Below are 57,671 nucleotides of genomic sequence, written 5' to 3'. Positions count from 1 at the left end.
TCTACGCCCTCCTGCCGACTTCCGGTCTGGGCTATGCCTCGGCTGATTTCACAGCTGGTGGCTGGATGTTCGGTGACGGCGATGAATATCATTACGGTTGGACGACTCTCCAGAGTGGTCCCGGCGATACGCTGGCGATCATTTCGGATCAAGCTGAAGGACCGTATGCGGGTGAAGAGCGCGCCAGTGAATACATTGGCGGTGTCTGGGGGACGATGTTAAATGATTGGGGTCTCGATGTTTCGTTCTTTATCCTGAGCGAACGATGCTGCAATGAAATCCCTTATTCCGTTTGCACTTGGCATAGTTACTATGCTGGAGCCGCCTATATCTGGGCAGCCCCACACGATGTTTATGGCGACGAAGCCTATTCGATGCGCTTCGGCGTTTCAACCCCTGAGACTCTGGTTCAGGTAGACCTCATGGTCTACGATGCAGGCAATGGAACATTTGGTAATGACGATGTTATTGTCACCATTTGGGGTGATGATGCCGGATTGCCTGATGCGGCTAACCCGCCGATCTACCAGGTAACCGTACCTGCCGGCACTTACCCTGCCTTCCCGACCTGGACTTCTGTTCCTTTCGGTGGTATGATCAACGGGGACTTCCACGTTGCATTCTCAACGTCAGCTACGGTTGACTTAGAGTATTGTCTATCCGACGATGGCACCGCTGGTGTCGGCCGTTCGGCCTCCTATTGGGCTGGCGGACCTTGGGTAGACATGCTTAATGGTTGGGGTCTCGACTGTAACTTCATGTTTGAACCTTACACGTGTCGTGACGAGTTCGAAACGTGCTCGGACCACTGGTGCTACACTAGCGTTGACTATTTCTGGCGTCTGCCAGACGCTTATGGCGACTTTGGTCATGCACAGAGGTTCAGTTCCGTTGGTTCACAATGTCGTGTGCAGGAAGTTGCCATAGCTCTCTACGACAATGGCACACCGACCGCATACACAACCAGCTCTGAGGTCTATGTCTGGCACGATGCTGGTGGTTTGCCGGGTGCTGTAGCCGATCAGGTTACACTGAACCCTGGTGACTATGTATTATTCCCGGCGATGCAAATCGTCGCAACGGACGCCTATATCTCTGGTGACTACTGGGTTGGCATTGTATCGAATGGTACTGACTCAATCGATGGTATCCGTACTATGTCCGACGCTGGTGGCGGTATCGGTGCTTGCGTTGACAGTTGGGCTGAGTACTGGGGCGCCTGGTCCACCATGTGTACATACTGGGGCGTTGGCTGTGACTGGAATATGGTCATAGAAGCCACTCATTGCTGCGTTCCATACACTGGTTTGGATTGTTCGGTAATTCCCGCCGGCGCTCCCGTCGCGAATTATCCGACCTGGAATGGCGACCAGGCACGCACTGGCCACTCCTATGTGGAGACCGGTGATTCCTGGTGCGACATGAGCCTGCTTTGGAACTTCAAGCATGCTAATGGCGTTAGTATGACCGCTCCGGTGATCTATGACAACCGTGTAGTATGCTCGTTCACTGATGAATATATAGTGTTTGACATTACTACCGGTTTACCGGTATACACGTTCTATCCAATGGAATACGGTACGCCGGGGAACGTGCGTTGCGCACCGACAATCGCCGTAGTACCTGGATTCAACAGTGACCTTCCTGTCATGTTCCTTACTGGTGGTAGCAATGGTGAAATCTTCTGCCTTGACTTCGCCACTGGCACCAAGCTTTGGGCCCGTGCCAACACTACCGTTACTCCCGCTGAAATGTTTGGCTCGATGCGATGGGGCAACTTCATCGTTCTGGGCCAGAACCTCTACTGGGGATCAGAAGGTACCGGCGCCGATGCAGCAGTAGTTGGAATTGATATTCCTACTGGTGGACTCCCTGGAGCCATAATTCCTGGTTTCCCAGTTTATGTTACTCAGAGTACCTGGATTTCCGGCGCCACTGACGGCACCCAGTTGTTCTACAGTACTCGTGCCACTGCAGCCGAGGGCGACATTTACGCCATCGACGCTGCCACGGGTGTTATCAACTGGCAGCTTTCCGTACCCCCTGCTGGTGGATTGCAGGCTGTCAACATATATACCCATACTAATGGGTATGTCGGAGACGAAGGATTCACTGGTGGTATTGCGTATGACGCCGGCCTTAATATGATCTACGCAAACTCGCGTGCCGAAGCCGATCACCCGACTGACGGTCTGTTCTATCGCATTCATGCGTCGGACGGAACTATTGAAGGTGATCCTACGGTTGCGAACCGTGTGTTCTACTCGACGCCCATTGTTGATCAGAACCGTGTGATAATGCCGTCCCTGACTCGTTGGATGGGACCGCCTGCTGGTGGCAATTTGTATGCCGTCAACAAGTTCACCGGTAGTGTGGATTGGACCGAGCCTGGCAGTGCAAGTGGTGGTCGCTACTATTCCGGCGCTGTTATGTCCTGCGAGCCGGAGCCTACACCTGATCTGGTCTATGCGTTCACCGAAGACGGCTTCTTCCATTGCGTTAATGGCAACACCGGTGAAGAACTCTGGCAACGTCGTGGCCATTCCGTCACACCTGGTCAGGGTGTGGGCGTCGCACTTGGTCTTGATGAACTCGGTAAACCTATTCTCGTCACAGCTGACTTGATAGGTAATCTATTCGTCTTGAAGGATAAGGACATTGCACGTCCTCGCCTCGAAATCCAGACTTACGTCCCGCAAATTGCGGTTGAGTTTGGTGGACAGGCAAGTGTACTACTCTCTGCTCCTAGTATCTTCACGAATACCGGATGTGCTGACCTTATTTTCAACAGCGTAATTGCTGATACCGATCCGTTTGGAACGGTTATCTTCAATTTTGCTGCTTCGAATACTAAGGTTGATTTCATGGATCGTGCGGCCAATATCGCCAATGATATTTCCCGCAGTGCTTTCTTGTCTAAGTACCTCACTATAGATGAAGGCTCGATCGAGACTATCCGTGACTTCTCTAATGAGCGGATGACCAACACTTCTGCGGCTGGCATGCCGGACTTCATCAACGGCATAAACTACCCGACAAACGGGACTGTTTTGGCTGCCGGTGACAGTGCTGATCTCGTAGTGGACGTTATACAGGCCAACATTAACCGTGGCCCGCAGTCGTTCTATGTGCAGCTCTGCACCAATGATCCGGACTATTTTCTGGATGATACTTTAGCTTGTCCGGAAATGTATGTGACACTCGTCGGTGGCTGTCTGATTGACACCACGACACTGCATTTCGGTATTGGTGAAGCCAATGCGCAGCACGTTACCAACACTGGCCGCCTGGGAACAGGTGACTGGGGTGACGGTGCCTCCGGCTTCAACTGCTTCCTGATTGACGGCGACGGCGCCACGTACTACCAGGGCTCTTACGGCTGGTGGGCGGACGACGGCGACACCCTCGGCCATCGCATGGCTACCAATAGTCAAGATTGGACCCAAGGTGGTGGTGAAGTCGATGCCTTTGTCTCGATGCAGCCAGATCCGAACTGGTGTGACGGTGAGTGCAAGCCAGCACTACAAACTGGCGTCACTCTGGGTCACATGACCAACGACGATGGTGGGACCTATGATCCTATCCTGGGTAACATGGTCTGTAAGAGCTGGGTCGACTCGGTCCAGAACTTCGACCTTGGCTATGGCTGGGACTGGGGCAACTTCGGTGCTCCGTTCGATGCCGCTCTCTCTATGGGACTGTACTGTAACAGTCGCGTAGTCGGCGCCATTGACGTTCCCGAGCTGGCTAACCTTACCCTTGAGATCATGGAAATCACCGAACGTAACGGTCTTGACCTACCTAACTGGTACATGGGCGAATACTTCGACTGTGATGCCGGTAACGATACCATCTTTATCGACCGTGACATATCTACATCCTGGTTCTTCAATGAATCAACAATGGATATGGCTTTTGGTCAGGTGAAGATTCCGTTTGGTTGCGGCTATGAACCCTCGATTAACGTCTGGGGTACTTCTGGCGTGAACCCGGGTCAAGGTTTCTGGGACTGGGCTCAGTTCTGGGATGCCGCCTGGGGTTACGTAACCGCAGGTCCTGGTATCTTTAGTGATGGTGACATGGGTGCTGGTGACGAAGAAGCCTTCGTGACCCTGGCTCAGCATGACTTCGTAGGAGATGAAACATACGAAATCGGTGTGGTTCACTTCCAACTGTTTGGTCTGGCTGACGCTTCCAGTTCTGCGGAATTGGTACCTATGGCTAATTTGGTCAACCAGTGGGCCGGTTTCGGCCGTGGTGACGTCAACAATGACGGCATGGTTAACCTGGCTGACATCATTTACCTGGCTATTACCGTTGCTGATGGTACTCCTGGAGCGATTCCGTTCCAGCACCTCTCAGATGTAGATGGCGATCCGGGTGGCCTCATCAATATTGATGATGTCTACTTCTTGATTGACTTCTACTTCAACGGTGGTGACTGCCCGGTTGGTGCTTTTGCTTTCTAATTTGATTTTAGAACGGCATTACGCCTGATATATGAAGCGAGACCTTCGGGGTCTCGCTTCTTTTTTTGTGGAACCGGCATACATCGTGTGCCTTAATTGCATATTATGTCCACCGATAACGACAGCACCGACCAGATCACCCTGCTATTGCGTGACCTGTTTGAGATTAACGCCGCGTATTATCGTGGGAATGAGCTGGTCTTTGGCCTGACCCATCGATCTCTGAATAGATCAAAAGCGCACAAAGCCATCTCTTCGCGACTCAAGACAGCGGGCTATCGGTTTACCCTTGAGACCACCGAGGCCGGTACGCTGCTACGCATTGACCCGAAACCGCGACTACGTATCCCTCCGCTCAACATCATACTGTTTGTTGCCACTCTTTTTTCCATATACGTAGTTCCGGTTTTCCTGCGCAATCTCAACGCCGCCGCATACTACATTGCCATGCAACTCCAAAATGGCGGGACAGTTGCAATTGATGAAGGAAGTCTTCTTCTCAAGGCTTTTCCCCTGGCCGTCGATGGCACCGGCCAGGACTTGAGCAAAGGCGTTGGGGTTGAGTTTGCCCTGGCGCTGATGTCAATCCTGCTGGTGCACGAGATGGGTCATTTTATTGCCGGTCGCAGGCGGCATATCATAACTTCGTGGCCATATTTCATTCCGGCTCCAAACATCATTGGGACCTTTGGAGCCATCATCAAATCAAGGTCGCCATTTCACAATCGCCGTGATCTTATCGAAGTCGGCGCGGCCGGTCCGTTGGCGGGATGGGTAGTGGCGGTGTTCTGGCTAATCTATGGACTGGCGGAATCATCTTTCCAGCCACTTGGTACTTTCGGAATCAAGGACCTGCCTTTCGCCCTCGAAGGAGAATCAATCCTTATGCGCGTAGTCACCCAGGCCCTTATCGGAAACGCCCCGGAAGGACAGATGTACTTGCTTTCCGAGGCCGCATTCGCCGGCTGGGTGGGTCTACTGGTTACGGCGATCAACCTCTTGCCAATAGGACAGCTTGACGGTGGACACATCTTGTACGGTCTTACCCGTCGACATCAGCACTGGCTTGGCATGCTTGCTATGGGAAGTCTTTTCGTGTTGGGCTTTCAGTCGCCTATGTGGTGGGTGTTTGCCGTGTTTGGTCTGGTCTTTCGGGTGAAACATCCACCGACGCTCGATGATCAGCAACCGCTGTCACGGGCGGCATTGCTGGCCGGCATTGCATCAATTGTGATTCTGGTGATTTCTTTTACACCGATACCGTTTCGCTAACAGTAATCTCATCCGTACAATCAGCGTCCTCATCGGTGCCATACAGCTCCTTGAAGTCGATCTTCCCTTTGCTTACCACAGTCAGGAACAGATCTACAATCTCAGGATCAAACTGCACTCCACTATATTTGATCAACTCCTCAACGGCTGATTTCGAGTCGGTTCCCAATCGATATGGTCGATCTGACAAAATGGCATCAAAGGTATCAACCACAGCCAACAAGCGTCCTTCCAAAGGGATGTCTTCTCCCTTGAGATGTTTTGGATAACCGTGACCATCCCAACGTTCATGGTGAGCACCGATATAAGGTACTGCTGGTTTGAATCTGCTTATGCCGCGAATTATTCTCAACCCGAGTTCGGGATGTTTACGCATTTTCTTTGTTTCATCCTGGGTAAGGGCACTCGCTTTGTTGAGGATGCTGTCCGGAACACCAATCTTCCCAATATCGTGCAGGGTGCAGCCCATGATCAAGTCATGAATTTGATTCTCGCTCCAGCCCATTTCGCGCGCTACTTCCTCAGCCAGAACACAGACGCGATCAGTATGACCAGCCGTATAATTATCACGTGCCTCAATGGCGTTGGCCAAACCACGGATAGCTTCCAAATAGGATTGTTGAAGGTCTCCATACAATTTGTGATTGGCTATGGCTGATGCCGCCGTATTGGTCAGGATCGAGAGGATGTCCAACTGCCCGGGCGTAACCTGACCAAAATGGGATTCTATCACAAGGCTAATGACGCCGTGCAAAGTTCTACGAATGAAAATGGGTTGATAAATTGTCAGTCTTACCAACGACTGGCCACGCTGCTTAATCCGCTTACCCTCAATGACCGGCCTCGGACGCCAGGTCCCGGCGAACTTCTTCAAAGCTTGAACACTAAGAACTTGATCTTCAAAGGCGGGATCATCTACGGCGAAAACCTGCCGAATTGGAGTTTCTGATTTCGGTTCAATCTCGAACAGGCCTGTTGCAACGGCACCCAGTTCCTCTTTAGCCGAATCAACCACCATCTGTAACAGCCGGTCAATCTCAATTCCGGAGGCGTGTGCATTGGCTACCTTCAGGAATTCGACCTGGCCACGTAACCTGAGGTTATCTCGTAAGACATGCTGGTGTGACAGGGCACGTCGTATCGTCGAGCGGAGCATCTCCAGCTTGAACGGCTTGACGAGGAAATCATAGGCACCCTTCTTCAGAACCGTGACCGCCGTCTGCACTGTCGGATGAGCCGTCATCAGAATCACGACCGCATCATCCTGGGTAGCCTGGGCAGTTTCCAGAATATCAACTCCGGAATGCTCACCCAACAGCAGATCACTCAGGACAAGATCAACCGGATGGGATTGAAGATACTTCAGCGCCTCGGCCGGGTCCTGGAAAATCGCAAGCGAGTACTTGTCTGGCCCAAGTGCCTCTTCAATCACACTACAAATGTATTCCTCGTCATCAACAACGAGGATTGTCGGGGTTGAATCAAAATCCATCTGTTCCTCGGTCTTTTCTTCTTCGCTCCTACAATCGACGACTCACTTCAGTTATCGGATAACCTGACGACATGCCCATAGCCCAAGGACGTAATGTACAAAGATTGGACTGGAACGATACTCAGATATCAAGGAAGGAGTTCATCAGCCCGGTAGGAAGATCGAACCAAAGGGCCGGAGGCTACTTGCGATATACCTGCTTCGAGGGCCAGCCGTTTCAAATCGGAAAACTCATCAGGGAGAACATACCTCTCCACCGGGAGATGATTAGAGGAGGGACTCAAGTACTGCCCCATAGTAAGAATAGAAACACCTACTTCGGCCAGATCGGCAAATACGGTAACCAGTTCCTCACGTCTCTCGCCCAGACCTAACATGAGCCCCGACTTGGTTCTGATATCTGACTCGTTGTGAACTTGTCGCAACAGGGTTAGAGAGCAATCATACTTTGCCGCCGGTCTGACCTTAGAATACAGTCTTGGAACAGTTTCGACATTATGATTGAAAACATCCGGGCAGCTTCGAATGATAACTCTGGCTGCTTCTGATGATCCCTTGAAATCGGGAGTCAGGAGTTCTATGCCTGCTTCTGGGAGGACTTTTCGAATCTCAGCTACGGTGGCTGCAAAATGATTGGCTCCTCCATCTGCAAGATCATCGCGGGTAACAGAAGTAACCACCACGTATTTCAAATCCAGTAGTCGGGCCGCCTCAGCCGTTCGGGCTGGCTCACCGGCATCAGGAGGCGCAGGACGACCTATCTCGATATCGCAGAAACGACAGTTCCTCGTGCACTTTGATCCAAGAATAAGAAAGGTCGCTGTTCCGCGATTGAAGCACTCCCCTCGATTGGGACAATTCGCCTCGCGACAAACTGTGTTCAATCCCAGCCCCTTCACCAGATGATCAACATGTTCGAACTTGGTGCCACCAATAACCGGTACTCGCAACCATTCCGGCTTCCTGACAATCTTCCGATGTCCGCTATTGTCGTTCATAATGAAATTCAACTGCCAATCCCAAGCAATAGTTCTCAAGCAATATGGTCGATTTTCGATCAAGTATACCGGCCAAACGCTCGATAATCAAAGAAAAGCCCGAATATTGTGCTTTACAAGGAGAAATCGGATGTCGCTTCGACTGGTCGTCATTAGTCTACTGGTTTTCATATTCGTCGCCGGCCCGCTATGTGCGGAAACTAAGAAACAGGCCCGTTTGGTTCGAATTGATGATTTGGACAAAACCGAACTTCGTGTCGCGCCCTCACTGATCACCGCTGACACCTGTATCGTACGCCACGACCAGGGGATCTTTTACAAAATTGATGGCTGGGTCACCGGCAACGAACTCTACAAGAGCTACCTCGATCCGGAGGCCTCCTGCCCTTCGCCATATCCGTTCACGATAATCGCGATCAATATGCCCATGTTTTTTGGCAGGGCTACCACTCTGAGTGTGTCTGTTGATGTGGAAGCAGTCGACCTCAGTGTCCCCGGATGTCCGTATCCAGGTGAACTGTTGAGCGTATCCAGTGAGTGGGTGCTGGATGTACCTGGCCGGGATCTGTATGATATTTGGATACCTCTTGATACGCCGGTCACAGTTAATGGGCCGTTCTTCGCCGGCTTTTTCCTTGGTTCTGTTTTTGAGGTAGCTGACAGCGCAGCAGTCGTTATTGACACCTTCCCGACTACCTGTGTTTCGTACAATATCTGGGACGACACATTAGGGTGGGTCGACCTGGTTGATAATTCGTTCTACAATTTCTCGGGACGACTGGTACTCTATGCGGCGGGCATCCCGTCGGACGGAGGACCGACTCCCCAACTGAGTTTTATGTTTCCGCAAGAAGGCGATACTCTCCTCGGTTCGGCCTCTCTTTGGGCACACGAGACAACGAGATCAACGATAGTCAGCCATACCGAGTTCGAGTACCGATCGGGAACAACCTGGATCATGATCGGACAGGATGTTGACGGTACGTCATCGTTCCGCGACGGTACAAATCAGGCGGGTATCGGTGATGATTTCAGCATCCAATGGAATTTCGAGGGATTATCGGAAGGTAATACTCTACTCCGAGCCACTGTCTACGATACTCTGGGGCAAGGTTTCTCCGAGACAGTTTCGGTTTACCTAAAGCCAAAACCACCCCTTCCCACCATTGTTTCTCCAAGCAATGGCGAATCCTTCTGCACCGCCCTGAATCTCCTGGCTTCGTGCCCTGATCCGGACGCGCTCTACATGTATGGCCTTCGCCATCCGGCGGACAATACATATTCAGCCAGTCTTGCTATCGTTGGACCGTCCCCTCACGGATCACACTACAATGGACCGTTAGCCGCTGCGACAATTATTCAATTGTGGTTTGACCGAGGTTACGAAGATTTGATGAATGAAGGAGGCCACATACTCACCCTGGACTCATTAGCAAACCAACTGGCCAACAACTACACCCAGACAGCGGCTGATATGGGCACCTGGGATGGACATCTCGTTAGCGGAATGCGCGACTTCTTCGAGGATAAGGGAGTTCCAGTAAATTCTGATTTCCAGCGTAGTCCTGACTACTACACGATACGTCAATGGGCGGAGGGCGAACAACGCGGTGTCCTTCTCGGTCTGGGGGGAACTCCCGGACAATGGGTCACAGTTGACGGATTCTCCGGTTGGGAACAGCCAGACGGCACCCACTTGGTACGCATCTCAAACCCTGTCACCGGGACGATGGATGAAGTTCCCATACGGCAAATTGGTGCCTGGAGTAGTCTTTACCTTGATGGCTCCTGGCATCAGATTGACATTATGATATCAGTTATCCCCACGGACTGGACTGTGAATCTCACTTCCTTTGCAGGGGACTTAGACGGATCCGACGGATGGTCTATTACGTGGACTCCGACCGGCATAATCGAGGGAGATTGGTACCATGTCACAGCTATAGCCGGTAACTCCACTGGCCACCGGGCCAGTTCTTCAGTGCTCCTCCACTATGATTGCGGTTCGAGCTATGCCTATGGCGACTACGACGGGGATGGCGTAGCCAATATTCTGGACCTGGATTACCTCATGGATTTTGTTGCCAGCAATGGAGAACCACCGATCGGAGGTGGAGCTCGTGCCGATGCCAACGGTGACGGTACAATCAATATAACCGATGTCGTCTACTATATGAACTTCCTGTTTGGTACGGCCAGTCCACCCAACTATTGATGTTCCACAGGGACCGTTCTTAGCAACGACTACCGCCAAATATCGAGGGCGGCACCACAAGGTGCCGCCCGTTCGTTTTGACTCTAAATTGGAAAACAAATACTCTAGTCTACCATGTTAACTTCCAATAGGTTGAGTCGGGAACGGTCACTCGCTGTCGCAGTACTGTTCCATCGGAGCGCATGATAGTAATCTCGTACCGGGTGTCGGACGGATCGAGTATTTCCGAAGGTAATAGGTCGAGTATGAACAGCCCGAAAGTATCCGTTGTGGTGCTCACGGCAAACGGAGAGATCACATATCCGTCACATTTGACTACGCCGTCAGGCAACGAAGCTGTGACGGACACGCCTGTTTCCGGCTCACCGGCCAAATTGTATACCCAGTCATAGACCCGGCACAAGCCCGGGTTAGTCGGCGTTCCGACATCAAATTGGTAACCCATGACCGTATCAGTACCGGTTCCAATGACAGCAAGGGTATCATAGGCATCGAACATGTAACCGGGCGATGACGCCACCACCACAAAGCTATCAGCATCAAGATTGAAGGCGACTTCGCCATTGCTGTTGGTTGATCCTGTAGCCACCAGACTGCTCTGGTTGACACCTCGAACCTGCATGGAAACTCCCGATACAGCCTGGTCGGCAGCTGTGTCCCAGGTTACGAGTGTAAAGGAGTATGCTCCGGTACCGCCACTAATTCCCGACACCTCGGTGTCAAGGTACTTCCCGAAGGACCCGCTCGTAGTGTGACCCGATTGTGGTGTGTTCCAAACCCACCGAGCGATAGAAGTCGAATCCGCCAAGTCTCCGCGCTCGGTCTTGTTGGTATCGATTATCCCCCCCTTTACCATCACCGAATCCGTCAACAGAGCTATCTGGTCAGAAAACTCGGTGCTGATAATTTGAAATATCATCCTTGTAGGCGTGAGTAGTCCCAAGCTGTTATTTTTTACTGTTAATGCCAGGTTGTATACGCCAGGTGCACCCGGACCGTCGATGTTTGACACCTGTTCTGCAAAAGTATAGTACTGCTTGGCGCCAACTGTCTGCGAAGTAATCCTGCTGTCGCCAATAGCCATTGAATCGCGAAAAGCAACTCCCCCATTGGGTGCCATCACAAGAACAAAAGCCGAGTCTGCAGTCGTTGGATTGCCAAGACTGTCGAGCGAGAAAAACAGTACAACTAGAGAGTCTTCTGCAGTAGGTGAACTGGTAGAGTTGTTCACCACCGACGGCCAGGCAGGTGAGGTAAGCAGCATCAAAACAGCCAGACCGGTGATAAGTTTCATAGCACGTCTCCAATTATCATTTATGTTCATACTTGATCTCCATATCTCTCCTACTATCCGTCACTCAATATCTGACCGATCATCCGTCGCCGAGCGCCAACGACTTCGAAAAAGTCGGTCGTAAAGAGCAAAACCATAGGCGAGAGCCCGGTCGATGATTCGGTGGTTAGGATTTGTTTCTGTGCAGAGTTTGCGGGAAACGCATTCTCGTTAATCAAGATGAAGCCGTAATCTTGGCTGGATGTATCCCAGTAATTGAGGACCCGGTTAAAGTGGTCAAACGAAAAGTACTGGTCAGTGCCGGTGATTGTTGTGGTACAGGCCACTCCGACATTGTAATCTCCACCGGTAGTGGTCCAGTTAAGTGAGTCGGAATCGCCCACATCCAGCCAGGCGTGATACCATGTCGCACCAGAGTCCGGGTTGGGGTAGTCACCCAGCATCGAGGTCACTTCTGTCCCTTCATAAATCTGTTTGGTCAAGGGGTAGAGAAATATCTTACGGTCGACACCGTCAAATTCATACACGCAGTTAATCAGAAACTTCGATGAATCCGGAATCGACCCTTCCCATCCAGGAATACTCAATAATGCACGATGATCCCTTGCGGAAGGGTATACACCAATCCGCATTCGGTACAATCCTCCGGTGTTGAAACGGCGGCAATCTTCCCCAGGGCGCTCAGGATCACAGTCGGCATATGAGTAGATGTAACAATCCTCTATGTCGGAAGTGCCTTTAAGCGTGTCAACGCCTGTCTGTGCTACCGTTGCCATCAAAGCGAGGACTATTAGTACTGCGCCCAGTCGTATTATCACGCCGCCTTCTCCTTCCGTGCCTTGGCAGGTTGCTTGCGACCGGTAGAGGCTTTTGGTTTGTCTTCCCCCAATCCGGCTTTTCGTATCTTGTCCAGCATGTCCCAGAATTCTTTATTACCAGGTTCTTTGGCGGCGACTTTCATTCGCATGTCTATCATTTTCAAGAACTCTCCTATTGTAAGACCCTGTTCACTAACCTTCTTGAGCAATTTGTCATAACAGCTCTCAATCAGCCCATCTATCTTGTCAACTGAGTCGCGACCTGATCTCAGGTAGCTTTCCTCTCTTCCCACGTTAGCCCCCCATCTCGATTATCAGCAGATCCGCCGCCACCGGGCCAGAGCTATCCGCCTCGCGAGCCACTTTGAAACTCGTCCCTGATTCACTGCCGACAACAAAAACCGCATCAGAGGTGTGAGAGCGCAGGAAAACCCGGGGCGATTCTATTATCTCTGGGAGTACGTTTCCGCGAAAATCAACCAGGTCATCAAACGACACTTCCTGTGAACTCTCGCCGACAGAACAACTGCCATACAGGACGGTCTTCTCGGCCCCAACCTGTTCCAGAGTCACGAATGCCAGTTCCCCCATGTTGGGCAATCCCCAAACGGTGAAGTCAGGAACAAACCACATACGGCGTGAAGTAACCTCCGCCAAACCCATATTCATCCTCCTTTTCTCAACTATGAACCGGTCCGTTAGGACCGTCGAACGGTGGACGGAACTCTCTGACCAGCCGACCTGATTGCTCGGCAAACACTTCAGCCAACTTAATCCATGCCACCGCTGAACGGTCTTCGCCTCGCATGGACGACAATTCGCGAGCTGCCGACGCATGACAGACAATAGCCAAAGCCCTATAAGTTGCCGCCGCCTGAAGAACGGGATCAGCCCCAAAGGCTCCCGAGGGATCGACCTCCCGTTCGATCTGCCCGTTGGCCTCAAGAACGGCTGAGTTGAGTATCTCCTCGTTATGGCTCTGATACACCGGCTCGTAGTCCAGGAACATCGTCTCACCGGCAGCGATATTACCTCCCGACAGACGCCGCAACTGGCCGAGCCTGGCACGCACCTGGAAATCGCTACCTGTCACATATGTCACGAATGGGATATACCAGACGACCACACTGTCACTCACCGACAGGGCACCGTCGGTCTTGATGAATAGATCACCACTGCCATAGTCGACAACATAATCAACGTTCTCGACAAACACCGTCCCCAGAGAACTATCCGACGCAACCACGATCGAACCGCGTTTCAGAGGTCCTGCCGTCAATGAATTCGTCCCCGAAGCTAGCGTGATCGAAACACGCTCAGGCGAAACCGACTGGACCGACTTGACACGCAACGATGATTCCTCGACTGCCCCGGAGAAAAACGATACGTATTCGTCGGTATCAAGGACGACCGGTTGATCGCGCACTGCGCCATACACGGGGAACGCGGTGGCCAGATGGTGACTGACCAATTGGACATTGGTATATGACATGAGCTACCTCCTTGCGACCAAAATCTGTAGGTCAGAAATGGCCGTTAGTTGACTCCCCACCGGTGACGTCGTGAACACTGAGTTCACTTCAACTCTTATCCAAAATCGATTGTTTTCGTACAAGAGGAGCTTCTGCCAATCGTGTGGGACATCGTTGAAATCATCCCAGAGGAGCAGATCCTTATCCGTGGCGTCGAAATCAAAACCACCCCCGGCCGGAGTGAATGCAATCCAGTTTGACCCATTCCAGTAACTGTATACGACCGTTCCGCCCGCACCCGCCGTGGAGAGCAGCAACTTGAGGAAGCGGAACTTCCGATCCATTCCCAGAAACAGAGAGTCACCGCTCGCATTCAGAAGCTTGCCGGAGCCGGAATGATACACATCACCGGTCGTGGCGCTGGCTGCGACGGAAGTGAGGTCTTCATAGCTGGCTGATGATGATTCATAGGCCAGCACGGTATTGAGCTCCTTTGCTCTCGCATCCAACGGTTCAGGGGTTGAGAAACTTCCGGTGTGCCTGGTAGTGTACATAATGATCTTCTGGTCTGAGGCAAATGCACTCAGAAAAGTCACTACCGGGATATTATTTGAGTACTTCAGTTGTGGAGAACTACCACTGTCGGCATCCAGCGACGACACCGCCCCCCATGCTGCCCCATCATGTTCCCGGAACTTGAGTTCGTTGTTGTCCCAAACCACTCCCAGCCTGCCATCGACGGCCAGAGCGGCATCATAATGCTGATCCAGCACCGTCCCGGTCGCAATCACTACCTCACTTGACCAGCTTCCGCCGGCAATGGGCAGGGATCGTATTGCTATCTTGGCGGCGGCTTCACTGTAAATTACATGGATGTCGCCGGCTGCTATGATAGTCTTCGGAAAGACCGATGACGCTCCGTCCGTGAGGACGGTTCCATTGTCGCTTGGACCACTCCCCCAGGTTGCCCCACTGTCGGTCGATGATTTGACATACAACGTTTTCACACCGCCCGTAACCTTGGCAAAAGCCACCCACAATTTACCGTCAACTTCCACGGCTACAGATGGATACAACGATGTTCCACTGTAGATGGTCACCTTGAGTCCAATCGACCACACACCGCCCCCAAAATCGAGCTTGCGTGTCACCAGGTAATTGGTACTGGTCTCGGAGTAGACTATGTGGATGTCGCTGTCGGACATCATAACGCAATCGAACGGCTCATCGGCGGTATCGGTAGCAATCGTGGTTAGCGACGACCATGATGAATAGGGTGCGTCGGCGTAACTGTACTTAATTTCACCGGCTGCCGTTTGAATCAGAACCACCTGACGTCCGGTGTATTGTCCCGATTCGACCCGCAACAGCTTGCGTCCGGACGGATATCCCAGTCCGTTGGCGGCAGTAGTTGTCGTGATTTCCTGCTGCATAAATCCTCACTAGGAGTGGGACCCGGACGAGCCGGGTCCCGGATTGCTTAGGAGTAAACTGTGTCGAGCACCACCGAGGCTTCCTTGATCACTTTGGCATAAGTGACCGACTCGGAAATGACCGCTTCCTCGAACCGCTGTTCGATTATCTTGTCATACTCAACCATCAACGGCTGGGTAATGACTTCCTCGACAGCAAAGCGACTGTCCAGACCGATAACGATATCAGTCGGCACTTCATCGCATCGTACCAATGACGCCCCCAGCGGACTGAACAGGTCGCCGGTGTTCTGGAAACGATAACCAGCCATCGGGTCCTTGAACTCGTCCAATGTGAGCACGGTTTTCATCTGGTTGACATGGGCGATGACGGTGTTCATCTCAAAAGGCGAGAACTTGGACCACAGCGTAATGAGATCGTCGTAGTCAAGCGTCCCACTCGCAGCCGAGTTGAAAACTGTTGCGGCATTGTCATTACCGTCGCCGTTGATGATCGTATCGACCAGCATAGCGATCTTGTCCGTCTGAAGGCGGAACCCGATGTACCACAACAGTACCCGGAACTGCGATGTCGTTCGGTACCGCAGTGCCTTGTAGCTGGTCTTGAGTGCCAGGCCGTAATCAATTACACTCACGGCATGGTTCTGCTCCGTCACCAGCAACTGCGGGATATCGGCGCCGTCACCAATCGGGCGCAGCGAGAACTTCGCACTGTCGGAAGTGTCGATGAAAAACGGCGTGTAGTTGTTGCTGGCCACCGTAGTCGTGTTGGCCACCAGACGCGACAACTCGGGACGCATGGCCTGACCCTTGCGAACTTCGCGCCGCATGAACTCCGGCAGCAGAGCAGGAGCCTGTTGAAAGAACTGCTCCACGGTTGTTGGTGTCTTGCCGCCAAAACGGATTCCGGCCAGCACCAGTTGACGCTCAAAAGCATCCAGTGACGATCCCGCCCGGCTGGGGTCATATTCATCCAACTCCAGCATTTCTGACAGAGTCAAACCCCGGGCATCTGCCTCGGTATAGAAATCGCGACTGACGTCAAGGGTTGCGGCACGACCAAGGTCTACCGGTCCCGGCGTTCTGTCGGCCCCCAGTTCGCGATGCAAATCGGATTGTTCGGACATCTGTAAGAACTGATCAAAGTCCATAATATTCCTCACCTAATTTAGCAGTATGACACAATCGGTGGTGCCGTTGACTTCCAGAACTGTCCCTCGGGCGATATTGCCTCCGGCCGGATCGCTCGCCACCGTTGTGGCTTGTTTGACTGTGTTGCTCGCTCCACCGATGACCCGGTTGCCAATCGTCGGATAGGTCGTCCCGATCGCCAGTCGGCAGATTCCGCCCACCTGAACTGTAGCCAGCCGTTGACCGTCATCGTTGTCCGTCAACGTCAGACTGAGGAGTTTCCCAAGTAGCTGACTTCCGTTAGTAATTGGCCCCACTTCATTGCTACCTGTGAGCATCACTGGATTTCCGAGGTCGGCATCCTTGAGATCGTCCACACCGGCAGTTTGCGCAATGTCGAACGTTACCAGTACCGGGGCTACTGCCTCAAGGTTCTGATCTCTTACTGACATGATTGTTCCTTTCATTCATAACGTCTTTTGCTTCGTGGCCGGGAATGTCTCCCTCATGGCCGGGACCTCAGTCCCTCAGTTAACTTATTGCTCTCCCGCTCGATTCGAGTGACCGACACAAACGGGCAGCCGACCGAAACTGGTCGGAAAGGCATCGCGAAATCGAACCGACATCAGTGCGTATTGACGCACAAGATCAGTTGCGTTCATCTCCGATAACGTTTCCAGAAAAACAGTGGCCTGCTTCAGCGCCTCACGGTTGCGACTCACCGCCGCTATGGCTTTGGTCATGCCGGCAATGCGGCCTTCGTAATCGGTTCGCAGTACCTCCATCTCCCGGTCGAGCCGCAGCAACTCCGGAAGTCGAACCGCAAGTTCAGCCAACCACCGTCGGTGACCGTCAAAGTCAATCGTCGGCAGGCCATCATCTGTTAGAGCGCCAACCATCTCGGTGATGTGGGCGACATCAATAATATTATTGTCCAATCTTCCCTCCCGATCCTTCCGCCAGGTAGGCTTCGATTCTTGTCAAGCGGGCTTCCATTTCCTTTGAGAAAATGAAGAACTGTTCCTTACTCACTACTCCCTCCTTAAGGATCACCTCAATGTTTCCCAGCTTTTTGTCCAATGTTCCTACAACCCCTGTCTCCGCCTTGGTCGCCAGATCGATCCTGAGTGACTGAATTGTTAAGAAGTACGCGACCAACGCTCCAGCTACCATTGCCACCATATTCAGAAGCGGTCCACTCAGTCGGAACCCGACTTCTGTTGGATGTCGTACCATTTGTTCTCCCGATTATCGCATTGTATATTTCTTGGTTCTGTTTAATTCAGCTGCGTCACTTTGAGACGGTCCGCTGATTTGTGGAAAATGTATCTCTGGCGTTCATGGAGCTTGATTGGCTGTAGACAGAACTGTCCGTTCAGATGTCCTGTTAGCCTCCAGAGGGTACTCTTTCCCACCAACGTACTCTCTACAATGTCACCACAGACCGCTGTCGTCGTGTTGATCTCACTCACACCGTCAGGTTCACTGATTGCATCAGTGACAAATCGTGCGCCCTGTGCCAGACGGGAAAAATCAAACTGCCGCACTTCCAGACGCCGAACCGCATCGTTCTCGGTCAGCATCAGTTGCGCTCGTCCAGTCTCTATGTCCACCTTCAGCGTGTAGTAGCCAACAGTTCTGGGCGATTCCCTACGAATCTCTTTTAGTCGGTCAACATGATAGCTGTACCCTGCGAATCGGGGGGGATACTTTCCTTCCGGCCAGACTTTGACACCGTCCCGCGTCGATAGAGCCAACGCTGCGGGTGATAATCCAGCCAGATCAGTGAGCCTGCCAGGTTGCATACGCACCTGGTATCGCCTCTCACTAACCGATGCGTCCGGCAACTGGAAGTCATCCCGGGGGAACAATCGAATCTCCAGCCGCCGGACCGATGACGATTTCCCATCAATGAAGCGCCGCACCTGATCAACCCGGCAGCGTTCCTTGCCACGCAGACCGATCAGGTAACCGAAGACATCTCGCATCTCCGGTAGACGACGATCGGTAAATCGACCCACCATTTCCTCCGGAAGAGCGACTCCGTCCGGTGAGACAATCGCTATCCCTTCAGCGCTGCACGTCACCAGCACCGGCAGACCTTCGTAGCGCGGCGTCACCAGGTACTGCCCGGCAGCGTCAAGTTCGGTGGGACTGGTAATCACCTGTTCGGTAGCTGGCAAGTCGACCTTTGGCTTTGCTTTCTGAGTTCGCAGTTCTTTCGAGATTGATGTGTCCGCCACCGCCCCACGGTAGACCAGTGATGTTTCCAACACTCGTTCGATCTGCCGATAGTTGAAATGGCACACCACTTCTGTTCCGTCACGGTCGTACCGCTCGAATGGCTGGTGTTCACAGGTACGAATATCCTGACCACATACAGAACACTCCGGCATCAGGAAAGTGAAACCAATTGAACACTCTTTGTAGATTCCGCCGTCGATATTCTCCCGTAGCGTGTCGGCTCCCTGGGCGCTCTTCAGCCAATAGAAGTAGCTCTTGACCCAGTGCCGTCCCTGATGCTCAACGACTGCCGCATGAAAATTACGCCCAATTGGCAAACGATCCTTGCGATGGCCAACCATTACCGGCGAGTCAATCAACAACCGGCACAGCGCCTGGTGTTCGTCAGTCGGGAAACAACCGCCAAAACTGTTGACCTCATCCGAGACGACATACATGGCCCTGATGTACACATCATCCTTCTCCAGTGGTTCAGGGGGATTGATGTTAGTATTGATCAGCTTGATTAATTCAGTGCTGATGGCCTCATCTCTCTCGGCCAATCGGGCTGTGATTTTGCCAATATCGGCGTTCATAGAACCTCCGTTTCTGGTTTTTCAGAGAAGCCGCAAACCACGATCAGCAGAGGTTTTGAGGTATTATTGCGCAAACCAATATCCGACTATGCAATTCCGGAGCATATTGTACTATCCCCATACATTGTCGTAATCGCATGACAATAACAAACTTAGCGGGTATCGACGGAGCGTACAACCGGCGGCACAGCCTTTGCTATTCTTAGGTCAGAATAAATAAGTAGACTGTGCCTGAAGAACAGGAAAAGAGATTATGACTATCTATCAGAAGACAAAACAACACCCGCTGAAGTGGATCGCTGCCCTTTTCATCTTCCTGCTGGTGATGGGATTCACAGTAGACGAAGTGCACGGAGTCAACATACCTAAGACGATATCCGGAGCTGAACAGCCTACAGCTCCAGTTGACCAATGTAACACAGATAACGGCGACTTCGCACCCTGTCCCTCAGACGATCCTCCGCCAGAGATTCCTGAGCCGGCCACACTGATTCTGATGGGAGCGGGACTTGGAGCGCTTCATCTCGCTCGCCGCAGGAAAAAAGCATAGGACAATCCCCGTATTCTTCTACCCTTCCGCGCCTCCTGAGCTCAACTTCCACTCAGGAGGTGTTTTCTTGTCCGATAGACGCGTTGCTCACGCTCGTCACCCAGTCGTGAGCAATAGCTCTTACGTCCACTCACAGCATGGCCACTCTCGGCTCCACCGATATCCTGCTCCGTCGGCGCAAAGGCCACAGAGCCAGCGCCAGAGCCATCAGAGCATCACATTGGTTGTTGTCATCCCATCGGGCCGAACGCAACTCGTCCTCCAATGACCAGATCCGTCCGGGACCATCAGGCAGTTCCCAACGTTCATAGGCAATCCTTCCCTGGGCATGAAACAGCTCGACGTTCGTCAGCAGCTCCGCCTTGGTGGCGGGCGTGAATATGACACACAACGGATTGTACTCTGACATTTGTTCCGCCACAACATCGCCAAGACCGGTGGCATCTATCACCAACTGACCGGGATAATCAAGCTGACGCTGTTTGATCTTCTCGATCACAATCCGCCAGTCAAACATGCGAAATCGTTCCAACGCCACCATCCGTGCCTGCCCCTCGAACACAGCCACGGTTACGCCTACTGTGGCAGTTCGTTTTCTCGCCAAGTCCCACCCCGAAAGCAATAAGGTGCCCTTGTTCTCGTTCTCGACAGAGTCTAAGACAGGAGGTGAGTGGGACATAGAGCGACGATGTCGCTCCAGGGCCGCATCAATGTAAGCCCCCCTGAGAATCTCCCCTCCGGCATCGACAAACTGCCCCATGATATTCTGCTGTAACCGTCGTTCCGAGAAATACTGAACCCGTTCATCGAGGAAGTCACGCGAGATGTAGTTGTTTTCCCGGCTGTCTCCTGACTGCGCATAACCGGGTCGTCGCTTCGCCAGTATGTCCTGAACACGGCGATAGAACCAGTTCTTCCCGTTGGGTGTGGATACCAGATCAAGCCGCCCCTCGCGATCCGCCAACCGCATCTGGATGACCTCCTCGACCACATACTCCGGGTCAGTTTCAAAGGCCACCTCGTCAAAGATGAACAGATCATAATCATTCCCAAGCAGATACTCACCCCGATTCTGTGTAGAGCGGGCTTCTACTGTAGCTCCGTTGCCGAATATCATCCGGGGATAGGGCGTACGTGTGTGCGAGGTCATCAACGGATGCAGGATCGCCGATTGATGAACCAGACGTACAACCTGATCAAAGATGATACTGGCCTGGTCCTGTGTAATCGAGGCAGTGCAAATACGATAGCGACCGCTGTGATCGTACTTGAGAGGTCGTGGCCGATAGATAGCATGGTGCAGCACCTTGATTGCTGAAACGAATGATTTGCCCCACCGGTTACCCGTCACCAGTGTATTCTCACGTTCACCGCTTCCACCCAGCCAGCTTTTCTGTCCTGGGTGCAATTTGATCCCCAGTACCGCCTCAGCAAAATATGATGGGTCAGACAATCCGCGTCGCCAGTCAATTGTTCCAGCAGACTGGTTTACAGCGCCTCTCCAGCCTGAGTAGTGGCGGTTTTTTTGTCAATCAAACCAGCCTCGTACAATCTGATGATGTTGTCAATCCGGCTCGTCGTCACAGTCGCTTTGTCGGTCGCCTGATAGACAAAGGTGTTGTCGAATTCGAACCGAACCTGAGTGTCAATACCAGCCAGGGCCAGATCAATACCCGCTATCCATTCGAGGAACCGGGCCGCCTGGGCCTGGACTGTGGCCACCTGTCGCATAACCATGTCGAACTTAAATCCTGACCAGGTCGTGGTTGCTCCGTAAGAATAGCCTAACAGGAATGGAGCCAGGTTGGTCCCTGAACAAATCTCCTCCACCATTGAGCGATGATTCTGAAACCAGCTATTGACCACGCTCCGATTACCGCTGGGGCCGATATATTCCACCGCAACATTGTCCCACGTAACCGGATTGTCGTCCACATCGCACGAACGTATCATCGACACGGTGGAATCAAAGTACCGGTTGATGCGGTCAGTAAAGGCACTGTCCGACTCACCGGCCATACGCTCCGGGGGAGTGATCTTCACATGTAATCGATGAAACCCACTGTTATGAGAAGCCCGACGCATATCATCAACGAGTTGTTGCTCAATATATGTTACCGTTGGCACTGCTTTGAGGATTGACCGACCGGGGCTACCGTCGCTTGCTCCCGCCAGGCTTAGGTGATAGTAATCCGGTCGGTCCAGACTATATGTTCGATCATCAAGATCATAAACAAGTTGCATCCGTCCAGACCCTTCGCCAATTCCGATGCGAGAGCTATCTACCGGAAGGAAGCGATCAACTCCGCTGCCATCCTTTCTGACCGTGAGAAATCCGCCATACATCCCATCACGGTACAGCCCCGTGAATAGATCAACCAGGAACCCGGCTCCCCCGGCCGTTGACAGGTGAGCACCTTGATAGAGATTATCCATGAGGTTCTCCAGCCGCTCCTCGGCCCGACGACTCACAGCCGGATTGGTTGCTGATATAACCCGAAATCTTCCCGGCGCTGCTGACAACCGCGTCCACGTCCAGACACAGGAATTGATGACTGGTACATGGTCGGTTAGAAACCGGTACAGCATAATTCCGTAACGGCCCGACGAGATATCATCTGCGCTCAGCTTGAGCATACTCTCGATACGATCCGCAGTTCGTAACGTCCGCGACGGAGCCACCGCTGTAGCCGCCGCCAGTTCGTCAACAGACAGTGCTCCACATTGTTCTGATCTCGCCCCATTTTCAGTTTTGCTCATAGTCACCTCACTTTTTTCAAGCAGACATGACCATGAAACTGCATCAAATTGGTAGATAATTTGATCGACTACAGAGCAACAACTATATGTTCGGTTTCAACTCCGTCCCCACCCATTGGAAACATGACTCATATCGTACACGGACGTATCTCGCCCTCCAGCTACCACTCCCTTGATAGCTTGAGTTCCTGATAGTTGTTTGTAATTACTGACCGTTATTCCAATCTAAGGTAGGGTACGGCATTGGCGACGAACTCACCCGGACCTTCCTTCTCGTAACGATAGAAACCGACCGTCGCGATCATCACAGCATTATCGGTACAAAGATTGGTATCAGGGAAAAACAACCTTTTCCCTTCGCGATCCAGTTTCTCCCGCATCAATGCTCGCAGACGACTGTTGGCCGCCACTCCACCCGATAGGGTCACATCGGTGATATTCCGTTCGCGAGCGGCTCGCACCGTCTTGGTGACCAGCACTTCGGCTACCGCTTCCTGGAACGAAGCGGCAATATCAGTTCGATGATGTACCAATTCCTCAGGGCTAAGCTTGTGGACATGCATCGCCACGGCTGTCTTGACACCGGAGAAAGAGAACTGGTAGCTCTGTTCCCTAATAATGGCTCGGGGGAATTTGACATAATTGGGATTACCTTGCTGAGCCAGTTCATCAAGTTTTGGTCCTCCGGGATAACCAAGCTCAAGTAGTTTGGCTACTTTGTCGTAAGCTTCACCAGCGGCGTCATCTTTAGTTTGTCCCAGAATGTCATACTCGCCAAATTCCTTCACCTCGACCAGCATCGTATGACCGCCGGAAACTATCAGCGTTAAATGATGCTCGTTGAGGTCAGGATGTTGTACCATGTTGGCCGCGAGATGTCCTTCCATATGATTGACCGCGACAAACGGTTTGCCTGCCGCCCAGGCCAATCCCTTGGCAAATGTCAGTCCGACCAACAGTGCTCCGACCAACCCCGGGCCCATCGTTGCCGCCACCACATCAATGTCATCCAGAGAAACCGACGCTTCCTCCAACGCCTGACGGTAAATCGGTACTATCGTTCTGAGATGTGCCCGACCGGCGATCTCCGGAACCACACCACCAAATCGGGCGTGATCGGCCTGAGAGAGAATTACGTTCGACAGAATCTCGCGACCGTCCCTCACAACCGCAACCGCTGTCTCATCGCATGAGCTTTCGATACCCAGCACCAACATGCTAAGGTTCCGAAAAACGCACGGTTTGAGCAGAAGAATGCCGAACCCGAAAATGCGAAGGGCATTCGATCTTGATGTCTGCCAAGCCAGCACTGTCGCGACTTAGGAAATCAACCGAAGCAACCAGGGCATTGACATTCAGGAGGTCTATGTCATCAGGGGGACCAGTCAGTTCGATATCCAACATAGTCGGAGTCATACGAACCTCTTCTGTGAGCGTGGCATTATAGATAACGATGGGAACCGACGTGAACACCCGCGTTTTGACCGGCACCACTTCGATTTTCACTACCACCGAGTCCGGCTCCAGACTTATATCATACCCTCTTGCCTCAGTCAACGACAGAACAACGCTGATATTGCTCCGCAGGCCGGCAAGCTCCTTTCGAACCGTGCTAATGGCTGTGGTCCTTCGCAACAACGATCGTGCACCTTCAATGGTGACCTGCTTCGGCTCAGGACCTACTATCCGGCTAACCGCAAAACCTTCATCCGGTTCTGTCACCAAATCGAGGTATACATCCACCTCTTTGCTCGTAAGTGAATCAATCTCCAGCACTACGGAACCCGGAGAAATTATCTCGTCAAGAATGACAGAATGCGAGATATCAGCCAGAGCTGTATTGGTAGTACTGAGATTAACAGTGTACTGACCACTTCGATACTGGGCAGCATTTATACGCAAACCCTGGTGACGCCAGCCACGACGCAGCAGTTGCTTGCCGGTACCGGATACAACCACCAACAGCGATTCGGGAGGGTGCTCGGCCAGCGTCAGTGAATCACCCAGTGTGATCCCTGTTACCGGAAGATGTATCTCGTGGTTGTACTCCTTCTCAGTGGCTACATGAAACCACAGCAGAAGACCCATTACCACGGCGATCAACTTAAACCAGGAATTCTCCAGAATCAATGCCATCTTGTCTCCACAGTCTGTATCACCGTGTCATCAGATCGAAGCGTCCACATGTATAATAGTAAGTAATACCCGATGAGCAATCAACTTCAAACGTCAATCCAATAACAATCAGTCCACCCGCTCAGGATTATTCCACAAGAAGCGAGTCAGCCCCTTGTCGGAGCCAAGCCAGAGATAGTCACAATCCAAAACGACCGAGTATATGTAATTGGACGGCAAGCCATCGGCCGTCGTGAAATCGCGAGTGTACGGAGGATTATTCGCATGAAACAAAATGGTGAAGCCATTGTTTGTACCCACTACCGCGATGGTATCATTGACGGCCAGATCATTGGCGGTAAGCCGCTCAGTTACGCTCTGGTATGAACGAGATTCTGCTGTCTTCGTGTCCAACTGAACCAGACCACCATCAGCCAGAAACCACAAATACTGGTCATAGACCTCAATATCATAACCATCGCCGAACAGAACATGATCCGGATCAATATATCGTTGAATTTCACCGGTTCCCAACTTGATGCGGTAGAATCCGATACTCGACGCAATCCAGATAGAACCATTCACAAGTTCGAGATCATACACAATAGCATTGGCAAATTGTGTTGGCCTCACAACCTGTGACGAGTCGCCGTCGAGCATAATCATAGCAAGCCCTTCCGCCGTACCGACAAACAGCGTATCACCGAAAGCGAGAATACTCAGCACATTGCCGCTGTTGAGGCCATCAATGGTGGAAAAACTTCGACTGACCCGCTCGGTCTGTCGGTCCAGGATATGTAGTCCCAGAGGGGTACCAATATAGATGTGGTCATCATCGCCAGTCAGACAGTTGACATCATCTCCGGGAAATTCAGGCCGTACTCCTGATTCGACGTACGAAAACTCCAAACCATCAAGATCGAATCTGGTCAGACCCGAACGAGAATCACTAGTTATTGCCCCGGACACCCACAGAACGCCATCGTCCTGATAGATAGTGTTAACCCTGTCTTGAAGAAGCCCGAAAGGAAGCAACTCGAGGCGGTGGGATATGCTACCGGCCGTCAGCACACCAAAATCCCAGGCGCCAATCCAAAGTTCACCACTCCCGTCATCAAGAACATCAACAAACTGAAAAAACCGTGCCCAGCTATCAACGAGATGTCCTGTGCCACCATCATAATGGAAACCAGCCGGAGCGTACATGATTGAGGGCGGAGGAATATGTCGCTCATGCTTATCAAGATCCGGAGTCCCGAAAGCCTCGAACCACTTATCAATCAACATATCATATTCAAGCAGGTCGGTCGAAGTTGCTACAAATAGCTTGTCCCCAAAGTTATCCACCCAGATACGCTGTATATCCCAATCATCAAGCCCCTCGTGATTCGTAAATGGGTCTTTCCACACATCCTGTTCCTTGTCATAGATAATGATTCCACGCGTGGTCAGAAAATAGACGTGCGATACCGAAGCGGTAATCTGCCGGATGTGAGAAAAATTAGACCATGTTACAGATTGCCCCCGATAAAACTCAGCCGACACCGAGGCACCCATGACCAGAAAACTGATCAGCAGCCACAACCATTGAGCGCAGAGACAACTCATCTAAACCCGTTAGACAGAAAATCTATGGCCGTTGCCGCCAACAGGGCGGTTCCGAAACGCATAGATTCCTCGTCGACTATAAATCGTGAAGAGTGCCAGGGTTGATCGGCGCCGATATTCTTGTTCCTCACACCCAGTCGAAACATCGCCCCCGGCACCTTTTGCAGGTAGCAGGCAAAATCCTCTCCCCCCAGCACTGGCTCTGTCTTGGCGATTTTGTTCCGCCCAAACAGCGTTTGGTAATTTCGTGCCAGTAGTCGATTCACTCTGGCATCATTACTTAACACCGGATATCCAGCCATTGTCACCATCTCGACTCGGGCGCCACGCGCCTTACATACCCCCGTTGCGGTACGCTTGATCAACTTCGGTAGTCGGCGTGAGGCTGCCTTGGAGAGCGCCCGCGCGGTGCCGGTGAGTACCACCCGATCAGCAATAACATTCCGGGCCGTACCCCCTGCGATCTTTCCAAAAGTAATTGCTACCGGAGCTATGGGGTCAATCTCCCGCGATACAATTTTCTGGATTGATTCCACAACCTCAGCGGCAACAACAATTGCATCAACCGAAGTTTGGGGACGCGCCGCATGACCGCCGGTACCACTGATGATCAGATCAAAATCCGTCACCGAGGCCATCGTCACCCCATCCCGCAAACCGATCTTACCGACCGCTAAGTGCGGATCAACGTGCAAACCGAGAATAGCCGAGACATCCTTCAGGGCACCGTCGGCGATCATCGGTTGCGCTCCACCCGGTGGCGATTCCTCTCCGGGCTGAAAAATAAAACGTACTTTCCCTTGCAATTGATCACGTATTTCGACCAGAACCTTGACCGCCCCAAGTACAGTTGCCATGTGAACATCATGACCACAGGCATGCATAATTCCATCCCGGCAGGATCGGTAACGAAGTCCCGTCATTTCCGCAACAGACAGAGCATCAATATCGGTTCGTATGGCTAATGTCGGTCCCGGCAAAGCCCCGTTCAGTTCCGCCAGCACACCTGTCCTTGAAGAGACCGGGAGTATCTTCAACCCGACAGCTCTAAGCTCCTTGAGGATATAGGCTGTAGTCTGGATTTCTTCGAATGACAGTTCCGGGTGCTTATGGAAATGCCGACGAATCGTCACCTGGCGACGACTCTGCTTCGCGACCAGACGGAGAATATCGGATATCTCCGTCCGCACTCTTGATTTCCGGCTTCGCTTGTATACTGTTTTCACTACTTCAGTAACGCCCTTTTTCAATGTATCGTTTGTACGCATTCGCTGACGAATGGGCCATGCGCAACGGCTCCGGAAGTCGGAAGCCTCGAAGATTCCGAACAATGATATCCTGGGCTGTCTTTAGATCACTCAGATGAGCCGGTGAAATGAAAATCGGCTTAACATTGTCTTTACTGCGATACGCCACGCCTACTTCCTTATCTCTATATACTATGGATTCGTAACTCCCCTTACGCGGTGCGACCTCGTGATGGTGTCCGTCAAGTAACCGACGGCAACAACCAATAGTCGGCAGGTCAAAGAGTACCCCTATATGACCAGCGACCCCACACTGTCGGGGGTGAGCAATACCGTGGCCATGAATGATGAGTACATCAGGCGAGCTCTGCAAACGGGACAAAACATCGACCATCACCGGCCCCTCGCGGAAAAACAGTAAATCCGGGGCATATGGGAACTTAACCTCGGCCCAGCCTGATATTTGTTCTACTTCCTCAAGTTCAGGAAAAGATGTTACCGTTGCCGATGCATAGATATTCTGTCCTCCAAAACCATAGGCAGTATCCACCGCCGCGATGAGCCGCGGAGAATCGTTCATCGGCATCAGCGTCACCTGCCGTGATATTTTTTCCTGTAGTCCGTGAGCCTCGGGCTGCGATGTGGGCCATTTTATAGAGTCATCGAAATCCATTAGACTGGTCCTCTTTTACCAAACGCACAGGAAGCAACAATCAGCGCTGCTTCACCAAGACCTCAAACACAATGCGAAACGGCTCTCAGCAACATAGGCAGAACCTGTCCCTGGTGTCAAGCCTCGGATGGATAACAGGAAATGGACCGGATGATCGGCCGCTCGGTCAGTCTAACTAATGTGGATCGATAGACTTGTAATACTTATCGCGCTGGTCCTTGGGAACAGAGCCGGTCGGTAGAGCCACCACTTCAACCACCTGCGGACGGCTTCCCTTGATCCGCACAATATCACCGATCTTCACTTGATAGGCTGGCTTGACAGTACGACCACCAACTTCCAGAAGACCATGTTGCCCCATTTCCTTGGCGACAGTACGTCGCTTGATAACCCCTACCGTAGAAAGATAATCATCAAGACGCATGGCTACTCAAGTCTATATTCGATGTAAGTGTGACTCTTGATTTCATCGACCCATTCTTCAATCAACCGGGATGTCTTCTCCTGGCGAGCAAGTTGTTTCAGCTCGTCAAAGTCATCTTCAAGATTGAACTGACGTTCGGCTTGGTAGTCCAGCAACCTGAGAATGTGCAGACCGAACTGTGATATGATTGGCCCACGCTGCTCGCCGGGAGTACTCCAGCCTCTTATCTCTGAAGCGAACTCAACGGGTAGCTCTTCGGCAGCAAACCAGCCCAACTCACCTCCCTGGGCACGAGTGGTATTATCAGTCGAAAAGGCCTTAGCCAGAGCTTCGAAATCACCACCCCCGTTGGCTTCTCCAATGAGCGAATCGACCAGCTTATGCGCTCGAAGCGTATCGTCAGTTCCCGGCACCACTGAAAGTAAGATATGTCGCAGCCAAAGGCGATCGTCACGCTTACCTTCACACTTGATAACATGATAACCAAACTGAGTACGGATCACACCCGAGATGTCGCCAACAGATAAACTGAAGGCTGCACGGGCAAACTCCGGCACCACGTCATCGCGTGCAATGTAACCCAGATCACCACCACTGGCTCCAGCCCCCAGACTGGAGTGCTGAGCTGAGATGGCTGCAAAATCCGCTCCATCAAGAACCAACTGGCGCAGTTTGGTAGCATTGGCTTCGACCGAATCCTCCACCTGTTGCGATGGCTCGATGCGAATCAGAATATGTGCCAGCTTGACCGCTTCCGGTTGGCTGGAAATGGAATCCTTGAAATCGTGGAAAAAACTTTCCGTCTCATGGCGCGAAACCGAAACTGTCTGAAGACGCTTAGAAATGAAACGTTGCTTGAGCAACTGGCCCTCAATATCCCCGCGATATTGTTTCTTCAGGTCGCGCAGAGTGAGACCCTCGGCAGCCAGAGCGGCTAAAAAATCGTCATTGCTGCCGAAATTCTGGGAGACGCGAGCTACCTGTTCTTCAAGCGCCCGGTCTATTTCTTCAGGACGCAACGAAATCGAGGTATCCTTCTCTGCCGCTACCAGAAACAAACGATCGGAAACCATCTGTTCCAGAACGTCATTCTTCAACTGCAGCAGTTCTTCTTCATTCCTCGGTTGTTGCCCCGACTGAAGAGCAATCATCTGTACTTGTCCAGCCACTTCTGAAGCCAGAATGACCTTGTTACCAACAATGGCGGCAATCTTATCAACCGGCTCCCGCTGACCCCATGAGCATGTTGCCGTCAACAGACAACCAATCACCAGAACAAGTGTTTTTCCAAATTCCATCGTAGTCATACTTACTGGTTGTCACTCTGCTCGGGAACAGCAGCATACTTTTCCATGTTAATTGTCGCCCGAATCGCATCTTCGTTGATCTCTATCGAAGTAGCTTGTTTCCGCTCGTTGACCCAGGCCGTGATCGCATCGGCCTTCTGTTGCGACGTGATCATCTGCGTTATTATTCGTTTCTGCCCCAAGTAATCTTTAAGTACAGCGTCGATACGATCTTCTACAAAGATTACCGAGTACTTGCCACCATTGGGAATCGGCCCGACGATTGATCCCAATGCGGCTTCTACTGCAACATCGTAGATTTCCGGGAACCACTGCCGCTCAATAAAACCCAAATCGCCACCCTCGGCGCGCTTTCCGGGCCGCTCGGTCAGATCCATAGCCTGGTTCTTGAACGCCTGGCGCGACTTTATTTCCTTGGCTAACTTCTGAGCTTTGAGCTCATCGCTGAGCAGGATCTCGTAGACACGGACTCGCGCCGGGTCGGTGAACTCCTCGACGTGTTCATCATAATACTGCCGGATGGCTTCATCATCAGGCGGCGGTAAAGTAGATATAGAATCGTTCTTCATTAAGTCCGCCATCGATAGTTCCTTGAGAAGCCGCACGTTGTCCAGATACATAGGGTCATTGTCTATCCCATCGCTATGCGCCTCAAGGATCAGGATATCGCTCAGCTTCATATTAAAAACAACCGTCGCCAGCGAGTCGTAATCATCCAGGTCCGGCTTCAAATTGGAAGGCACGTTGCGGGCCAGGTCCAGATACTCAGAGATTGACATCTGACCTCCATTCCAAGTGGCCAAAACCAATTCGCTCTCACTACGATCAAGCTGCTCAGGGTCAAAGTCATTCCGAGGTAAAGTTTTAAGAAGTTGCGGAGGATAAACCATTTCCCTCTTGTGCATCAGGTAGTCACAGGTGGCAGTATCAATCCGGATCACATAACGTCCCCTGATATCCTCAAAGTAAGCTTCCCCCAGTTGACGTCGTTTGATCGAAGTAAGTTGATCCTTGATTTCATTTTTCGCCGATTCAAAATCGGTTCGGTATTCGTTGGGCAAACGATCGACAACTTTGATTATGTGATAGCCATAACGGGTCTTCACCGGTGGAGAAACCTGACCCGGCTCCATAGCCCAGGCAGCCTCCTGAAAAGCATCCACCATATTTCCCCAGGTGAAATACCCCAAGTCGCCTTTGTTTTTACTTGCTGAAGGATCGATAGAATACTCGTGTGCCAGTTTCTCAAAATTCTCCCCGGCTTCAATACGCTCGATCAGCATCTGGGCGGTATCAACATCGGACACAAGGATATGTGATGCCCGGACCTTGAATTCCTGTTTCTCCCAGAATGCATTCATCTCGGCCAGTGACGGCTCCGATTTCTCACTCACTTTTCGGAAAGCCAGAACATCCACCAGTAACTTATCCTTATTGGCCAGAACTACCCGAGCCAGTTCTTCCAGCCGGTCGATTCCCTTTTCGTACGCACCCTGAACCAGTAATCGCGTAACAATCAGAGTGTCCAGAACTTCCTTGCGTTTCTCGAATTCATCTTCGGCAGATGAAAATGCGTATCCCGGCCGAAAGAAACTTTCAAATTCATCGGCAGTAAGTTCATAGTCACCAATCACCGCTAAAACATCGTCATTTGTACCGCAACCGGTCAGGGTAAGCAGTATAGCCGCTAAGGCAAACAGACCAATCAGATAACTTTTTCGCATCGAGTATTGTCCTCCATCGGTTCCATGTCTATCATACAACATCGCCACTGTTGGGGTTCCCAGACAACGGCAAGACCAATATTATACATAACATACGGTCATACGCCAAGCCTCTTTTGAATGTTCCTGAAATATGTAAAGTGGCTATTCGTAGTCGGATTCCAGATAATCCCTGGCTACCGTTCGACGACTTATCTGCTGAGACAGTTTCTTGGTAAACTCAAGTGCCGAGTTCTGGCCATACACTTTCAGCATATGGTTCATTGCTATGACTTCTGAGATAACTGTGATATTCTTGCCCGGCGAGATCGGTAAAGTGATGATCGGAAGCTGGACTCCCAGGATTGCTGTCTTGCGATCGTCAATACCAAGCCGTTCATAGTCCTCGGTCTCAGACCACAGTGTCAGATGAACCTCTACTTCGATACGTTTCTGGAGACGGATTGAACGGATGCCAAAAAGCTGTTCGACATCAATTATCCCTACCCCGCGAATTTCCATATGCCGGCCAAGTAACTCCGATCCAAAGCCGATCACCACATCCGGTGCCGTCCGCGTAATTTGCACTGTATCATCAGCCACCAACCGATGCCCGCGTTCTATCAGATCGAGCGCAACTTCTGACTTACCAATTCCGGCCTTGCCAGTATAGAGCAACCCCACTCCATACACATCAACCAGCGTACCGTGCACCGATATCGTCGGAGCAAAAAGATGATCGAGGTAAGCACTGAGACGATTAATTAACTCCGCCGTAGTCAGGCGGCTGGAAAATACGCCGGTGCGATGCTGGTCGGCCGCCTCAATAAACTCGGGCGGAGGAGCAATACCCTTGGAAATGATCACCATTGGAACGTCATACTCAAATAACCGACCGGATATCTTCTCCAAATCCTCGACAGATAGCCGATTAATGTAGGCCATCTCCGTCTCACCAATCACTTGCACACGTCGATTGGCGAAACGCTCAAAGAAACCTGTCAGTGCCAAACCCGGGCGGTGTAACTCCGGATGGTGGATTGTTTTATTCAACCCCGCTGTACTGCTGTTAAGAAGGGTCAGATCCAAATCCTGATTGCGCGCCGTATATAGTTTTTCGACCGTTATTCCTGACATGCTAATATGTATATGAAAGTACATGCCCCCTGCGCAAGTATCAAACTCAGTAAAAAAAGACCCCGCCGGAGCAGGGTCTATACGAGGAGGATTTCCAGGCAGTGTTGCAGTGCTTGGAATTTTCTCAGTCGAGACGGTCACGAATGTCGCGAAGATCCCGACGCAACTCTTCATTCATTTTTTTGAGCTCTTCCCTGAGCTCTCTCATATCATCCCTAAGCTCATCTTCATCCATTCGGAATCGGTGCACATCCTTCGTAGCTCCACGTACATCATGTTTCAAATCGATCTTCATTCGCCCGAGTTCCTCAAGGAGATCATCCAGATCTTCCAATTCTCCTAAACCATCAAGATGCTGAAGGTGTTCAAGTTGTTCAAAATCGTGGGCAAAATCATCGAAATCAAAATCAAATTCAAATTCGTCCCAGTCGAAATCACTACGGTGGAGATAACGCCCCGAATGATGAGGCATCACGACACTGATATCAGGACCAAAAATTCGATCAAACCGTTGGTCATCGGTTTCAACAACCGTAAGTTTGAACTCAGATTCCTTACCATCTCGCATTACCTTGACTGCGGCCAGGTTTCCTTTTTCCATATCACCAATGATATCCGAAACGTCATCACCGTCGAAGACCTCGTCACCATCAACTTCGATGATCACATCTCCCGCCTTAAGACCAGCTTCCTCGGCCGGGGAATCTCCTTCAACATCCATGATCAACGCTCCACGGCCATCCTTAACCCCATAATGCTCACCAAGTTGCTTGGTCAGATCAATCAGTTTCACCCCGATGTATCCATGAGTACCATGACTATAGAACACGCCATCATTGTGACGAAAGACATTACGTTTGGATAGTTTCCGACGGGGTGGCTGCTCCCCAAGTTCAGCCTTGAGAGTCAGAGTTTTGTCGTCGCGAATAATCGTCAACTCAACTTTGTCACCGGTTTTGGTATCGTCAAGTAGATCGGTCAGATCCTCACCATCAGTGACCTTCTCGCCGTTGAAGGCAATGATCACATCATCTTCCTGGAGCCCGGCTTTCTCGGCTGGCGATTTATCAAAAACATCGTTGATAATCGCACCGTACTTGACATCCAGTTCAAAAGCTTCCACCAGATCATAGTCAACCGACTGCATAGAGATACCAAGCCAACCTCGATCCGAACTGGAACGAGACCCCGATAGTGCATGTCCGACCGCGAGAATCAGCACCAACCCCATAATCGACAACGTGACAATTATCTTCTTCATAGGTTCACATCTCCCAAATATTCAGCTTATTGCATTCTCTATTCGGTTATACGGAAGCTGTACGATTTGGTTGCAGGAGTATCGGGAATCGATAGTAGTTCAATTGACAGGCGTGATGCAGAACTCAACTTGAAGGATACCAGACCAGTTTGGCTTCGACTGAAAACGATTGATGGAGGACCATCCGACTGGAGCCAATGACAAGTATATGGTTGCCACTGTTTTGATGTATCCTGATGCGCTTGACCCTATGACTGAGGTGAGCGCGGTGTCGCCAGGAGTACCTAAATAACTATTGACATTAGGTCGAAACGATATAATAATTGCCGTCTCGCCTCTGGGCGAGTTGCTAACTACAATACTCCGGTGTAGCTCAGTTGGTAGAGCAGCTGACTGTTAATCAGCTTGCCGTTGGTTCGAGTCCAACCACCGGAGCATTTATGTACCCTCTTCGAACTCCCGGTAGATAGCAAACTCTTTCCATTGACCCTGTATCCCGCATAACTCTTGATGTTTCCGCGAGTTAGGTGAACGTGCGTCACCAGAAACACATCCCTGCGAGTCGATAATCAGGTTGGTTCAGATGCTGCCGGGGCACATGTTCCCCCAAACGTAGCCACTATCTGGGATCTTGTGACATAGATCACTATCTCAGACCATAGCAGTGTCCTCAACCACATCTGCAACGCAGTGCGAAATGAGTTCGAGTCTCGTCAACCCCGCATACTTCTAAGCTCATGCCATAATACAACTTACAACTGCACCCTAAATTTACTTTAGAACTTTTAATCCAATTATATTCTGTTATTGAACTTGATAATGATGGAACGTATCTCTTATATTTGAAATATAAATTTACGAATAGTTTTGACGACAGACAGCGACTGATTTGCATGGCTTTTTATGTTGTAGTTCAACCGCCATCCTATAAAATATGGGAAGTGTAGGGAAGGAGATTTGTGCATGAAACTAATGAGGTACACGTGTATAATCCTTCTCGGTACCTATCTTGCAATTGCCTTCTGCGCCTGTTCAGCCAGGTTTACTACTTACACCGTGCTCAAGGCATACCCCGGCCCAGAATTGCGAGGTGAGAATCGCCACGCTCTTGTACTCAGAGAGAGCGATGGAGGTTCCTATATCTGTGGAGTAGATGGTCGAGACACAACCGAGAATGGTGAAGGATTGGTAGCCTACGGAGTGCTGTTACTCCCAGGGGCTCATGATCTTGAGGTCCGTTATCATAAGTCCGACATCTATTTGAATGGACAACTTTATAAAGCATTTTCTAAGGACCCAGTTACTCTCCATGTAGATGTGAAGGCAGGCCATACGTACAGCCTTTTCACCAGGGTTGAGCCCTATAGGGAATCAAAGAAGCTGTACTCTTGGGAACCCTATTTACATGATATAACTGGGGAATCAGGATTCATTCTTACAGAGGCCCCAAGGCGGCCATATCAGTTTTCCCTTTCAGCACCCAACTCGAGAGTCAGTTTTGTCATAACACCACCTGAGACCGACAAATGGTTGATGCATAGACGGGCTGACAAGTCCGATTTCCCGATTATACTCGATTTCTTTCGATGTACCGGTATGCTTAAGCCATCGTGTCGATTAGTTTACGTGATACTAAATGAGCAGTGTGTTGATCCCAGCCATAACGTTATCAACGAGGATTGGATAAGTAAGTTCCTCATGGAGTTCGTCTTCCGTGAATGGGCACCAAGGCAGCTGCCAATAGATATCGAATCACGAAAATTCATGCAAATAGGCGAAAATGAGTATTATGAAGTGATCTGCCAGAGCATCTTCCGCGACGCGATTGACACCGAAAGTCATTCTTTCTTCATATTGTATTTGCCAAAGCGCGAAATCTCAGGAGAGCTGAGTCCAATATTTGTGGCGATGTCGGATGCGGATAAGAACCACATTGAGGAGAACATTCAGACGGTGTTGGATATGATCTCGAGTATGCAATGTGAGAGCAAAAAGTGAACCAACGACGCCAAAATAAATACGTGAGGCATGTGAAGGAAAGTAATAATAGGTAATGGAGGAGTTGATATGAAATGGGGATTGCAATGGATCACCGGTCTTTTCCTGACCGCCTTTTGTGCAAACATCGGGAGCGCAGAGGAAATACTGTCAACACACATGAAGCTCGGGGATAGCCCCGATAGTCTGACGGAAAGTCAATTAGGATCGAATCACGCCAGAACTCAGTGTCTGATTCGTCAAGTCGGAAACACGGCGGAGCTAAACAGCAAGATGTTTCGAAACAACCTCACGGGAACACTACAGGTGGGCAGCGATTTCTCAACGCAAATGAAAAACACTCTGATAACGTATTCCGAGGATTCGACTCTTGACAATAACTATCCTGTCAAAATTGGAAGTGAATTATACCTATTAGTCATGGAGAAGAGCGGAGACCAAATAGACATCGACGGAGGCATTCTGGGAATTGGCACACGGTTGCGATTCTCAAACCACAAATGGACATCTTTCCTGGGTTCCCAGTATCGTAATGGTGGGTGCCTAATCGATAGCCAGGGTCTTCAGCTTTTAGATGGTACAGAAGAGCGCGATGAAACATCGGAAACTCAAGCGGAAGTGATACAGGCGCTCGAGGCTGCTGACAGTGTACTGTCAGATACCATCACTCCCAGACATGAATTGCCAGGAAAATTCCCATCTGAGGTCGGAAAACATCTCTTCACATTCAAACTATCTAATAGTGGTAGCGTTGATATCTTAATCATGGACCTAAGTGGTAAGAAACTTAGAAAGCTGACATGCGGCCGATTGGTGGAGGGGACGAATTCGATTCCGTGGGACGGGCTCGACAATTCTGGGCACCTCCTCAGTGCGGGCCTCTACATGTATGAGATCCGTGTGGATGGTAAGGTAATCGTTCAGGATCGCCTAATGCTTCGCGTGCAGAGAGATTAGTTGTCATTACAATCGAGTATACCTGCGGAGGTCGTTACAGTCCGTTGATTCTCCAATGGAAAAAGTCACGCCTACCCTATATCCCTGTCTCAGAACACCGTGTATTGCCGTGAGCTGTGTCATAATTTACGATTATCTTCCAACGCGTTCCTGTAACCATAGTTGTGATACATCATACAAACCTTCGAACCCGCCGAGTTGTGCAATCACAATTCCGGTAGTGTTGTCAATAAGCCAGTTGCGAAATTCGTACAACTGGGGGAGCATTTTTGTACCCTCTTCGAACTACCTGTAGACAGCAAACTCTTTCCATTGACCCTGTATCCCGCATAACCCTCGACGTTTCCGCCGATTGTGACCTCAACACCGCTTTCCCCTATATTTCTAATCGATCTGAAAACTCAGCCGAAAAGTTCTGGGTATTGAACAGCTAATCCCGCTTTTCTCTTTGAACCACAATAAATTACACCGATAATCACACGGCCAGAAACCAAGCAGAATGGCTATCTAATGAACGCAAGATACACCCACAGACTGAAGATACCATGTATTTTCCACTGCATTCACGTGTCTGATAAGTAAGAAAAGGATGTTGGCAGGTACTTGCCGAGGATTGAATTACTACATGAGTTTTGTAATATAAGCGTTTAAGAAACCTAAGTTTAAATAAACAAAAGAAAGGACAAAAGGTAAAAACATGAAAAGGAAAGTATTGTATCTGCTTTTCAGCACGGCGCTACTTTTCGGTCTGCAGCCGGTTCTGGCCCAGGAGTGCGTCGAGTTAGACATTGAGTTCCCCAACGAGGCATCGTCTGATTACGGCGGAATGGTGAACGGGTTTGTGGAATTGATAAACTGTGGCGATGAAGCCGGCGTAGCCTGGCTGGAAATCGAGGTTGAGGTGATGAATCAGTACATCACTTTGGGCCTTGTACCCCTCAATCTTGGCGCCGGCGAAGGTGTGTCACGTGAGTTGTTTATACCTACTCCGCCGTCGATTTTCGGGGACTCGATAATGCTCTGTGTTACTGCTTATGCCGATGCCCACGATTCATCGGCTGCTCTGGCATCTGAGTGCGCGTCCATATATATTCCCAACTTTGGCGGAGGCGAGCTGACCGGTACCTCCCCAACGTTCGGTATGGCTCTATCTGGCGCTGAGGGTGAGTGTGTCAATGTTGACCTTGAGTTGCCAGACACTGTTCAGGCCGCGCCAGGCTCGTTTCTCGAGGGTGCTTTCGAACTGGGGAACTGTGGCGACGAGGCATCATTTATCACGCTTGAAGCCACGTTTGAGTTCTTTGATACCTCCATCACAATCGGTGGTGTCCCGGTGGACTTGGGCGCCGGTGAGACTATAGCTCGGGAGTTTCGCTTTCCCGTGCCGCCGGCCATGCCTGAGGGGGAGTATACGGTCTGCATAACGGCGACATCCGGTAGTGCGGTCGCAACTACCTGTCAAACAGTCTTTGTGGAAGGTTTCTTTCCTTCCAACGATGGAGATGACAAGGGCAGTAATAATGAGAGCAGCGTCAACCTGGGAAACTATCCGAACCCATTTAACCCAACCACCACGATCAGCTTCTACTTGGAGAACGCGGGATCTTACACAGTGAAGGTCTACGACGTGACCGGTCGGGAAGTATGGTCTCACTCTGGCTCTGCCGGTGTCGGTGAAGTAAACGTTGAGCTGGATGCCACGGGGTATTCCACCGGAGTATATTTCTACAGATTAACGACCGATGACATAAGTAGCGCTAAGAAGATGCTGCTGCTTAAATAAGAAACAAATACCTCTCATCATTTCTCCCGAAAGGGAGAAGTGATTCTCCGTGTTTGTGTTAGTATATCAGAGCAAGAGATGGACCTGCTTGCTAAGGTCTCTCTTGCTCTGTAGTGTTTAGGAGACCCAAAAATGGTTAGATCATCAGTGTTGGTGTTGCTGTCGATGCTCTGGGCGAGTACCGTAGCAGATGGGTTCGAGGTTGCGGGTGAGATTTCCGGAGAGAACGATGGTGACCAATATGGGGCTGCCATTTGCGCTGTTGATTTCAACGGGGACGGCCACTTGGACATGGCGGTGGGAGCACCCGCAAATGACGATGCCGGTACCTCCTCGGGCAAGGTTTACCTATACTTCGGGGGACCGTCAGCCGATACCGTTGCGGATCTCACTTTTGTCGGTGACCCCAGTTCATTCTTCGGCAAGTCGCTGTCATCAGCGGGAGATTTCAACAACGACGGTTACGACGATCTGCTCGTGGGAGCTCCATTCTATGATGTCCCGGCCACAAGTGCCGGCGCCGTTTATCTCTTCTATGGCGGTCCTTCGGCTGACGTCGTTGCTGATCATATTTTCACTGGCCAAAACGGCAGCGATTACTTCGGTATTGCGGTTACCGGAGCAGGTGATTTTAACAATGACTCATACGATGATTTTGCCGTTGGAGCCTACTATAACGATTGGGGCGGTTTCACCAAAGCAGGTAAAGTCTATGTCTATTTGGGCGGTCCCTCGCCCGACTTTGCTGCCGACCTGATTCTAGTTGGTACTGCCGATGGTGAGCGGTTTGGCTTTGCGATATCGTCACAAGACTACGACGGTGATTCTTATTCGGACTTGTCTGTTGGTGCCTATAGTTATGATGCTGCTTACCTCAATCAGGGCCGGGTGTATGTCTTCAGTGGTGGTAGTTCAGTAGATACTATCCCGGATTTGATAATAACCGGCGACTCGGCGGGATATAAATTTGGTTGGTCGCTGGCTTCCGGTAAGGTCAGCGGTGACAGCTATTGGGACCTAATAATGGGTAGTGACGGTGTTTCCATAGACACGTTCTCGGTTGGGGAGATATATGTGTTTAATGGCGGACCCAGCTTTGACGGTGTCGCCGACTACAGCTACAATCTCGGGCGGTTGAAACATGACTATCTGGGATTCGATGTTGCTTCCTCAGCCGACGTGAACGGTGACGGATTCGACGAAATCATAGCTGGAATGCCAGGTAATGACGATGGAGGAACCGATGCCGGTGGAGCACTGCTATTCGACGGAGGACCCTCAGTAGTTGTGGACACGAACTTTCTCGGTAGTAGTTCCGGCCAGGAAATGGGAAAAGCAGTGGGTTTCTGGGAAGACTTTGGGGCTGGTGGTGCTGTTGCGATCGCTGTAGGAGCCTCCTCTTCTGACAATTATCGTGGCAGTTTGCTACTTTATCACAAGGCGGGTGGTTCTGAGAATGCTCCCCCGGTTCTTGATCCCATTGGTCCCAAATTCGGTGTTGTGGGTACGCCTGTGATCTTCACCGTGACAGCGTCTGACCCGGATGGAACCGTACCTGCCTTATCGGCGCCCGACCTTCCAACCGGTGCTGACTTCGAAGATTATGGTGACGGCAGTGGTCTGTTCTCCTGGACTCTGGTACTTAGCGATACCGGAACGCATAGCGTGACATTCATCGCAAGCGACGAGAGCTTGTCTGACTCAGAGGTTGTGGATATAACCATCGCAGATTCATCAAGCTGTTGTCTTCTGCGTGGTGATCTTGATCATTCTGGCGTATTGAATATCGGAGACCTGACATACATGGTGGCGTACTTGTTTACTGGCGGTGTGCCTCCGCCATGCTATATTGAAGGTGATATAGACAACAACAGTAGCATAAATATAGGAGACCTGACATACTTGGTGGCCTTTTTGTTTACTGGAGGTCCACTGCCACTACCGTGTCCGTGATCGCCAGTTGACTGTCTGTCAGGAAACAATCGATGGTGCATTTTGATCCCTAGTGTTGATATGCGAGCATCCCACCGATATTTTGGGTGCTAGGAGAACATCTGGATATATCAAGGCAATTGAGGCTTTTCGATGAGCGATAGCTCGCTTAGACACATTGTCACTCGTTGTCAACAAGGAGACGACGATGCCTGGGACAAACTTATGAATATCGTGACGCCGATCATATTCTCGATTTGCCGTCAGAGTGGTCTAAATAGCCAAGAGTGCTTTGACGTGTTTGGCCAGGTCAGCTATAAACTCGTCACACACATACACCGGATTTCCTCACCGAACAAAACAGTAGCGTATGTAGCCACCACTACTCGTCGAATGGTTGCCAACTTCTTCCGGGCATCAAAGTTCGTCAACTATCTGGATTCTGATGGTATGAGTTTGTTCCCGGACTCACCTTCGGAGAGGCCGGATCAAGTACTTGAAATGAACAGGCGGATTGAAGCCCTTAAGACAGCTCTATTGACTCTCTCCGATAAAGAGAAAGAGTTGATAACAGCTCTCTTCCTTGAGAACAGCCGGCCCGATTACAAGGCAATAGCCAAAAGGTTTGGAATCCCGGTGTCTTCTATAGGACCAACCAGGGGTAGAAACCTTACCAAGCTGAGAAGAATTCTGGAAAAGAAGACAAAACGATCTTGACTAGAGAACATGGAATTTTGAGAGCTATTAGACTGTAGGTATTAGGATGGAAGTATCTGAAGAGAAGTTAGCTGAACTGCTTGCGTACGTGAGTGGCAGACTTAGTGGTTCAAGGAGACGTCAGATCGAATCTGAACTGGCCAAGGATACTGAACTCTGTGATTATCTGTCATGTCTCAGATCACTTTCGTGTGCACTACTCGGTGAAGATTATCCGGAGCTTCAAAAACCGTCGCGTGCGCTTGTGCGGCGTGTTCTTAAAGAAGTGAAAAAGTGCACTAAAGCCGGCGACATTAAAACTGGCATCGCAACTTTTGACTCACAATTGCTCCCTTTACCAAGCGGTGTTCGTCCCGCCAAAGTCAGTACCAGGCAAATGAGGTTCAATACCGATCAGTTGAGCCTCGAATTATCGCTTTATCCCGTCACAAGTGCTTCATATCAGTTGATCGGGAAGATTTCAGGTGTCAAAAAAGAAATACGCCATGCAATCCGCTTGCAGTCCGGCAGAACCAAGCTCAAGTGTGATACAAACGAGTTTCACATTTTCCAGATGAATCGCGTTCCCGCAGGTAAGTGCAAGCTAACCGTGCAAGAAAACACAAAAGTGATCATGATCGTCGAGTTGGAGTTGTGATGAAACTCTCCGATGTGAGAAAACTGAAAAATAGAGATGCCGTCAATCGGCTGATCGATAGTCGCTTCGACGGCGACATGGATAGTTTTCTGGATTGTCTAAACAGTTCCATAAATCGACTGCTCGCGACCGATCTCCGAAAAGCAAAGAGATTGGTGGACGGTTTGAGACCTTGTGTCCGCTTGTTACCGGCGAAATACAAACCCAACTTGATTGCAATGCAGGCGCGCGTCAGCCAGTGGATGGGCAATCATCGGCAGGCTTTGAAGCAATACAAGCAGGTGAGTGCGTTGTTCCGAAAACAGCGTGATTCCCGCGCTGTGGCTCTTGTTGGCCAAGGTCTTATGGATGCACAGATGTATCTGGGCTACTATGATGAAGCGATCAAAACCGGCAAGAAGTCACTTAGCTACTTTAGAAAGAAGCGGATGTCGCCGAACGTGGGCAAAGTTCTCGCGAACATTGGCAACGTGTATCACAGGATGGACCGCAATCACCTGGCCCTTGCATACTACGATAAAGCCCGTACGATTCTGGCGGCCAATGGCGGCGTAGCCGTTGCGACAGTTGACTTTAACCGGGCCAACATCTTCGCTAACCTAAACAAACTGGATGTCGCTGCTCAACTGTACAAGTTAGCGGGCGACACATACGCAAAAGAGGGATTCCATCTTTTTGAATGTAAGGCGAAGTATTCATTAGCCTATCTCTATTTTCTTAAAGACGAATATGCAGAATCACTGAGGACTTTTGAGGAAGTCCATACGACATTCGTCAAACTCGGAGACCGAAGAACTGCGACCCTTACGCAATTGGATCTGGCTGAGGTGAATCTACATTTGAATCAACTTGGGACCGCTATTCACCTCGGAGAAGAAGCCACAAACCAGTTCAGTAAGCTCGGGATGCAATATGAATCAGCCAAAGCAACGTATTTCATTGGAATTGCCCATCTCAAACTCGGTGAACCCAGATTGGCATCCCGCTATCTTAGGCGGTCTGCCAGGCTGTTCCAGCAGGAGAAGAATGACCTCTGGCTCGGGATTACATCGATGGCTCTGGCTCAGCTTTCGTTGACGAATGGGCGAATCAAAGCTGCCGATGAGGCGACGCTACGAGCCAAGCGACTTTTTAAGAAAAGCGGCGACAGGCGAAGAACCTCCGATGCTGACATACATCTGGTGCGAATCATGCTTCATAACGGTGACAGCGCAAAAGGGATTCGCGCTGCAGAATCCCTGCTCACCAGTAAGCTGGCAGGTTATCAGGTTTACGACCTGCAAATCATCCTGGGGCAGTATTATGACCGGAGCAAACAGAATTCGAGAGCCTTGGATCACTTCAAACGGGCGGTGGAAATCCTGGAAAAGATGGTGGCTGGTCTCCACTCCGATGAGATACGGTTCTTCTTTATCTTGGACAAACTGGATGCTTACAAGGGAGTTGTTGATTCACTGTTACATCTCGGGCGCTACGATTCATCGTTCTTGAGCAATCTCCGGGCATTGTCAATTATCAACGAAAGGCGACATCAGACGAGGCTGAGTTTGAAGCGTGTTCCTCGGCGTCTCCTTGATGAGCGATCGGAGCTCCGCGCTTCGATCAAGAAGTTGACTAAAGTTTCCACAGGGGATCAGCGGAGCGGTACTCAGTCTGACACTTACTACGATTCTGAACAGCGACTCTGGTCGATCGAAAGACGGATAAGGACATACTCCCACCGGCCGGTTCGTGACCGGGTGCTTGATACAGAACTGAACTCTGTTGCGGAGTTGTTGAAACCCGGGGAGTCAATCGTTAACTTCCACGCCACAAGTAGCGGGAGTATTGCTGCTTTCTGCGGTGATAAAGATAACGTCACTTGGATTCCATTGGAGATATCTTTACAGCAGTTGCGAGCAATCGTGTGGGAGCTTCATTTTGTGGTTGAAAGAGCGGTTATTGGCATCGGAAGCGGTGAATCGTCCGACGAAGCACAGAGACATTATCTCAGAAAACTATACCGCGTCCTGATCAAACCCCTGGAACAAGAATTGTCTGGTAATAGGCTAATAGTCGTTGCCGACGGTGTTTTTGCTCAAGTGCCATTTATGGCTTTGATGAATGATGGCGGCACCTACTTCAAAGACTTATTCAATCTGGATACTGTAGTCTGTCCGCATGACCTTCGACATAGAAAACGATCAACAGTGCGGTTCAAAAGGCAACCCAATGCCATCTTTGGTGTTCCATCAGAGACTATACCCGCCGTTACTGCAGAGGTTGAGAGAATAAAGTCCCTCTTCAAAACCTCTAACGTGTTCATAGGAGAAGAAGCAGATTGTGAGACCTTAAGAAAAAACCTGGCACAGACCAGAGGTTTTGTACACATAGCAACACACGCCTCACGGTCGTCTGAGAACCCGCTATTCTCTCAAATCTTTATGAGCGACGGTCCTCTGTATCCGTTTGACCTCTATGCCGAAGGGGTGGGAGCATCACTGGTTACTCTTTCAGGTTGCCAAACGGCTGCTCCGGGATTATATTACGGTAATTCGTATACCTTGGCAAAGGCCTTTCACCAGGCCGGTAGCCGGTATGTGTTGGCCTCTTTGTGGCCCTTGGCAGACAGGCACAGCGCAGCATTTATGATGTTTTTCTATGAAGCTTTGGCATCCTCCGGGCAGGTGCCGGATGCATATAGATCAGCCATAAAACAGATGTCCCGTATGACGATAGACCCGGCATTCTGGAGTGGTTTTGTACTTTTGGGCATTTAGAACAACAATGTGAAGGAAGAGATAGTATGTTAAAATATAGGCGTAAGTTACAGTTGATCATGGCGCTTAGCGTTGGATTATTCTGGAGTACCGTGCAGGCGCAGGATCCGTACATTCCCGGTCAACTCATAATGAAGCTCATTCCCTCACAGGTCCCGGACTCCGTTGTCGCAGAAATCGATGGCATAGCCATAGACAGCATTGCAGGGAGGGACATGTTCCTTGTTGAATTCCCAGCGACGTTACCGGTTGAAGCCGCCATTGAGTTTCTGTCCAATCTCCCCGATGTGGTTTTTTCCCAGCCGAACTATCAGATTAGCCTCCCCGAGATCCAGCAGACGAGTATAGCGTTTCCAGATGAAGATATCCCCCCCTTCGTTGCAGGTGCGAGTCCCGGTTCACTATACGGTCAGCCTGCCGCCTACAGCATCGGACTCGACTCTGCCCATATCATTACACGCGGTGAGGGTTCGGTTGTGGCTGTTATCGACAATGGTATTGAGTTAACCCATCCATACTTCGAAGGTTCTATAAACAGTTCAGGGTACGATTTCGTTGACCAGGACGACATTCCTGCCGAGGAACAGGGTGCCGCCTATGGACATGGTACCTTTGTGGCCGGTCTGATCCGATTGACGGCCCCCCAAACTAGCCTGCTTCCCATCAGAGCCTTTGATGGCGACGGTATCGGTACTTCTTTCACCGTTGCGAGCGCCATCAGTTTGGCCACGGTGCTTGATGTGGACGTAATCAATATGAGCTTCGTGTTTCGAGAGGACAACCCCAGCCTTCAGGCTGCTTGTGCCGAAGCCATTGATTTCGGAATCGCATTGGTGGCGGCGGCTGGTAATCAGGCGTCATCATCGTTGTCGTATCCGGCGGCTCTGCCGGGGGTAATCGCGGTATCGGCGCTGGATACGATTGATCTAATAGCCGATTTCTCGAATTATGGCACCCATATTGACGTTTGTGCACCTGGCGTCAATCTCTACAGTTCTCTTGCCGGTGAATACGAATGGGGGACTTGGAGTGGAACGTCGTTTGCCGCGCCTCTGGTCAGTGCGACCTGTGCTCTGGTCCGATCCATCAACCCCGACATAAGTCCTCTGGATATGGAAGCGCATGTTCGGATGTCGAGCGATACTGAGTTCGCATGGGGGTCGATTTCGCAGCCCGATATCTATTATAGCTACGGACGTATAGCCGCTTTCAGTTCAGTCGTTGCCTTCAGCTACGGTGATCTCGATATGTCGGGGGAGATCAACATAACTGATTTGACTGCCCTGGTAGGCTATTGTTTTCTAGGAAAGCCGCTTAGCAATCTAGGCCGACGATTGACTGATTTTGACTGCAGCACACAGTTTAATATCGGCGATGTGGTTGGTCTTGTTGAATACATATTCGGGGGGGGCACTGACTTTATGCCCTGCTACGCAGATTAGTACCAACTCAGGCCGCCGTATGGAAGCTGACCTTGTCTGATAGTTGGCCTGAATAGGAACATCGAGCCTCTCGACCCACGCATACGACCATCACATCGTATTGCTCCGTCCTTCCGCCTCGTTACAGTTCGCACCAAACGCGTGTGATCTATGCACATCGACGAAATTCAGTCCTCTGAAAAGATACTGTGTATTTTTGTACGAGTTCGCGTGTCTTAATGAGAATGAGAGGGTTATATTTGCCTGTGATGCTATTGAGGCATGCACATTACCTAATCCTAACCTTCTGTCGCATACTATGACCGTACCGAAAACAACACAAATCGCCGAGATTAACCTATTCGCCGCCTCGTTATGCAGCGCCGACGCACTGCAGAGTTTCGATGAAGGTTCGGGACGAGTTGTAGTGTGTCCATCCTACCCTACGCGCAGAAAACAGAGAACAACCGAAACCAATCATGATTCGCAGCCCGAGATCACCTTTAAATGAATGTGTCGCAAATGCATAGCGCGATCAAAGGAGGTGGTATGAAAGAGCCCTAGTTATCTTCCGATCTATCGTCCGATTCAATTCATGGATAACGTGGCAAGGTCTACGGCAAGCACGATCCGACGGTTGTGATCGTTTGCGTTCAGGCCGCGTTCACTCAATCCTAGCATTATAGCAAGAATCATTGGAGGAAACATGAGGATAAGTGTAACCGTCACGCTAATGCTCGCCCTACTCATTGCTCATTTCGAGCAGTATCCTTAGCACCCCTCCATGAGGTGTCCTTATATTTTGAGTTCCTTTTCACAAGTAATACAAATCTTAATTCAGGAGTGAAGCATGAAAAGGCATCAACTATTTTCACAGGTAAGCCTTTTTACCTTAGTAACACTTGTACTCATTGTTTCCATCGGTTTATGGATTGGATGCAGTGAAGAAAGTGCCATCACGAATGCACCCAAATCGGCAGCACAGTCGATCTTACTAAACAACATGAACCCCGGGGTTCAGGCTGTTATGGCGGTTCAGGATCGATCTACTGAGGCTTTGATGAGCCACCCGGACGTCGTGGGTACCGGAACCGGGCGTAATGAAGATGGTGAACTTGCGGTTGTCGTCTATACGGTAAGCCGGGTCCCTCAGCGGGGAACATTCACGTCGGCTGCATTAGGAAAAGTGGATGCGCTCGACGCAATTCCGGAAACGATTGACGGTTTGCCAGTTGTCGCCAAGGTGACCGGCAAATTCGTCATCTATGCCGATCCTAAGGCGCGGTTTGATCGTCCGGTTCCTATCGGTGTATCGACCGGCCATCCCGATATCACTGCCGGCACAATCGGCTGCAGGGTCAAGGACGCCGGGGGTAATGTCTATGCGCTAAGCAATAACCATATCTACGCGAACGTCAATGCCGCCTCAATCGGTGACAATGTGCTTCAGCCTGGGCCTACTGACGGCGGAACTGATCCCGCGGATGCCATCGGCACCCTCTACGATTACGAGCCGATCTTGTTGGACGGCAGCGACAATTATATTGATGCTGCCATCGCGTTGACAACGACCGGCAACGTTGGCACCGCAACACCGACGGGAGACGGCTACGGAACTCCCAGCACACAGATAGTGTCTGCCTCTATCGGTCAGAACGTGCAGAAATACGGCCGAACAACCGGTTGGACACATGGTGAGGTCTCGGAAGTGAACGTGACCGTTGAAGTATGCTATATACCGAGAGGTCCGATGATGTGCGCGGAGTCGGCAATAATGGTAGACCAGATCGCCATCACACCCGGCGCTTTCAGTGACGGCGGTGACTCTGGCTCGCTGATTGTAACTGACGACGGGAAGAACAATCCGGTCGGGCTGCTGTTTGCCGGTAGTCCCGATTATACTCTTGCCAATCCTATCCACTATGTTCTCGACAGGTTCAATGTAACGATTGACGATGGCGGTGGAGTTACAAACTATCCGCCGACTGCTGATTTCAGTTACACTACTACCGATCTCACCGCTGACTTTACCGATCTGAGTACCGACTCGGACGGCAGTGTGGTCGGCTGGGACTGGGACTTCGGTGATGGAAATACCTCGACTACCCAGAATCCTTCCCATACCTATGGCTCCGACGGCACCTACTCCGTTTCGCTGACGGTTACCGACGACGACGGAGCTACCGGCTCGACTTCGAAGGATGTCACGGTTTCGAGCGGCGTAACCAACGACCCGCCGATCGCTGACTTCAGCTTCACGACAACTGATCTGACGGCTGATTTCACCGATCTGAGCACCGACTCGGATGGCAGTGTGGTCGGCTGGGACTGGAACTTCGGTGACGGCTCTACCTCGACAGCGCAGAATCCTTCCCATACATACGGCACCGACGGCACCTACTCCGTTTCGCTGACGGTTACCGACGACGACGGAGCTACCGGCTCGACTTCAAAGGATGTCTCGGTTTCGAGTGGCGGCACCTTCACCCTGACCGCTACCGGTTACAAAGTTAAGGGCCGTAAGCAGACGGATCTGGAGTGGAGCGGCGCTACGGGCACCGACGTCGAGATTTACCGTGATAGGGCTCTGCTCGTAGTCACGGAAAACGACGGATTCTACACCGATGTAACCACTAGCGTCGGGGGCGGATCCTTCACATACCAGGTTTGCGAGATCGGCGGTTCACCTTGTTCCAATGAGGTAACGGTAACGTACTAAGAACTATCGCGATCAATGATCGAAAGTCCTTGTTTAGAGAACACGAACTCCACAGTTTAGGAGTTCGTGTTCTCTCTCAAGCAGTCAGGATGGAATGGATAATAAAACTATAGAAAGCGTATTGGAAAAATACACCAGGCAGTTGATGTCCCTTCCCGGAGTAACCGGTACCGGTTTGGGATTGTGCGATGGTATCCCCTGTATAAAGGTGTTTGTGGCGGGATTGACCGAGGAAACGAAGAAAGAGATTCCCGATCAACTCGAGGGACATCAGGTCAAGATAGAAGAATCAGGGACATTTACAGCTTACTAGTGATCTCTGCCTGGAGGCTGTCTACCCGCTTTCGCAGGATGTGATTATTGTCGTTGCCGCCAGCTACCTCTTGAAACCAGGAATATCGCTCCCCTGCTTGAAGAGCTCAATGCTGGACATGAGCCAGAGTGATGACAATTGCCGGTGGCATGCAAAGATAGGTTTCGAGCTGCAGTCGACTGAGTGGGATCAATCCTAATTGCCCCGACTTGTCCTTGACTATCCTTTCAGGTGGACCATCTTATCCCCTCCCGTCGACATTCGTGCTCACGGACTGATCTTCGTATCCCTCTCCCCTGCCCCAATATAATTGACAATGACCAAGGCTTGACTGTACCAGTTTGTACCTCTATGACGACATTCAAAAAACGGTTCAAATTGGTGCAATGTGGTACAACTGTGCAATCAAGTTCGAAACGTGGTTCACGTACGGAGCATCTTTGTACCCTCTTCGAACCAACCGTGAACCGCAAGCTCTCTGAATCAAGTCCATGACCCACCTAACCCACAACGTTTCCGTTGGTTAGTTGGACATGAACAACCATTAGCACAACTCTACGAGCTAATCATCAGATCTGTTCAAGTGCTACTGGGGCACATGTTCCCTCGAACGCAGCCACTATCTGGGATCTGGTGACTTAGATCACTATCTCAGACCATCGCAGCTGTACATCGTCAAAACCTATCGTATTTTACAGTTCTGTAGATAGCTCCCGGTTCTCCCGCCATTGTGCCGGTTCATCCCCACGTGTGTGGGGAAGCCACTGTTCAATGACCCGTATAGCTTTAGCTCTGATTTACTTCGTACCCAGATTAGGCTGAACCGCTGCAACTAACCCTCAAACTGTATCGATAACTGGGACAGGTCAAACCGTGTTCTCAGGTAAATGGAAACATCTCAGGCCAGAAGCGGAAGTCCCGCTGCCCGACACGCGCCTCGGCGATATCCCTTGGGAAAGAGTTTCCCGAAATCATCAAGCTCAATGTTGCATGATCGGCACACTTCGTATATTGTGGGAACATTATTTGTGCCACGATAGATATCTCTTAAAAATCGAATGATCACCCAGTGTTCCTCAGTCAGACCGTCAGGAAGGCTCCAATTGAGTACAACCCACTGGGCAAATCGCTCGTTCCATTTCTCGAAATCCTGGAGGAAGCCAAGCTCATCCACTTTGTGTTCAGCCTCAACCGGAGGGGCAGTTTCGTAGGTGAGCCAGATATTACTTTCAGACATGAAAGCAAAGTTGATACCAGCAATCCTGCAAGCGCCGCGATGATACCCAGCAGGAAAAAGTTCGCGGAGTCTGCTCAATCTCATTTCGTTGTCTGAGCAGGCTATCACAACGACAGGGACAGTGTTTTCTGCAAGGAATTTTCCTCTGACATAGTGAATGAATTTCCAGTGGTCCTCTGTTAGGCCGTCATATATGCCCACCATTCCAGCCATTCCATCAGCAAAATCCTCGTCCCATTTGTCAGGCAGATCAAGAAAGCCATAGCCGTCAAGCTCATACTCTTTTCCATTGAAAGTGACAGTCTGCTGATCCATCCATTAGTCCTCTCACGCCAGTGAAGCTCTGGCCACTTAGCCTTAATCAGGATAAGAAATATGAAGGGACAAAGCAACTGAAACTGATTAGACGCTAGGAGAATAGCTGCTGCATTCAGGCTGGGCAATTCAAAGCTACTCAGAACAGTAGTCAAGTTCGGAAGGCCGTTTACTCAACAGCGAAAATTCTGAAATCACAGCATGAACTACCTTCCATCAGTGTGGTCGTGCGCTGCAGACGAAGGCGTTCGTTTATTGCTCTGTATGCAATATCATCGACACTGCAGCACATAAGATAGCCTACAGTGGGATGGTGGTCTCTATAATACCTTACCCACTCACATTCCGTTGTGTGAGTTACTATCTCAGTATCAGATGAGCTGATGAGTTCCGCTTCCAATCCGGCCGAGTGTATTTCGAGTTCCTCTGGATCTTTGCTGAATCGAGTTCGACGTCTCTTGATAAATTCCTCAACGCTGAGTTTCTCGAAATTTGTCATCGCAATCTCTTCCAGTCTGATATCATAGGCAAGAAGCATACCTAAGCAACCGAAACGGTCAATCAGTGATTCGGCCATCAGTGCAAAACCATGGCAGTATAGATGTATGGCCTCGTAGGTGGTCGAAGATCTGTGTATGGGACCCTGGGCTAACTTCTCCCTAATCTGGAGCAAAGGGGGTGCAGCCATGATGATTTCTCTATCTTCATCCTCTTCGTCATTACTGTCGTGATCAGCAAAGAACACTTCCAGGATTCCTTCCATAGGGCGCTCTGAGTCTGCGATATTGCAGGAACTGGGTGCTTCGCTCCAGCCGTTTGAGAGTATTTGATCCAAAAACTCCACATCAAATCGCAACAATGCGTCGTTCCATACTTCCAAGGCCGATTCGCGCCCAAGCCTATGAGTCATACACATCAGCCAATGGGAGTACTCGCTCAGGACGTAATCATATACTGACCTAAGTTCTAGAAGGAATGTCCGGTTCCTGCATGGTACATTGTTCATGTGAACCTCCTGAGTCCATGTAGTGACTTCATTTGGACAATCTTCCACATACAGGTGATTTCAATTGCAAGCCAAGCACTCGAATCCATTCAGATTGTTGATGGCACTCTGAACCTGATGTATAATCCAACTATTACCACACATCCGATGAGATGTAGAACGCATGGATGGTGAGTCAGGCACCACTATCAGCATGCATGCCTGAAATAGATTAACACTTTGATCTATGCGACTTCTTTCAGTCACTCCTCTCAATCTTCTCAGAATCAGTACTTATCTACATCACGATCGAGTTAAATACTACGTCGTGCACACCTCCAATTACAACGTCCCGTTTGTGGTATTCCATTAGCTGTATTAGCTGTCTTTTGCAATTGGAACATGGTGCAGCACAGAACTTCGCTCCGGTAGCGTCAATCTGCATCAATTTCATCGTTCCAGATACATTCATTCGAAATTCATGAATATCATCCATGGCAGACAAACCACCGCCGCCGCCGCAGCACCAGTTTTGGCTACGATTGGGAGTCATCTCGCGGAAGTCAGCGCAGGCTGCTTTCATGATGATTCGAGGCTCCTCGACAATCCCGCAACTCCGTCCGAAGTTACAGGGATCGTGATAAGCGACCGGATCAGGGTTACGATCCTTGTCGAATTTGATTTCGCCGTTCTCAACACATTTCGCAGTGTACTGGAGAACGTTCGTGATCTCAAAAGGAAGTTTACCCCACCAACCGGCTTTTTCCATAATGAACTTCATGATACGATGGGCGTGACCACATTCACCCATCATCATGGTCTTGCTGCCGAGGCGTTTGCATTCCTCGACGTACAACTTGTTGTCCAGTTTCATCGAGGCATCATCACCCGTGAACAAACCATAATTTGCGCCATCAAAAGCCTTTGAACTTAGAGTCCACGATACTCCAGTCATGTGGAATACCTTGGCAATCCCCATGACAGCTTCAGGATTGACTAATAAGTCACCAGAAGGCGGAACAAAGAAGACATCAGCACCAACTTCATCATAAGGGATCCTGACATCTATCCCACAATTGTCCTTGATTTCTTCCTCAAGAAACTTGACTGATTCAGTAAAAGCCACTTTGGACGCGCCATCAGTGTTCCCGGTTTCGAGAGAGATGGCAACTACCTTCTGCAGGTTCTCGGGTGTCCAACCCAGTTTATCCGCGATTGCTCTTCCTTTCCTGGTTATCACCGAATTGTCTATACTCATCGGACAGAAGGTTGCACAGCGGCGACAGCCAGTGCACTCGTAAAAGGCGTCAACGAATTGTTGCATATCGCCGTTGAAATCTTCTGCACCAACGGCTTTCCCAAGCAATTTGCCCGACATCGTCTCATGTCTCTTATAGATAGAGCGGATCAGGTCGGAGCGTAGAACTGGATTGCGCAGATCCGTCGGGCCACCCTTATAGACAGGACATTGCTCGGCGCAGGTACCACATTTTGCGCACATCTCCATATATAGTTTCAATACACGAGGACCTTTATCGATGGATCTACAGGCACTGGTGACTTCCTCGTTTATCTTGCTTCCAGTAGTCTTCTGCTTGATTGCCTCATGAGCCTCAGGATTCTTCGTCATAATGCTGTCTCCCTTCTAAGCTTTCTTAATAACAGTCTGAGTGAAGAACATCCCGCCAAAGTGCATGATTTTGCTGAAAGGGATAAAAATGATCAAGAGCTGCGCCAGTAGGAAGTGCAGCGTAAACATACCAACCTGCGGTATTATCGCCGCACTAAGTGAGAATGTGAAGAGAGCCGAGAAATATGTTCTGGTTATTTCCAGATCGAAATGCTCTCCAAACCTCATGGCGTTACCGGTAACAAGAATGGCAGTGATCAACAGCAGAGTTATATAGTCAGGAAGATTAGAGATTTGTCGAACGCGCGGTACAGCAAGTCTTCGCACTATTAGCACAATCGCAAGGACCATAATCAAGATACCTGCTGCACCACCGGAGACAGCACTCATCTTATCTGCATTGATACCAAGAGCTGCCCACAGCTTCGGAAAATCAGTGACAACTCGTATGTGTCCGACAAAGATCAAAGCGAGCATGACATGAAATATCCAGGAAATTCCCCAGAGGACCTTGTCTCCCTGAAAGAGACTTGGGAATAGAAACGATTCCTTGAGTACATTAAAGAAAGTCTCTGACCCAGCTTTTGGAGCCGGGAAGAGAGTCAGTGCACCTGGTTGCGGTGTGTGAAACCAGGTATAAAGCCTGTATCCCATTCCGAGCACGAAAATCAACACGGTAATGAATGGTAGAATGCCAAGAATGAAGTAATTCAAAGTAAGCTCCTTTCCGAGCGTTTATCTGCTTCTCTCAAACCTATGGAGGGGTAGTTTCATATGACTATCTGCACCTTTTCGACAGCAGGCTACAGACATCCGCTCGGTCTCGGCAAGCCAGCCAACCGATATGCTCCTCTGGCAACACCACACGGGAACAAAGTACAGATTTTCTTCGAATCGAAGTTGGTTCGCTTACTGATTTCCAGGATCGATGGACCTCTCTTGTGTTTCTCGAAGTACTCCTTCACAAACTCGATGATTTTCCAATGGTCCTCCGTTAGAGGGCCAATGTCATTCCTATGGGCAAGTTCCTCAGCAATCTCTCGGGACCACGACGACATTTCCCTCAGGAAGCCATCTTCGTTTTCCACGTTGTCCACATTTTCGTTACCTGACTCTGACATAATTCCTCCAATATCAAGTAGGTATTAGATCCTATCTCTACGATAATCCTCTCTGGTCCCCAAACTGATTCTGACGACTAACATAACTATGAGATTTCTCCTGAAATCAGATCAGAAAGCGTTCGGGCTGTGAAACGACGCTGATCTAACGCATAAACTAGCTTGTTGCATTCGTCCGGGAGCTTGCGCCCGTTGCCCACGAGTATTACCTTGACGAAGGGGATCCGAGGATCATCGGCGAGCAACTGCGCAAAATCCCGGCTGCGAATGCTGCCTAGTGAACAGTCGATAACCACATAATCGGGTCGAAATCCCTCGATCTCCATTGAACATCTGTATTCGCAGTCTGTTATCTTTACATTGTAGCTGAAATGTTCTGAGTCGACTTCAAGTGAAGTGCGCACATCTTGTTGATCAGTAACGACCAGGACATTCGGAGCTTGCCCACGCACCATCTTGAAGTAGTCGCATTCCTCGCAGCTACTCTTGCAGAATCGCCTGGCATGTCCAGCCTTGATAGGTAAGCCAGAGATTTCGTAGCAGCGAAGGCTGCGGGAACGATAGACTACACAGTCCTGGCATTCTGACGTGATCTTGCCATCCTGCGAGTTGAACTCCCAGCAGTAATGGATCGAAGCACGCTTCTGCGTTGTAGGGGTTGACTCTCCACTGCCAAGAAAGGAGTCAAGTGCAGATCGAGGAACGCGATGATGTCCTCCAGGAGTGCGTCGAGCAGATAGTCTACCAGCTCTGATCCACTTGAGAACAGTATCCGGAGTTACTGAACAAAGCGCAGCAATTTGCCCTGTAGTGAGATAGTCCTTGTAGGAGCCTTTAGTCATCACAAGTCGTCTCCTATGACACTATTGAATTTATCGATTCTATCGATTCTATGGTATTATGCTAAATGACGAAATGATTGTCAAGCGAATAAAGCGGGCAATGGGGCAGACTTGTTGGCAAACCCTCCGTTGTTGGACCAGCTGGTGTCATGTGTGAAACTATGGTCTGATCTTGACTAGGAATTATCTTTGATCACCGACTTCTATAGATTGCAGCCCTTTGCTGAATGTGGAAGATCACAATGCTATCACACTCGGCGGCAGATTTGTACAAAGTATTCAAGTCCCTGAATTGCTATGGTACAACATATCAACTGTATGTGCCCTGTCACATCTAAGTTTGTGACGGTATTTTGACTGTGAAACTTTCCGTAAGCTTCCCTGTCAAGTAGACAATTCATAAGTAGAGACCAAAGCGTTGAATCTTCACCAAACCACGGCGATACGCCTTTCAGATCACGATGGCCACCAAGTGAATTGTAACTTGACTCTCATTACCTGCCCACTTTGTTTGCAGGCGTACACTAACTGGACGCTACGGCCTTCTGAGCAACGTCGGACTAGGAGGCGGGAGATCGAGGAGGTATTATTGCGTTACGGCCTCATGAAAGAAATCAGTGACGTGTCACACCATTTCGGAAACCGAAAGAGGACATCTTAACCAGTAGCTACCCAGCAGAACCAGCTCTCAAACTATGTGAAAGAACGGGATAGACTCAGGAGGTCAAGAATGAAAAGAACAATCGTGATAGTAGCTACTCTACTTGTAATGACGATGGTGGGGTTTGTGACGGCAGCTAGCTCAGGGGCTTCCGACGACAGCATGCAGCCGACAACCGAATGGCGGTCTCCGCCCGAAGACTTACTGGAGGTGCTCCACGCAAAGCGGCTCCCCTGGGTGTGGACGGCTCCAACTGGCGAGTACATGCTCCACGCAGATCCCGTGCAATATCCTCCCCTCGCCGAGCGAGCCGCACCGATGCACAAGCTGGCCGGCATCAGGGTCAATCCCGCCGTCAACGGCTACCATGGCGATCACGGGGGCACCTCCCCCCGCCTAGTCCGGGTCGAGGATGGAGCTACGACACCGCTCGATCTACTGGCGAACAGCGAGGTCCACGACGTGGAATGGACCGTGGACGGCCACCGCTTCGCGCTCACCGTCGGGCACGCCGATCACATCGGCCTTTGGGTCGGCTCAGTGGAAGGCAACGTGACCAAGATCGAGAACCTGGCTCTCAACCCGCTGATGGGCACCGCCGTGAGCTGGCTACCCGACCAGGAGCGCCTGCTTGTCCGCCGTATCCCCAAGCGTGGACCGGCTCCCGAGCCGCCAGCCATACCGGCAGGTCCGGAGATCCTTGAGGGAGCGGGAGCCTCGGCCCGCTCCACTTACGAGGCGCGCAACCTGCTCGAGACTGCTCACGACGATGCCCTCTTCGAGTACTACACCACCTGCGAGTTGGTGATTGTCGACCCAAGGACAGCCGAACTGAAAGCCGTCGGTGCACCCGCTCCCTATACCACGGCCGAGTTCTCACCGGACGGCGAGTATCTCCTCATCGAGCGTCTGATCGGTCCCTGGTCCCATGAGGTGGCCTGGTGGCGCTTCGCAAGCGAGATCGAGGTGTGGAACCATGAGGGCGATCTGGTAGCGAACATCGCCTCCCTGCCCCTGTCCAACGAAATCCCGATCCACGGTGTGCCAATTGGCCCGCGCTCTGTTGCGTGGCGTCCCACTACGTCCCACACGCTTTTCTGGGTTGAGGCGCTCGACGGAGGAGATCCAGTAGCCGAAGTATCACACCGCGATCGACTGATGCGTTTGGACGCACCCTTCACAGCAAAGCCCCAGGAGATCTTCCGAGCCGAGCACCGTATCCAACCCTGGCGGAACGCCTGGGGCGCCGAGGGCGGCACGCTCATGCTCACCCAGCGCGAGCGGATACGCCGCAGGCGCTACGTCTGGCTCCTGGACGTGGACGAGGGCACGTCGCGCCTGTGGTTCGATCTCGACGAGGACGACAGCTACAGAAATCCAGGCTATCCCCTGCTCCGTCGGCTGCCCAACGGTCGCCGGGTGCTGCGCCAGCAGGGAGACGCGGTC

General features: G+C 50.8%; 46 protein-coding genes and 1 tRNA gene (1 of these 47 running past the window's edge). 16 read left to right on the top strand and 31 right to left on the bottom strand.

All coding sequences use genetic code 11. From position 1 onward, the window contains the following. Positions 1–4,469, top strand: the 3' portion of a protein-coding gene (locus KOO62_08575; GenBank protein MBU8934050.1) for a PQQ-binding-like beta-propeller repeat protein. 484 nt of this gene lie to the left of the window's left edge; 4,469 of the gene's 4,953 nt are visible here — the last part of the coding sequence; its start codon lies off the left edge, out of view; its stop codon occupies positions 4,467–4,469. A gap of 105 nt (positions 4,470–4,574) precedes the next feature. Then, positions 4,575–5,741: a site-2 protease family protein gene (locus KOO62_08570; GenBank protein ID MBU8934049.1), complete on the top strand. Its 1,167-nt coding sequence runs from the start codon at positions 4,575–4,577 to the stop codon at positions 5,739–5,741. Here KOO62_08570 and KOO62_08565 read toward each other — a convergent pair. Both KOO62_08565 and lipA read right to left on the bottom strand, forming a co-directional pair. Further along, entirely contained in the window at positions 5,719–7,233 is a 1,515-nt protein-coding gene (locus tag KOO62_08565; GenBank protein ID MBU8934048.1) for a response regulator, read from the bottom strand. The two genes, KOO62_08570 and KOO62_08565, sit on opposite strands and share 23 nt — an antisense overlap. Before the next feature lie 128 nt (positions 7,234–7,361). Next, the gene (gene lipA, locus KOO62_08560) at positions 7,362–8,231 is read right to left on the bottom strand and encodes a lipoyl synthase (GenBank protein MBU8934047.1); all 870 of its coding nucleotides are present in this window, start codon (positions 8,229–8,231) and stop codon (positions 7,362–7,364) included. Positions 8,232–8,361: 130 nt separating this feature from the next. Here lipA and KOO62_08555 point away from each other — a divergent pair, with 130 nt between their 5' ends. Further along, positions 8,362–10,446 (top strand): dockerin type I repeat-containing protein, encoded by a 2,085-nt coding sequence (locus KOO62_08555; GenBank protein MBU8934046.1) that lies wholly within the window; start codon positions 8,362–8,364, stop codon positions 10,444–10,446. Positions 10,447–10,555: 109 nt separating this feature from the next. Here KOO62_08555 and KOO62_08550 read toward each other — a convergent pair whose 3' ends face one another. From KOO62_08550 to KOO62_08500, 11 genes are all read right to left on the bottom strand, one after another. After that, complete coding sequence (locus tag KOO62_08550; protein ID MBU8934045.1) at positions 10,556–11,770, bottom strand: hypothetical protein; 1,215 nt, start codon at positions 11,768–11,770, stop codon at positions 10,556–10,558. A gap of 23 nt (positions 11,771–11,793) precedes the next feature. After that, positions 11,794–12,558: a hypothetical protein gene (locus KOO62_08545; GenBank protein MBU8934044.1), complete on the bottom strand. Its 765-nt coding sequence runs from the start codon at positions 12,556–12,558 to the stop codon at positions 11,794–11,796. Next, positions 12,555–12,851, bottom strand: coding sequence for a hypothetical protein (locus KOO62_08540; protein ID MBU8934043.1), 297 nt, complete (start codon positions 12,849–12,851; stop codon positions 12,555–12,557). Before KOO62_08540 ends, KOO62_08545 begins: the two co-directional genes overlap by 4 nt. A 1-nt stretch (position 12,852) precedes the next feature. Further along, positions 12,853–13,221, bottom strand: coding sequence for a hypothetical protein (locus tag KOO62_08535; GenBank protein MBU8934042.1), 369 nt, complete (start codon positions 13,219–13,221; stop codon positions 12,853–12,855). Positions 13,222–13,237: 16 nt separating this feature from the next. Further along, entirely contained in the window at positions 13,238–14,050 is an 813-nt protein-coding gene (locus KOO62_08530; GenBank protein MBU8934041.1) for a hypothetical protein, read from the bottom strand. A 3-nt stretch (positions 14,051–14,053) separates the two neighbouring features. Further along, complete coding sequence (locus KOO62_08525; GenBank protein ID MBU8934040.1) at positions 14,054–15,463, bottom strand: hypothetical protein; 1,410 nt, start codon at positions 15,461–15,463, stop codon at positions 14,054–14,056. Between the two features lie 47 nt (positions 15,464–15,510). Continuing rightward, entirely contained in the window at positions 15,511–16,614 is a 1,104-nt protein-coding gene (locus KOO62_08520; GenBank protein MBU8934039.1) for a hypothetical protein, read from the bottom strand. 12 nt (positions 16,615–16,626) lie between these two features. Then, positions 16,627–17,046, bottom strand: a complete 420-nt coding sequence (locus tag KOO62_08515) for a hypothetical protein (protein ID MBU8934038.1) — start codon at positions 17,044–17,046, stop codon at positions 16,627–16,629. Between the two features lie 84 nt (positions 17,047–17,130). Beyond that, on the bottom strand, positions 17,131–17,532 hold the full coding sequence (locus KOO62_08510; protein ID MBU8934037.1) for a hypothetical protein: 402 nt from the start codon (positions 17,530–17,532) through the stop codon (positions 17,131–17,133). Continuing rightward, positions 17,522–17,830, bottom strand: a complete 309-nt coding sequence (locus tag KOO62_08505; GenBank protein ID MBU8934036.1) for a hypothetical protein — start codon at positions 17,828–17,830, stop codon at positions 17,522–17,524. Before KOO62_08505 ends, KOO62_08510 begins: the two co-directional genes overlap by 11 nt. 41 nt (positions 17,831–17,871) lie before the next feature. After that, positions 17,872–19,413, bottom strand: coding sequence for a hypothetical protein (locus tag KOO62_08500; protein MBU8934035.1), 1,542 nt, complete (start codon positions 19,411–19,413; stop codon positions 17,872–17,874). A 253-nt stretch (positions 19,414–19,666) separates the two neighbouring features. Here KOO62_08500 and KOO62_08495 point away from each other — a divergent pair, with 253 nt between their 5' ends. Beyond that, the gene (locus KOO62_08495) at positions 19,667–19,963 is read left to right on the top strand and encodes a PEP-CTERM sorting domain-containing protein (protein MBU8934034.1); all 297 of its coding nucleotides are present in this window, start codon (positions 19,667–19,669) and stop codon (positions 19,961–19,963) included. Positions 19,964–20,093: 130 nt separating this feature from the next. Here KOO62_08495 and KOO62_08490 read toward each other — a convergent pair whose 3' ends face one another. The 12 genes from KOO62_08490 to KOO62_08435 form a co-directional block, all read right to left on the bottom strand. Then, on the bottom strand, positions 20,094–21,416 hold the full coding sequence (locus KOO62_08490) for a terminase family protein (protein MBU8934033.1): 1,323 nt from the start codon (positions 21,414–21,416) through the stop codon (positions 20,094–20,096). A gap of 35 nt (positions 21,417–21,451) precedes the next feature. Continuing rightward, a complete protein-coding gene (locus KOO62_08485) occupies positions 21,452–22,723 on the bottom strand; it encodes a hypothetical protein (protein MBU8934032.1) in 1,272 nt (423 codons plus the stop codon). Between the two features lie 215 nt (positions 22,724–22,938). Continuing rightward, a complete protein-coding gene (tsaD, locus tag KOO62_08480; GenBank protein MBU8934031.1) occupies positions 22,939–23,940 on the bottom strand; it encodes a tRNA (adenosine(37)-N6)-threonylcarbamoyltransferase complex transferase subunit TsaD in 1,002 nt (333 codons plus the stop codon). A gap of 1 nt (position 23,941) precedes the next feature. Beyond that, positions 23,942–24,859 carry a hypothetical protein gene (locus KOO62_08475; protein ID MBU8934030.1) on the bottom strand — a complete coding sequence of 306 codons (918 nt, stop codon included), beginning with the start codon at positions 24,857–24,859 and terminating at the stop codon, positions 23,942–23,944. A 108-nt stretch (positions 24,860–24,967) separates the two neighbouring features. Next, a complete protein-coding gene (locus KOO62_08470; GenBank protein ID MBU8934029.1) occupies positions 24,968–26,446 on the bottom strand; it encodes a hypothetical protein in 1,479 nt (492 codons plus the stop codon). Beyond that, positions 26,443–27,714 (bottom strand): amidohydrolase, encoded by a 1,272-nt coding sequence (locus KOO62_08465; GenBank protein MBU8934028.1) that lies wholly within the window; start codon positions 27,712–27,714, stop codon positions 26,443–26,445. The genes KOO62_08470 and KOO62_08465 overlap by 4 nt, the downstream gene beginning before the upstream one ends. Then, entirely contained in the window at positions 27,677–28,366 is a 690-nt protein-coding gene (locus KOO62_08460; protein ID MBU8934027.1) for an endonuclease V, read from the bottom strand. Before KOO62_08460 ends, KOO62_08465 begins: the two co-directional genes overlap by 38 nt. 175 nt (positions 28,367–28,541) lie before the next feature. Continuing rightward, positions 28,542–28,790 carry an RNA-binding S4 domain-containing protein gene (locus KOO62_08455; protein MBU8934026.1) on the bottom strand — a complete coding sequence of 83 codons (249 nt, stop codon included), beginning with the start codon at positions 28,788–28,790 and terminating at the stop codon, positions 28,542–28,544. Positions 28,791–28,792: 2 nt separating this feature from the next. Beyond that, the gene (locus KOO62_08450) at positions 28,793–30,097 is read right to left on the bottom strand and encodes a peptidylprolyl isomerase (GenBank protein MBU8934025.1); all 1,305 of its coding nucleotides are present in this window, start codon (positions 30,095–30,097) and stop codon (positions 28,793–28,795) included. A 2-nt stretch (positions 30,098–30,099) separates the two neighbouring features. Next, complete coding sequence (locus KOO62_08445) at positions 30,100–31,821, bottom strand: peptidylprolyl isomerase (protein MBU8934024.1); 1,722 nt, start codon at positions 31,819–31,821, stop codon at positions 30,100–30,102. A gap of 144 nt (positions 31,822–31,965) precedes the next feature. Beyond that, positions 31,966–32,937, bottom strand: a complete 972-nt coding sequence (hprK, locus tag KOO62_08440) for an HPr(Ser) kinase/phosphatase (GenBank protein MBU8934023.1) — start codon at positions 32,935–32,937, stop codon at positions 31,966–31,968. A gap of 124 nt (positions 32,938–33,061) precedes the next feature. Continuing rightward, on the bottom strand, positions 33,062–34,198 hold the full coding sequence (locus tag KOO62_08435; GenBank protein ID MBU8934022.1) for a PDZ domain-containing protein: 1,137 nt from the start codon (positions 34,196–34,198) through the stop codon (positions 33,062–33,064). A 362-nt stretch (positions 34,199–34,560) separates the two neighbouring features. Here KOO62_08435 and KOO62_08430 point away from each other — a divergent pair. The 11 genes from KOO62_08430 to KOO62_08380 all read left to right on the top strand — a co-directional run bounded on the left by KOO62_08430 (position 34,561) and on the right by KOO62_08380 (position 49,434). Then, a tRNA-Asn gene (locus tag KOO62_08430) sits at positions 34,561–34,633 on the top strand. A 528-nt stretch (positions 34,634–35,161) separates the two neighbouring features. Further along, a complete protein-coding gene (locus tag KOO62_08425; GenBank protein ID MBU8934021.1) occupies positions 35,162–36,196 on the top strand; it encodes a hypothetical protein in 1,035 nt (344 codons plus the stop codon). Positions 36,197–36,265: 69 nt separating this feature from the next. Further along, positions 36,266–37,153, top strand: a complete 888-nt coding sequence (locus KOO62_08420; GenBank protein MBU8934020.1) for a hypothetical protein — start codon at positions 36,266–36,268, stop codon at positions 37,151–37,153. A gap of 697 nt (positions 37,154–37,850) precedes the next feature. After that, positions 37,851–38,936, top strand: coding sequence for a T9SS type A sorting domain-containing protein (locus KOO62_08415; protein ID MBU8934019.1), 1,086 nt, complete (start codon positions 37,851–37,853; stop codon positions 38,934–38,936). A gap of 132 nt (positions 38,937–39,068) precedes the next feature. After that, entirely contained in the window at positions 39,069–40,889 is a 1,821-nt protein-coding gene (locus KOO62_08410) for an FG-GAP repeat protein (GenBank protein ID MBU8934018.1), read from the top strand. Between the two features lie 132 nt (positions 40,890–41,021). Then, entirely contained in the window at positions 41,022–41,585 is a 564-nt protein-coding gene (locus tag KOO62_08405; protein MBU8934017.1) for a sigma-70 family RNA polymerase sigma factor, read from the top strand. 46 nt (positions 41,586–41,631) lie between these two features. Beyond that, a complete protein-coding gene (locus tag KOO62_08400) occupies positions 41,632–42,222 on the top strand; it encodes a hypothetical protein (protein MBU8934016.1) in 591 nt (196 codons plus the stop codon). Next, positions 42,222–44,981 (top strand): CHAT domain-containing protein, encoded by a 2,760-nt coding sequence (locus KOO62_08395; GenBank protein MBU8934015.1) that lies wholly within the window; start codon positions 42,222–42,224, stop codon positions 44,979–44,981. The genes KOO62_08400 and KOO62_08395 overlap by 1 nt, the downstream gene beginning before the upstream one ends. Positions 44,982–45,007: 26 nt before the next feature. Continuing rightward, positions 45,008–46,423, top strand: coding sequence for a S8 family serine peptidase (locus KOO62_08390; GenBank protein MBU8934014.1), 1,416 nt, complete (start codon positions 45,008–45,010; stop codon positions 46,421–46,423). 829 nt (positions 46,424–47,252) lie between these two features. Further along, a complete protein-coding gene (locus KOO62_08385; GenBank protein MBU8934013.1) occupies positions 47,253–49,121 on the top strand; it encodes a PKD domain-containing protein in 1,869 nt (622 codons plus the stop codon). Between the two features lie 94 nt (positions 49,122–49,215). Then, entirely contained in the window at positions 49,216–49,434 is a 219-nt protein-coding gene (locus KOO62_08380; GenBank protein ID MBU8934012.1) for a hypothetical protein, read from the top strand. Positions 49,435–50,332: 898 nt separating this feature from the next. Here KOO62_08380 and KOO62_08375 read toward each other — a convergent pair. The 6 genes from KOO62_08375 to KOO62_08350 form a co-directional block, all read right to left on the bottom strand. Further along, on the bottom strand, positions 50,333–50,986 hold the full coding sequence (locus KOO62_08375) for a TusE/DsrC/DsvC family sulfur relay protein (protein ID MBU8934011.1): 654 nt from the start codon (positions 50,984–50,986) through the stop codon (positions 50,333–50,335). Between the two features lie 169 nt (positions 50,987–51,155). Then, the gene (locus KOO62_08370; protein MBU8934010.1) at positions 51,156–51,992 is read right to left on the bottom strand and encodes an L-2-amino-thiazoline-4-carboxylic acid hydrolase; all 837 of its coding nucleotides are present in this window, start codon (positions 51,990–51,992) and stop codon (positions 51,156–51,158) included. Positions 51,993–52,269: 277 nt separating this feature from the next. After that, positions 52,270–53,601, bottom strand: a complete 1,332-nt coding sequence (locus KOO62_08365) for a (Fe-S)-binding protein (GenBank protein MBU8934009.1) — start codon at positions 53,599–53,601, stop codon at positions 52,270–52,272. A 15-nt stretch (positions 53,602–53,616) separates the two neighbouring features. Further along, positions 53,617–54,315 (bottom strand): respiratory nitrate reductase subunit gamma, encoded by a 699-nt coding sequence (locus KOO62_08360; protein MBU8934008.1) that lies wholly within the window; start codon positions 54,313–54,315, stop codon positions 53,617–53,619. Between the two features lie 89 nt (positions 54,316–54,404). Next, positions 54,405–54,722 carry a TusE/DsrC/DsvC family sulfur relay protein gene (locus KOO62_08355; GenBank protein ID MBU8934007.1) on the bottom strand — a complete coding sequence of 106 codons (318 nt, stop codon included), beginning with the start codon at positions 54,720–54,722 and terminating at the stop codon, positions 54,405–54,407. Between the two features lie 86 nt (positions 54,723–54,808). Continuing rightward, on the bottom strand, positions 54,809–55,564 hold the full coding sequence (locus tag KOO62_08350; GenBank protein ID MBU8934006.1) for an excisionase family DNA-binding protein: 756 nt from the start codon (positions 55,562–55,564) through the stop codon (positions 54,809–54,811). Positions 55,565–56,294: 730 nt separating this feature from the next. Between KOO62_08350 and KOO62_08345 the strand changes: the two genes are divergently transcribed. Continuing rightward, positions 56,295–57,671: S9 family peptidase (locus KOO62_08345; protein ID MBU8934005.1), on the top strand; the 1,377-nt coding region annotated here is incomplete at its 3' end.

The sequence above is a fragment of the Candidatus Zixiibacteriota bacterium genome (genome assembly GCA_019038695.1).
Taxonomy (GTDB): Bacteria; Zixibacteria; MSB-5A5; order GN15; family FEB-12; genus B120-G9.
This window is presented reverse-complemented; position numbering and strand designations above follow the sequence as displayed.

What these genes read in the sequence shown, in the direction of transcription:
- KOO62_08570 (MBU8934049.1), top strand. Translation starts at nt 4,575, where the DNA reads ATGTCCACCGATAACGACAGCACCGACCAGATCACCCTGCTATTGCGT.
- KOO62_08565 (MBU8934048.1), bottom strand. Translation starts at nt 7,233, where the DNA reads ATGGATTTTGATTCAACCCCGACAATCCTCGTTGTTGATGACGAGGAA.
- lipA (MBU8934047.1), bottom strand. Translation starts at nt 8,231, where the DNA reads ATGAACGACAATAGCGGACATCGGAAGATTGTCAGGAAGCCGGAATGG.
- KOO62_08555 (MBU8934046.1), top strand. Translation starts at nt 8,362, where the DNA reads ATGTCGCTTCGACTGGTCGTCATTAGTCTACTGGTTTTCATATTCGTC.
- KOO62_08550 (MBU8934045.1), bottom strand. Translation starts at nt 11,770, where the DNA reads ATGAACATAAATGATAATTGGAGACGTGCTATGAAACTTATCACCGGT.
- KOO62_08535 (MBU8934042.1), bottom strand. Translation starts at nt 13,221, where the DNA reads ATGGGTTTGGCGGAGGTTACTTCACGCCGTATGTGGTTTGTTCCTGAC.
- KOO62_08530 (MBU8934041.1), bottom strand. Translation starts at nt 14,050, where the DNA reads ATGTCATATACCAATGTCCAATTGGTCAGTCACCATCTGGCCACCGCG.
- KOO62_08525 (MBU8934040.1), bottom strand. Translation starts at nt 15,463, where the DNA reads ATGCAGCAGGAAATCACGACAACTACTGCCGCCAACGGACTGGGATAT.
- KOO62_08520 (MBU8934039.1), bottom strand. Translation starts at nt 16,614, where the DNA reads ATGGACTTTGATCAGTTCTTACAGATGTCCGAACAATCCGATTTGCAT.
- KOO62_08515 (MBU8934038.1), bottom strand. Translation starts at nt 17,046, where the DNA reads ATGTCAGTAAGAGATCAGAACCTTGAGGCAGTAGCCCCGGTACTGGTA.
- KOO62_08505 (MBU8934036.1), bottom strand. Translation starts at nt 17,830, where the DNA reads ATGGTACGACATCCAACAGAAGTCGGGTTCCGACTGAGTGGACCGCTT.
- KOO62_08500 (MBU8934035.1), bottom strand. Translation starts at nt 19,413, where the DNA reads ATGAACGCCGATATTGGCAAAATCACAGCCCGATTGGCCGAGAGAGAT.
- KOO62_08495 (MBU8934034.1), top strand. Translation starts at nt 19,667, where the DNA reads ATGACTATCTATCAGAAGACAAAACAACACCCGCTGAAGTGGATCGCT.
- KOO62_08485 (MBU8934032.1), bottom strand. Translation starts at nt 22,723, where the DNA reads ATGAGCAAAACTGAAAATGGGGCGAGATCAGAACAATGTGGAGCACTG.
- tsaD (MBU8934031.1), bottom strand. Translation starts at nt 23,940, where the DNA reads ATGTTGGTGCTGGGTATCGAAAGCTCATGCGATGAGACAGCGGTTGCG.
- KOO62_08475 (MBU8934030.1), bottom strand. Translation starts at nt 24,859, where the DNA reads ATGGCATTGATTCTGGAGAATTCCTGGTTTAAGTTGATCGCCGTGGTA.
- KOO62_08470 (MBU8934029.1), bottom strand. Translation starts at nt 26,446, where the DNA reads ATGAGTTGTCTCTGCGCTCAATGGTTGTGGCTGCTGATCAGTTTTCTG.
- KOO62_08465 (MBU8934028.1), bottom strand. Translation starts at nt 27,714, where the DNA reads ATGCGTACAAACGATACATTGAAAAAGGGCGTTACTGAAGTAGTGAAA.
- KOO62_08460 (MBU8934027.1), bottom strand. Translation starts at nt 28,366, where the DNA reads ATGGATTTCGATGACTCTATAAAATGGCCCACATCGCAGCCCGAGGCT.
- KOO62_08455 (MBU8934026.1), bottom strand. Translation starts at nt 28,790, where the DNA reads ATGCGTCTTGATGATTATCTTTCTACGGTAGGGGTTATCAAGCGACGT.
- KOO62_08450 (MBU8934025.1), bottom strand. Translation starts at nt 30,097, where the DNA reads ATGACTACGATGGAATTTGGAAAAACACTTGTTCTGGTGATTGGTTGT.
- KOO62_08445 (MBU8934024.1), bottom strand. Translation starts at nt 31,821, where the DNA reads ATGCGAAAAAGTTATCTGATTGGTCTGTTTGCCTTAGCGGCTATACTG.
- hprK (MBU8934023.1), bottom strand. Translation starts at nt 32,937, where the DNA reads ATGTCAGGAATAACGGTCGAAAAACTATATACGGCGCGCAATCAGGAT.
- KOO62_08435 (MBU8934022.1), bottom strand. Translation starts at nt 34,198, where the DNA reads ATGAAGAAGATAATTGTCACGTTGTCGATTATGGGGTTGGTGCTGATT.
- KOO62_08425 (MBU8934021.1), top strand. Translation starts at nt 35,162, where the DNA reads ATGAAACTAATGAGGTACACGTGTATAATCCTTCTCGGTACCTATCTT.
- KOO62_08420 (MBU8934020.1), top strand. Translation starts at nt 36,266, where the DNA reads ATGAAATGGGGATTGCAATGGATCACCGGTCTTTTCCTGACCGCCTTT.
- KOO62_08415 (MBU8934019.1), top strand. Translation starts at nt 37,851, where the DNA reads ATGAAAAGGAAAGTATTGTATCTGCTTTTCAGCACGGCGCTACTTTTC.
- KOO62_08410 (MBU8934018.1), top strand. Translation starts at nt 39,069, where the DNA reads ATGGTTAGATCATCAGTGTTGGTGTTGCTGTCGATGCTCTGGGCGAGT.
- KOO62_08405 (MBU8934017.1), top strand. Translation starts at nt 41,022, where the DNA reads ATGAGCGATAGCTCGCTTAGACACATTGTCACTCGTTGTCAACAAGGA.
- KOO62_08400 (MBU8934016.1), top strand. Translation starts at nt 41,632, where the DNA reads ATGGAAGTATCTGAAGAGAAGTTAGCTGAACTGCTTGCGTACGTGAGT.
- KOO62_08395 (MBU8934015.1), top strand. Translation starts at nt 42,222, where the DNA reads ATGAAACTCTCCGATGTGAGAAAACTGAAAAATAGAGATGCCGTCAAT.
- KOO62_08390 (MBU8934014.1), top strand. Translation starts at nt 45,008, where the DNA reads ATGTTAAAATATAGGCGTAAGTTACAGTTGATCATGGCGCTTAGCGTT.
- KOO62_08385 (MBU8934013.1), top strand. Translation starts at nt 47,253, where the DNA reads ATGAAAAGGCATCAACTATTTTCACAGGTAAGCCTTTTTACCTTAGTA.
- KOO62_08380 (MBU8934012.1), top strand. Translation starts at nt 49,216, where the DNA reads ATGGATAATAAAACTATAGAAAGCGTATTGGAAAAATACACCAGGCAG.
- KOO62_08375 (MBU8934011.1), bottom strand. Translation starts at nt 50,986, where the DNA reads ATGGATCAGCAGACTGTCACTTTCAATGGAAAAGAGTATGAGCTTGAC.
- KOO62_08370 (MBU8934010.1), bottom strand. Translation starts at nt 51,992, where the DNA reads ATGAACAATGTACCATGCAGGAACCGGACATTCCTTCTAGAACTTAGG.
- KOO62_08365 (MBU8934009.1), bottom strand. Translation starts at nt 53,601, where the DNA reads ATGACGAAGAATCCTGAGGCTCATGAGGCAATCAAGCAGAAGACTACT.
- KOO62_08355 (MBU8934007.1), bottom strand. Translation starts at nt 54,722, where the DNA reads ATGTCAGAGTCAGGTAACGAAAATGTGGACAACGTGGAAAACGAAGAT.
- KOO62_08350 (MBU8934006.1), bottom strand. Translation starts at nt 55,564, where the DNA reads ATGACTAAAGGCTCCTACAAGGACTATCTCACTACAGGGCAAATTGCT.